This is a genomic window from Mycobacterium europaeum (assembly GCF_034555895.2).
GTDB lineage: Bacteria > Actinomycetota > Actinomycetes > Mycobacteriales > Mycobacteriaceae > Mycobacterium > Mycobacterium europaeum.
Window position 1 is genome coordinate 5,707,451 of the sequence record NZ_CP157315.1, and the last position, 57,671, is coordinate 5,765,121.

The 57,671-nt window shown below is 61.6% G+C and carries 39 protein-coding genes, 18 pseudogenes and 1 other annotated feature (1 of these 58 cut by a window edge); of the genes and pseudogenes, 33 read left to right on the top strand and 24 right to left on the bottom strand.

Annotation, left to right across the window (positions count from 1 at the left end; translation table 11 throughout):
- The 6 genes and pseudogenes from U8D42_RS26535 to U8D42_RS26560 all read left to right on the top strand — a co-directional run.
- Nucleotides 1–551, top strand: the end of a protein-coding gene (locus U8D42_RS26535) for a flavin-containing monooxygenase (protein WP_007172226.1). Its footprint begins 907 nt before the window's first position; 551 of the gene's 1,458 nt are visible here — the last part of the coding sequence; its start codon lies off the left edge, out of view; its stop codon occupies nt 549–551.
- Nucleotides 552–998: 447 nt separating this feature from the next.
- Nucleotides 999–1,610, top strand: a complete 612-nt coding sequence (locus U8D42_RS26540) for a TetR/AcrR family transcriptional regulator (RefSeq protein WP_046184315.1) — start codon at nt 999–1,001, stop codon at nt 1,608–1,610.
- A gap of 56 nt (nt 1,611–1,666) precedes the next feature.
- On the top strand, nt 1,667–2,965 hold the full coding sequence (locus U8D42_RS26545) for a cytochrome P450 (protein ID WP_007172228.1): 1,299 nt from the start codon (nt 1,667–1,669) through the stop codon (nt 2,963–2,965).
- A gap of 53 nt (nt 2,966–3,018) precedes the next feature.
- Complete coding sequence (locus tag U8D42_RS26550) at nt 3,019–3,168, top strand: ferredoxin (RefSeq protein WP_230493324.1); 150 nt, start codon at nt 3,019–3,021, stop codon at nt 3,166–3,168.
- 121 nt (nt 3,169–3,289) lie between these two features.
- Nucleotides 3,290–4,348: an LLM class flavin-dependent oxidoreductase gene (locus tag U8D42_RS26555; RefSeq protein WP_007172230.1), complete on the top strand. Its 1,059-nt coding sequence runs from the start codon at nt 3,290–3,292 to the stop codon at nt 4,346–4,348.
- Nucleotides 4,349–4,685: 337 nt separating this feature from the next.
- A pseudogene (locus U8D42_RS26560) lies at nt 4,686–5,704 on the top strand (flavin-containing monooxygenase); the annotation flags it as partial.
- 37 nt (nt 5,705–5,741) lie between these two features.
- Here U8D42_RS26560 and U8D42_RS26565 read toward each other — a convergent pair.
- The 5 genes and pseudogenes from U8D42_RS26565 to U8D42_RS29420 form a co-directional block, all read right to left on the bottom strand.
- Nucleotides 5,742–6,170: a transposase gene (locus U8D42_RS26565; RefSeq protein ID WP_250644919.1), complete on the bottom strand. Its 429-nt coding sequence runs from the start codon at nt 6,168–6,170 to the stop codon at nt 5,742–5,744.
- Nucleotides 6,145–6,987: pseudogene (locus U8D42_RS26570) on the bottom strand (transposase); the annotation flags it as partial. The gene U8D42_RS26565 and the pseudogene U8D42_RS26570, both read right to left, overlap by 26 nt.
- 251 nt (nt 6,988–7,238) lie before the next feature.
- Nucleotides 7,239–9,026, bottom strand: a complete 1,788-nt coding sequence (gene ltrA, locus U8D42_RS26575) for a group II intron reverse transcriptase/maturase (RefSeq protein WP_046186391.1) — start codon at nt 9,024–9,026, stop codon at nt 7,239–7,241.
- A gap of 712 nt (nt 9,027–9,738) precedes the next feature.
- Nucleotides 9,739–10,977: an IS110 family transposase gene (locus U8D42_RS26580; RefSeq protein ID WP_007172236.1), complete on the bottom strand. Its 1,239-nt coding sequence runs from the start codon at nt 10,975–10,977 to the stop codon at nt 9,739–9,741.
- A gap of 332 nt (nt 10,978–11,309) precedes the next feature.
- A complete protein-coding gene (locus tag U8D42_RS29420) occupies nt 11,310–11,633 on the bottom strand; it encodes a hypothetical protein (protein WP_007172237.1) in 324 nt (107 codons plus the stop codon).
- Nucleotides 11,634–11,770: 137 nt separating this feature from the next.
- Here U8D42_RS29420 and U8D42_RS26590 point away from each other — a divergent pair, with 137 nt between their 5' ends.
- The 5 genes and pseudogenes from U8D42_RS26590 to U8D42_RS26610 form a co-directional block, all read left to right on the top strand.
- Nucleotides 11,771–12,661 carry a metal-dependent hydrolase gene (locus U8D42_RS26590; protein ID WP_172975555.1) on the top strand — a complete coding sequence of 297 codons (891 nt, stop codon included), beginning with the start codon at nt 11,771–11,773 and terminating at the stop codon, nt 12,659–12,661.
- A gap of 46 nt (nt 12,662–12,707) precedes the next feature.
- Complete coding sequence (locus tag U8D42_RS26595) at nt 12,708–14,273, top strand: flavin-containing monooxygenase (protein ID WP_007172240.1); 1,566 nt, start codon at nt 12,708–12,710, stop codon at nt 14,271–14,273.
- Nucleotides 14,274–14,435: 162 nt separating this feature from the next.
- Nucleotides 14,436–14,642: pseudogene (locus U8D42_RS26600) on the top strand (transposase); the annotation flags it as partial.
- Nucleotides 14,643–15,011: 369 nt separating this feature from the next.
- Nucleotides 15,012–15,890, top strand: a pseudogene (locus tag U8D42_RS26605) (IS110 family transposase); the annotation flags it as partial.
- A gap of 54 nt (nt 15,891–15,944) precedes the next feature.
- Nucleotides 15,945–16,235: pseudogene (locus U8D42_RS26610) on the top strand (transposase); the annotation flags it as partial.
- On the opposite strand, the gene U8D42_RS26615 reads toward U8D42_RS26610, so the two are convergent.
- The 3 genes from U8D42_RS26615 to U8D42_RS26625 are packed head-to-tail and all read right to left on the bottom strand — an operon-like array spanning nt 16,228 to nt 20,016.
- The gene (locus U8D42_RS26615) at nt 16,228–16,689 is read right to left on the bottom strand and encodes a DUF6262 family protein (RefSeq protein ID WP_007172469.1); all 462 of its coding nucleotides are present in this window, start codon (nt 16,687–16,689) and stop codon (nt 16,228–16,230) included. The pseudogene U8D42_RS26610 and the gene U8D42_RS26615 overlap by 8 nt on opposite strands.
- Nucleotides 16,679–18,964: a tyrosine-type recombinase/integrase gene (locus tag U8D42_RS26620; protein WP_225325992.1), complete on the bottom strand. Its 2,286-nt coding sequence runs from the start codon at nt 18,962–18,964 to the stop codon at nt 16,679–16,681. The genes U8D42_RS26615 and U8D42_RS26620 overlap by 11 nt, the downstream gene beginning before the upstream one ends.
- Complete coding sequence (locus tag U8D42_RS26625) at nt 18,934–20,016, bottom strand: tyrosine-type recombinase/integrase (RefSeq protein ID WP_033717226.1); 1,083 nt, start codon at nt 20,014–20,016, stop codon at nt 18,934–18,936. The genes U8D42_RS26620 and U8D42_RS26625 overlap by 31 nt, the downstream gene beginning before the upstream one ends.
- Nucleotides 20,017–20,148: 132 nt before the next feature.
- On the opposite strand from U8D42_RS26625, the pseudogene U8D42_RS26630 reads away from it, so the two are divergent.
- Nucleotides 20,149–21,128, top strand: a pseudogene (locus tag U8D42_RS26630) (IS3 family transposase); the annotation flags it as partial.
- Nucleotides 20,169–20,300, top strand: a sequence feature (AL1L pseudoknot). It overlaps the preceding pseudogene by 132 nt.
- A 479-nt stretch (nt 21,129–21,607) precedes the next feature.
- A pseudogene (locus U8D42_RS29425) lies at nt 21,608–22,948 on the top strand (IS256 family transposase).
- Nucleotides 22,949–23,300: 352 nt separating this feature from the next.
- On the opposite strand, the gene U8D42_RS26655 reads toward U8D42_RS29425, so the two are convergent.
- The gene (locus U8D42_RS26655; RefSeq protein ID WP_007172254.1) at nt 23,301–23,750 is read right to left on the bottom strand and encodes an SRPBCC family protein; all 450 of its coding nucleotides are present in this window, start codon (nt 23,748–23,750) and stop codon (nt 23,301–23,303) included.
- A gap of 315 nt (nt 23,751–24,065) precedes the next feature.
- Here U8D42_RS26655 and U8D42_RS26660 point away from each other — a divergent pair, with 315 nt between their 5' ends.
- Nucleotides 24,066–24,767, top strand: a complete 702-nt coding sequence (locus tag U8D42_RS26660; protein ID WP_033721584.1) for a TetR/AcrR family transcriptional regulator — start codon at nt 24,066–24,068, stop codon at nt 24,765–24,767.
- Between the two features lie 146 nt (nt 24,768–24,913).
- On the opposite strand, the gene U8D42_RS29430 is transcribed toward U8D42_RS26660, so the two are convergent.
- Both U8D42_RS29430 and U8D42_RS29435 read right to left on the bottom strand, forming a co-directional pair.
- Nucleotides 24,914–25,237 (bottom strand): transposase, encoded by a 324-nt coding sequence (locus U8D42_RS29430; protein ID WP_268988642.1) that lies wholly within the window; start codon nt 25,235–25,237, stop codon nt 24,914–24,916.
- Nucleotides 25,238–25,313: 76 nt separating this feature from the next.
- Nucleotides 25,314–25,727 (bottom strand): annotated as a pseudogene (locus tag U8D42_RS29435) (transposase); the annotation flags it as partial.
- A gap of 57 nt (nt 25,728–25,784) precedes the next feature.
- Between U8D42_RS29435 and U8D42_RS26670 the strand changes: the two are divergent.
- Nucleotides 25,785–26,057: pseudogene (locus U8D42_RS26670) on the top strand (transposase); the annotation flags it as partial.
- On the opposite strand, the gene U8D42_RS26675 reads toward U8D42_RS26670, so the two are convergent.
- The 3 genes from U8D42_RS26675 to U8D42_RS26685 are packed head-to-tail and all read right to left on the bottom strand — an operon-like array spanning nt 26,050 to nt 29,838.
- Nucleotides 26,050–26,511 (bottom strand): DUF6262 family protein, encoded by a 462-nt coding sequence (locus U8D42_RS26675; RefSeq protein ID WP_007172469.1) that lies wholly within the window; start codon nt 26,509–26,511, stop codon nt 26,050–26,052. The pseudogene U8D42_RS26670 and the gene U8D42_RS26675 overlap by 8 nt on opposite strands.
- Nucleotides 26,501–28,786 (bottom strand): tyrosine-type recombinase/integrase, encoded by a 2,286-nt coding sequence (locus U8D42_RS26680; protein ID WP_225325992.1) that lies wholly within the window; start codon nt 28,784–28,786, stop codon nt 26,501–26,503. The genes U8D42_RS26675 and U8D42_RS26680 overlap by 11 nt, the downstream gene beginning before the upstream one ends.
- Entirely contained in the window at nt 28,756–29,838 is a 1,083-nt protein-coding gene (locus U8D42_RS26685) for a tyrosine-type recombinase/integrase (protein ID WP_033717226.1), read from the bottom strand. Before U8D42_RS26685 ends, U8D42_RS26680 begins: the two co-directional genes overlap by 31 nt.
- Before the next feature lie 132 nt (nt 29,839–29,970).
- On the opposite strand from U8D42_RS26685, the pseudogene U8D42_RS26690 reads away from it, so the two are divergent.
- From U8D42_RS26690 to U8D42_RS26700, 3 pseudogenes are all read left to right on the top strand, one after another.
- A pseudogene (locus tag U8D42_RS26690) lies at nt 29,971–30,590 on the top strand (DDE-type integrase/transposase/recombinase); the annotation flags it as partial.
- A 223-nt stretch (nt 30,591–30,813) separates the two neighbouring features.
- Nucleotides 30,814–31,689 (top strand): annotated as a pseudogene (locus U8D42_RS26695) (IS110 family transposase); the annotation flags it as partial.
- Between the two features lie 210 nt (nt 31,690–31,899).
- A pseudogene (locus tag U8D42_RS26700) lies at nt 31,900–32,113 on the top strand (integrase core domain-containing protein); the annotation flags it as partial.
- 42 nt (nt 32,114–32,155) lie between these two features.
- On the opposite strand, the pseudogene U8D42_RS26705 reads toward U8D42_RS26700, so the two are convergent.
- Nucleotides 32,156–32,469: pseudogene (locus tag U8D42_RS26705) on the bottom strand (IS256 family transposase); the annotation flags it as partial.
- 190 nt (nt 32,470–32,659) lie between these two features.
- On the opposite strand from U8D42_RS26705, the pseudogene U8D42_RS29440 reads away from it, so the two are divergent.
- The 9 genes and pseudogenes from U8D42_RS29440 to U8D42_RS26750 form a co-directional block, all read left to right on the top strand.
- Nucleotides 32,660–33,021: pseudogene (locus U8D42_RS29440) on the top strand (metal-dependent hydrolase); the annotation flags it as partial.
- 506 nt (nt 33,022–33,527) lie between these two features.
- Nucleotides 33,528–34,241, top strand: coding sequence for an MlaE family ABC transporter permease (locus U8D42_RS26715; RefSeq protein ID WP_085981747.1), 714 nt, complete (start codon nt 33,528–33,530; stop codon nt 34,239–34,241).
- A 110-nt stretch (nt 34,242–34,351) separates the two neighbouring features.
- On the top strand, nt 34,352–35,113 hold the full coding sequence (locus U8D42_RS26720; RefSeq protein WP_371869965.1) for an ABC transporter permease: 762 nt from the start codon (nt 34,352–34,354) through the stop codon (nt 35,111–35,113).
- A gap of 6 nt (nt 35,114–35,119) precedes the next feature.
- A complete protein-coding gene (locus U8D42_RS26725; protein ID WP_007172259.1) occupies nt 35,120–36,337 on the top strand; it encodes an MCE family protein in 1,218 nt (405 codons plus the stop codon).
- On the top strand, nt 36,334–37,377 hold the full coding sequence (locus U8D42_RS26730; protein ID WP_007172260.1) for an MCE family protein: 1,044 nt from the start codon (nt 36,334–36,336) through the stop codon (nt 37,375–37,377). The genes U8D42_RS26725 and U8D42_RS26730 overlap by 4 nt, the downstream gene beginning before the upstream one ends.
- Nucleotides 37,374–38,939: a virulence factor Mce family protein gene (locus U8D42_RS26735; protein ID WP_007172261.1), complete on the top strand. Its 1,566-nt coding sequence runs from the start codon at nt 37,374–37,376 to the stop codon at nt 38,937–38,939. The genes U8D42_RS26730 and U8D42_RS26735 overlap by 4 nt, the downstream gene beginning before the upstream one ends.
- A complete protein-coding gene (locus U8D42_RS26740) occupies nt 38,936–40,450 on the top strand; it encodes a virulence factor Mce family protein (protein ID WP_007172262.1) in 1,515 nt (504 codons plus the stop codon). The genes U8D42_RS26735 and U8D42_RS26740 overlap by 4 nt, the downstream gene beginning before the upstream one ends.
- A gap of 2 nt (nt 40,451–40,452) precedes the next feature.
- Nucleotides 40,453–41,580 (top strand): virulence factor Mce family protein, encoded by a 1,128-nt coding sequence (locus tag U8D42_RS26745; RefSeq protein WP_033721559.1) that lies wholly within the window; start codon nt 40,453–40,455, stop codon nt 41,578–41,580.
- A 5-nt stretch (nt 41,581–41,585) separates the two neighbouring features.
- Nucleotides 41,586–43,130: an MCE family protein gene (locus tag U8D42_RS26750; RefSeq protein WP_007172264.1), complete on the top strand. Its 1,545-nt coding sequence runs from the start codon at nt 41,586–41,588 to the stop codon at nt 43,128–43,130.
- On the opposite strand, the pseudogene U8D42_RS26755 reads toward U8D42_RS26750, so the two are convergent.
- The 4 genes and pseudogenes from U8D42_RS26755 to U8D42_RS26770 form a co-directional block, all read right to left on the bottom strand.
- Nucleotides 43,130–43,279 (bottom strand): annotated as a pseudogene (locus U8D42_RS26755) (IS3 family transposase); the annotation flags it as partial. The gene U8D42_RS26750 and the pseudogene U8D42_RS26755 sit on opposite strands and share 1 nt — an antisense overlap.
- Before the next feature lie 65 nt (nt 43,280–43,344).
- Nucleotides 43,345–44,563: pseudogene (locus U8D42_RS26760) on the bottom strand (ISL3 family transposase).
- Between the two features lie 236 nt (nt 44,564–44,799).
- Nucleotides 44,800–45,723, bottom strand: a complete 924-nt coding sequence (locus U8D42_RS26765; RefSeq protein ID WP_007172267.1) for a hypothetical protein — start codon at nt 45,721–45,723, stop codon at nt 44,800–44,802.
- A 113-nt stretch (nt 45,724–45,836) separates the two neighbouring features.
- Nucleotides 45,837–46,051: pseudogene (locus U8D42_RS26770) on the bottom strand (SDR family NAD(P)-dependent oxidoreductase); the annotation flags it as partial.
- Between the two features lie 877 nt (nt 46,052–46,928).
- Between U8D42_RS26770 and U8D42_RS26775 the strand changes: the two are divergent.
- Together U8D42_RS26775 and U8D42_RS26780 are read left to right on the top strand one after the other, a co-directional pair.
- Nucleotides 46,929–47,132, top strand: a pseudogene (locus U8D42_RS26775) (IS3 family transposase); the annotation flags it as partial.
- Nucleotides 47,133–47,478: 346 nt separating this feature from the next.
- On the top strand, nt 47,479–48,495 hold the full coding sequence (locus tag U8D42_RS26780; RefSeq protein WP_033721575.1) for an AurF N-oxygenase family protein: 1,017 nt from the start codon (nt 47,479–47,481) through the stop codon (nt 48,493–48,495).
- A 212-nt stretch (nt 48,496–48,707) separates the two neighbouring features.
- Here U8D42_RS26780 and U8D42_RS26785 read toward each other — a convergent pair whose 3' ends face one another.
- Nucleotides 48,708–49,571, bottom strand: a complete 864-nt coding sequence (locus U8D42_RS26785) for an SDR family NAD(P)-dependent oxidoreductase (protein WP_007172270.1) — start codon at nt 49,569–49,571, stop codon at nt 48,708–48,710.
- Nucleotides 49,572–50,116: 545 nt separating this feature from the next.
- On the opposite strand from U8D42_RS26785, the gene U8D42_RS26790 reads away from it, so the two are divergent.
- The 4 genes from U8D42_RS26790 to U8D42_RS26805 all read left to right on the top strand — a co-directional run bounded on the left by U8D42_RS26790 (nt 50,117) and on the right by U8D42_RS26805 (nt 54,496).
- On the top strand, nt 50,117–51,007 hold the full coding sequence (locus tag U8D42_RS26790) for a metal-dependent hydrolase (RefSeq protein WP_170826031.1): 891 nt from the start codon (nt 50,117–50,119) through the stop codon (nt 51,005–51,007).
- A 69-nt stretch (nt 51,008–51,076) separates the two neighbouring features.
- The gene (locus U8D42_RS26795; protein ID WP_007172273.1) at nt 51,077–51,946 is read left to right on the top strand and encodes a metal-dependent hydrolase; all 870 of its coding nucleotides are present in this window, start codon (nt 51,077–51,079) and stop codon (nt 51,944–51,946) included.
- Nucleotides 51,918–53,546, top strand: a complete 1,629-nt coding sequence (locus tag U8D42_RS26800) for a flavin-containing monooxygenase (protein WP_007172274.1) — start codon at nt 51,918–51,920, stop codon at nt 53,544–53,546. Before U8D42_RS26795 ends, U8D42_RS26800 begins: the two co-directional genes overlap by 29 nt.
- The gene (locus tag U8D42_RS26805) at nt 53,543–54,496 is read left to right on the top strand and encodes an SDR family NAD(P)-dependent oxidoreductase (RefSeq protein WP_007172275.1); all 954 of its coding nucleotides are present in this window, start codon (nt 53,543–53,545) and stop codon (nt 54,494–54,496) included. The genes U8D42_RS26800 and U8D42_RS26805 overlap by 4 nt, the downstream gene beginning before the upstream one ends.
- 327 nt (nt 54,497–54,823) lie before the next feature.
- Here the strand turns inward: U8D42_RS26805 and U8D42_RS26810 are convergent, their stop codons facing one another.
- The 4 genes from U8D42_RS26810 to U8D42_RS26825 form a co-directional block, all read right to left on the bottom strand.
- Nucleotides 54,824–55,231 (bottom strand): SCP2 sterol-binding domain-containing protein, encoded by a 408-nt coding sequence (locus U8D42_RS26810; RefSeq protein WP_007172276.1) that lies wholly within the window; start codon nt 55,229–55,231, stop codon nt 54,824–54,826.
- Between the two features lie 279 nt (nt 55,232–55,510).
- Nucleotides 55,511–55,798, bottom strand: a complete 288-nt coding sequence (locus tag U8D42_RS26815; protein ID WP_007172277.1) for an NADH-quinone oxidoreductase subunit I — start codon at nt 55,796–55,798, stop codon at nt 55,511–55,513.
- 26 nt (nt 55,799–55,824) lie between these two features.
- Nucleotides 55,825–56,277, bottom strand: a complete 453-nt coding sequence (locus tag U8D42_RS26820) for a hypothetical protein (RefSeq protein ID WP_007172278.1) — start codon at nt 56,275–56,277, stop codon at nt 55,825–55,827.
- Nucleotides 56,265–57,449, bottom strand: coding sequence for a ferritin-like domain-containing protein (locus U8D42_RS26825; RefSeq protein WP_007172279.1), 1,185 nt, complete (start codon nt 57,447–57,449; stop codon nt 56,265–56,267). The genes U8D42_RS26820 and U8D42_RS26825 overlap by 13 nt, the downstream gene beginning before the upstream one ends.
- Nucleotides 57,450–57,671 lie beyond the last annotated feature (222 nt).

The window sequence follows — 57,671 nt, forward strand, 5'->3', positions numbered from 1 at the left end:
AACCGGGTGTGGAGGTGATCAACGAGACGATCGACCACATCGAGCCTCGCGGCGTCATCACGGCCGACGGTACCTTGCACGAACTCGACCTGCTGGTCTATGCCACCGGGTTTGACGCCCGGGCCTACGTGCGCCCGCTGACAGTGGTCGGGGAGCGTGGGCTCACCCTCGACGAGGCATGGGCCGATGGCCCCACGGCGTATCGGTCGGTCGCGGTGCCCGGATTCCCAAACTTGTTCATGCTGATGGGTCCGCATTCGCCGATCGGCAACCAGTCACTGATACCGGTCGCCGAGGACCAGGCTGATTATGTGCTGTGGTGGATTAACCGGATCCGTGAGGGCCGCATCGTCGCCGCCGCGCCCACCAAGTTGGCCACCAAGGGCTACAACGACAGCATGAAAGCAGCGATGCCACAAACAATTTGGGTTACCGGTTGCAACAGTTGGTACCTAGGCAAAGATGGGCTTCCCGAATTGTTTCCGTGGACACCCGAGCGGCACCGAGAACTATTGCGTGCACCTGAGATCGCAGATTTCGAACTCCGATGAGACGCGCATCGAAAGCCAATCAAGGTCTTTTCGCGCGGATCCTGTCGCGCTTGGTGCCATGCACGTCATCGGTGAAGATGGTTTGGGGCCCTAACGCGAGCGCAAGCGTCTCGGATCAGGCGGCGGCAGAATTCGGAGCGAGGACGCTACGACGCCCATGGAATGGGGAACGACTTCGCGTGGTCTTTGGTGGTGACGACCAAGCGTGGCCACTGTCCTGGCAACGCTTACGCCCACCGTTATCACGCCGGCGTTTGCCGACTAAGCCATCGAACGCTCCGAGCCGGCGTTAGAACCGCATCAACGAAATCATGCAGGGACCGGCGATTGGTCATCTTCGACAGCAAGCAGGTGTGGTCCTCCACCGCCCGGACGGAACACTTGTGCAAGACGCATATCCTGCTCACCATGTCCACAGAGTCCGTTCGCCTCTCGTTTCGCCAGCACATGCGTGAGCAAGTTCTCAGGGCTGCGCGTGACCTCACTATCGAGAAGGGCTGGCATCGGGTTCGCATGAGTGAAGTCGCCAAGCTTGTCGGCGTGTCCCGCCCGACGCTCTACAAGGAATTCACCGATAAGCAGGGACTGGGTGACGCGCTGGTTGTGTCCGAAGGCGAACGATTCTTGAACGGCATTCACGCAGTTTCGGCACAACACGCCGGAGATGTCCGCGGGGGTATCACCGCCGCGGTGTCGTACACCCTCGAGGAAGCGGAAGCGAGCCCGCTCTTGAAGGCGGTGTTGACGTCAAATCGGCCTACAGACAAAACGGTTTCCGAGACAACCGGTATGTTGCCGCTCCTGCCGACCTCGGCATCGCTGCTGGAGCTATCCTCGGCAGCCCTCGTGACTTGGTTCAACGAGCACTTTCCAGGTCTGGATGCCGATGACGTGCATGAAGTCGCCGATGCGCTGGTGAGGCTCACTGTGAGCCATGTCGTGCTTCCTTCTGCCGATGCAAGTCTGACCGGTGAGCGGATCTCGCGGATCGCCCTTCGCTATTTGGGCGCAGATCCCGCGAGGCCGTTTACACAACGCAGATTTTTGTCTGGATGTTGACTTTATAGAGAAAAGTGTAAACACTGGCGTGGAGACACTAGCTCGGGAGGACCCTCATGACTGTCAGCGCTTCCGCTCCGAAGTCGTCGGTGGAGCGTCGTTCAGCACGTTCGTATGATTCTGCCGACCTGTCCTCGACTGCCTTTTGGGCTGGCACCGCCGCTGACCGTGAGAAGACCTACGCGGAGCTGCGCCGACGCGCCCCCATCAGCTGGCACCCGCGCGTCGAGCACACCATGATCGACGACGAGGACGACCAAGGCTTCTGGGCCGTGGTCACCCACCCGCTACTTGTCGAGGCGACCCGGCGACACGACGATTTCCTGTCTGGTCAAGGCATTGTGATGGAGTCGATCCCGCAGGAACTGCTCGACACCGCGCAAGGCTTCATCGCTATGGACCCGCCGCGGCATACCAAGATTCGACGATTGCTGGCATCCGCATTCACACCGAAGCAAATGCGGCTGACCAGTCACCAGATCGAGGCCAACGCGAAACGGGTCGTCGATGGCCTTGCCCCGCAAGGCGAGGCTGACTTCGTCGACCAGTGCGCCGCGTTGCTGCCGATGCACAACATCTTCGACATGATGGGCGTGCCGGACTCGATGCGCCGCGACATCGCGTGGGAGTCACGGTATGCCGGTGGGTGGAGCGACCCGGAGGTGATGGGCGAAGACCCGGTCATACCTCGCCTGTTCCAAGCGATGGGATTCTTGGGCGATGGCGCCCGCGAAATCATCGCCGCACGTCGCCGGCAGCCCGAAGATGACCTTATGACGAACCTCGTTCAAGCTGAAGTGGACGGCGAACAACTCACCGACGACGAGATCGTCTCGTTTTTCATACTTCTCACGATCGCCGGGAACGACACCACGCGCCAAAGCACCAGTCACGCGATGAAAGCATTGACGGACTTCCCAGACCAAAGAGCTTGGCTCATGGAGGATTTCGACGGACGGATCAAAGGGGCCGTGGAAGAATTCGTCCGGTGGGCCACACCAATCATGACATTTCGCCGGACGGCGGCTCGCGACTGCGAACTGGGCGGGCAGCAGATCACCGAGGGTGACAAGATCATACTTTTCTACAGCTCGGCCAACTGGGACACCACCGTGTTCACTAACCCGGAGAAGTTCGATCTGTCGCGCGACCCTAACCCGCACGTGAGCTTCGGAGGCGGGGGAATCCATCACTGCCTCGGCAACCAGCTGGCCAGGCAGCAACTCGCTGCGCTCTTCAGAGAACTGCTGCACCGCCTGCCTGATATTGAAGTCTGCGGGCCACCCAGCTACACCGTCAGCACGTTCTTCCACGGCGTGAATCACCTTCCCGTCCGCTTCACCCCGAACGCGTAAGGCGGCGTGGTATGAAGATCAGAGTCGACCGCAACCGATGCTCGTCAATCGGAATGTGTGAAGGCCTGGCTCCTGACTTCTTCGAGGTCAGGCACGATGGCCAACTCAATATCGTGAACCCCGAGCCACCGGAATGCCACAGATCACTCATCGAAGAAGCAGTATCGTGCTGCCCCACAGGCGCTCTCGCCGTCGAGGACTGAGACCGCGGTCCTGAGGCAACGCTGACACACCTGCTTGCTGTCGGCGGCGATGGGCTTTCGCCTTCGGGTCAACTAGCCGCTGACACCGTCTGTCACCTACCACACGATGGAGCCGTCACTTATGAGTACTTATGGACTTTCAGTCGTCGCCCCTGAACTTGCCGCGATGAAGGCCACCGCCGCGGCTGCCGACCAGGCCGGGTTCGACGCCGTCTGGGCATCCGAGTTCTACACCCGGTCGGGATCCATCTCGATGGCGGCGATGGCAACCTCGACGAACAGGTGTCGCATCGGGTCGTCAATCCTCTACGGCATCGGACGTAGTCCGCTGGTCTTGGCGACCGAAACACGCGACCTCGACGAACTGTCCGGTGGTCGGGTCGTGCTCGGGATCGGCAACGGCACCAAACGGATGATGAGCGATTGGCACTCTGTCACCGATACCAGCGCCCCCGCCCTGCGCGTCGAGGAACTCGTACCCCTTATCCGGCGCATCTGGAACCTGCACGAAGGACCCGTCCGCCATGAGGGCCGTTTCTACAATATGAATCTCGTCCCCACCGGGCCGGTAGAACCCCCTGCGCGCAATATCCCCATCGTCACCGCCGCCGTGCGGCCGCGAATGTGTGAAGCCGCCGGACGGGTCGCTGACGGCTTGGCCGGGCATCCACTCTTCACCACCGCGTATGTGGAGGAAGTCGTGCGGCCTGCGGTGGCCAAGGGCGCACAACGCACCGGGCGCGACCCTAACGGCGTCGAGATCGTGTCGATGGTGATGTGCTCCATCCACGACGACCCCGAGATCGCTCGTCGCGAGGTAGCGCAGCAGATCGCATTCTACGCCTCGGTCAGGACCTACGAACCGCTGCTCGACTTCTGCGGATTCGCCAAGCAGGGTGCCGTCATCCGAGAAGCCTTCACCCGCAGCGACTTTCAGGCCATGTTCAACGCCGTCACCGATGACATGATCGACGTCATGGGTGTCGCCGGCACCGCTGACGAGGTTCGCAACGGGCTACGCCGCTACGAGGGCGTGCTAGACCACATCATGCTCTACCCACCGTCGGTAGGTACCGCGCCTGAGCGGGTCGGACAGAACGTCGATGATCTCATCAAGCATTGCGCCCCGCCCAATATGCCTCCGGCCTCCCAGCTGCACGCGCGACCCGGACCACGGTAGCGACACGGCGATCTCGCACACAAAGTGCGCTGCCGCATCGATCGATGCCGACCTTCGGGTTCGCATGAAACTACTCATTTCCCTCTGGGACTATCTCGGTGGGGTGCAGTCCCCCAGTGACAGCCGAGCTTGCGTTTGGCAATAACGGTCCTTGGGGAAGGCTAGGACGATGCCGGTCCTCTTTCACTAGGAAGTGAAGTGGTCAGAACACGTTGTGGCACGCAGATGCGTTGCGGCGCGGACCTTCTGCGCCGCATCAAGGCGGTCCGACGGAGTAGATGCGGAGTCGATCGAGCGGTTTGGCGACAAGGTCATCGGGTTGCTAACCTCGATTAACATGTCAGAGTTGTTCGATGTGGTGGTCGTGGGAGCGGGGATTTCCGGTATCAGCGCTGCCTGGCACCCGCAGGATCGCTGCCCCGGTAATAGGTACGTAGTTCTAGAGCGCAGAAGTGATCCGGGTGGCACGTGGGATCTGGTCAAGTATCCGGGCATCAGGTCGGACTCAGATATGTGCACGTTCGGATTCCTTCAAGCCCTGGCACTCGGCCAGGTTCACTGTCGACGCGCCGACAATCAAGAACTATCTGCGTGAGGTCGCGACCGAGAACGGCATCCATGAGCACATTCACTTCGGTACCCAGGTCTTGTCTGCCGCTTGGTCGGACGCCAGCCGGCGCTGGACCATCAAGGCGGTTCGGAACGGCTGAGGAATTAGAGCTCGAGGCGCGGTTCGTCTTCATGTGTAGCGGCTATTACAACTACGACGCGGGTTACCGACCAAACTTTCCCGGCGAGGAGAACTTCGGTGGGCCCATATTGCAACCTCAGCACCGGCCCAGAGACCTTGATTATGCCGGTAAAGAACGTCGTCGTTATCGACAGCGGCGCCGGGCACATAACGATGCTGCAACGTTCGCCAACATCGACCGCTTCACCAGAACGGGTCACGAGTTGGCGGCCGATATCATCTTCTACCGCAACAGGATTGAACTTGTGGCTTTTGGGGGCGCCAAGCTTGGTCGTAACGGCCAGGATGTCGACGTCAGCAAGTCGATGACCTATAAGTCGATGTTGCTGTCCGATGTGCCCACCATGGCGTTCACCATGGGCTATATCAATGCATCGTGGACCTTGAGGGCCGACCTGGTATCGGAATACGTTTGTCGCCTGCTCAATTGCATGGACGCGCGCGGCTACGACACCGTCGTAGCCGCTCATCCAGGGAAGATGTCGAAGAAGAACCCTTCGCCGATTTCGCACCAGGCTACTTCCAGCGCGCGATGGACCAGCTACCGAAGGCGGGATCTCGAGGGCCATGGCAGGTAAAACACCAATTACCTCTTCGACATCCGTGAGTGAGATATCGTCAAGACCTGTGGATCGGTGAGTTTCAGGCGACCTGCGATCCGACGGTTTGAGGCTCAGCTGCCGACGGTTCGGGTGTGATGTCGATAGGCCGTTCGAGCGGCTTGCCCTTGTGGAAGACGGCGCTGGCACGGACGAGGGCGACCAAGTGTGGTGCGTTGACCGCGCGCCAGCGGGCCTGGGCGGCCTCGATTAGCTTGTAGGCCATCGCCAGCCAGGCCGCGCGGGAGCCCGGCCCTTTGGTGACTTTGGTCCTCAAACGTACTGTCGCAAAGGTACTTTCGATCGGATTTGTGGTGCGAAGGTGGATCCAATGCTCGGCGGGATACCGGTAGAACTCCAAAAACACCTCGGCGTCGTCGACGATCTTGGGCGACCGCTTTGGGGTATTTGGCGCCGTAGTCGATCTCGAACGCTTTGATCGCGAGCTGGGCTTTGTCGATATCCTCGGCATTGTAGATCTCCTTCATCGCCGCGACTGCACCCTGGGTGCACCGATTTCGGCAGTGCGGCAAGAATATTGGCCTGCTTATGCCACCAGCAGCGCTACTCTCGAATATCCGGGAACACCTCCCGCACGCCTTGCAGAAGCCCAGGGCGCCGTCGCCGACCGCGAGCACCGCTGCGGTCATGGCGCGGCGGCGGCAATCGCGCAGCAAATCAGCCCAGAACTCAGTCGATCCCCGGAAGCCGTCAGCCAGCCCGACGAGCTCCATGCGGCCATCAGCACGGACCCCGATCATTACCAGCAAACAGAGTTTCTCCACCTCAAGGCGCACCTTGAGGTGGATGCCATCCACCCACAAATACAGGTAATCGGTGCTGGATAAGTCACGCTTGCCGAAGGCTTTGGCCTCGTCCTGCCGCTGCGCGGTCAGCCGAGTAATCTCGGTCGCCGAGAGCGCCGCGCCCGTGCCGAGGAAATGCTCCGGCGCCGGGCCGAAATCCCCGCTGGACAGCCCGTGCAGGCACAGCAGCGGCAACACCTCGGTCATCTGCGGCGACTTGCGCGCCCACGCCGGCAAAATCGGGGAGGAAAACCGGCACCGCTCACCGGTGTCAGCGTCGATGCGCTTGTCGTTGACCCGCGGGGCCTTGACCGGCACCGCCCCAGCGGCCGTCAACACGGTCCGCTCCTCGTGGTAGCCGTTGCGCACCACTAGGCGATGCCCATTCTCGTCAACCTGATCGGTGAACTGCGCGATATAGGCCGACTTCGGCCTCCAGCGCCGCCGCAAGCATTTGCCGGGCGCCATCGCGGACGACCTCATCGAGTAACGAGCGACCCGAACCGGTGTTGTCGTTGGACTCGTCGACGTCGTGAACTACCGTGAGCATGGGCGTACCTTCCCAACCAGCGCGCCAACGCCGGTCCTTGATCAGACAAACCGAATTCAGAGCACCCTCGGGAAGGCGGCGCCCCTTCAGGCTGCCTCACCGAGGCTCATGTCGGGTAGGACCGCCGCATTGCTGCGGCGGTCCCCCCTCAGAACCGTACGTGCCAGTCGTCCCGGCATACGGCTCAAGCAAGCCCCGAGGACGTTGCGGGAACTGCGTAATTCGTTGGGCTCCCGCGCAACTTAGCCCGAAGGCTGCGATGGCAGGAGGCGTGTACCAGGTGGGTCTCGTCCAACCGGGCCAGCCGCCCGTGGTGGGTGAGATGCTCGGCGGCGATGGCTCGCTTGACAACTCCTAACCACCACCGTTCCCATTCGGAGGGCGACTGCGGGGGTTGATCGACGGTCAACAAATGATCGCCACACAGCGGGCACCGTCCGTCCTGCTTGGCGAGCAGGCGCAGGTTGTAGCTGTCCAGCGCGGGTTTGACCTTGCGCCGTCGTTCGGCCCAGTAGCTGGCCAATTCCGGGGCGTCGGGAGACGCCCGGCCCGCGACTAGCGTGTGTCGGACGATGTGAGTCCAGGAGAATTTGACCAGACACGCGATGTTTTCACGGCGGTCATCCAACGGCCGTTCGGGATCGCCGAACACCCACTGATCGTTCCTGAACTTGTTGAACCGACCCCAGTGGCGGCGTGCGATCCACTTTTTCGGCTTCTTCGGATGCGGTCGGCGCGCCCGCCCGGAGGTGAGCCGCCACATATAGTGGTCCAGCGAGCTGAAAACCTTGCTGGACACCGCACCTCGATAGTAGGCGGACCATCCCCGGATAATCGGGTTCATCCGGGCGATCACCGCCCTGGCGTTGGAGCCGCGCAGCCTGCGCATCTCCTCGGCCAACCGTTTGCGGATACGCTCGATCGCCTCCGGGCTCGGCTTGATCAACAACTTGCCCGGCCGTCTACCGTGGCGGTAGCAGCGGATGTTGAATCCGAGGAAGCTGAATCCCTCTTCGAGGTGGACGATGCGCGTCTTATCCTCGTTGAAGACCAGACCCCTCGGAGCCAGCCACCGGGCAAGCTGCGCCTTGACGTGTTCGGCCTGCTCACGTGAATGGCAGCAGGCGACCATATCGTCGGCATATCTCACCAGAACCGGGTTGCCCGCTATCGCCGCGCCGGCGTAAACACCGGTCGAACTGCGGTAACGAACTCCCGCGGCCTCCTCCAGGCCATGCAGTGCCACGTTCATCAGCAACGGGCTGATCACCCCGCCCTGCGGAGAACCCTCCTCGGTCGGCGCGAACCCGCCGTTCTCGATCACCCCGGCTTTCAGCCACTTTCGGATCATTTCCTTGGCCGGGAACGACCCCAGCTTGTCGAGTAGCCGAGGATGGTCGATTCTGTCGAACGCGGCCGACAAATCGGCGTCCAGAATCCATGCCCGTTGGGCTCGTGGCCCTTTGAGCGTGAGGAAAAGGGACTGGATCGCATCGGCACAGCTACGGCCCGGGCGAAACCCGTAGGAACGGGCCTCGAACCGAGCCTCCCACTCGGGCTCCAGCGCGTTGCGTACCCGCGCCTGATGACAGCGGTCCATCACCACGGGGATACCGAGCGGACGCTGATTTCCGTTGGCCTTCGGAATATACACACGCCGAACCGGCAAGGGCTCCCACGACGACCGCGAATCATGCACTCGCACCGCAATATTCGCTCTCGCCTCGGGCGACAGGGCAACCTCCCCATCGATCCCGGCCGTTCGACGCCCAGCATTGCGCTGAGTCACCTGTCGCACACTGACCAACGTGTTCGACCAGGAACCCAGCATCAGTTTCTGCAGCGACCGGACCGAGGCCCAGTCCTGCTCCCGCGTCGCCTTGAAGATCCTGCGCCGCAACCTCGCTACGTTTTCCTCATGGACACGCCAATCCACGACGGTCCAATCGAAAACGCCCTCCGGTCCGTTCACCTCTACGGTGTCCAACTTGCCCTTCCGGTTCGCAAGGCCCTCGGTCTCGGTATTTCAAAGGCTCACCTGCCCACGTCAGCGCCCTTTCGAGCCCAGCCACCACGCTGGTATCCGACCGGTTCCCCATGATCGCCGCCCAGGAGGAGCGGCGGCACCACGACCACAGGTCCCGCTGCCTTTCGGCCATCGGCATTCGCTTCTTGAGCATCCTGTTCCCGCCGAGGGATTCCGCCCCTCTCACGATCGGCCTACCGGCCCGAAGGCCGGACCCGACGGGGTTTCCACGTTCCGCGCATACGAGATACGGCCGGGGAGGGCGCCCTCTATACCCCGAGACCAGCGGTGTTCGCACGACCGGCCTGTGGCCTCCGGTCGCCGCTTGCCGCCACTGCCAGCGGCCGGGTCCTATCACCCGGGTTCTCAACCCGTCTTCCCGGGCTTCAAATAACGAGGCGTCATCAAGGGTTCATTCGCATTCGCCCGTCCGGCCTTCCCTCGCCCGGTCGTTCCCCCAGACGGAACGGGGGCCCTTGGGCTTCTTCCCTGAGCTTCGCACGCCCACGGGCAGGACCCGTCGACGCACGTCAGGGCGGGGATCGGTCACGAACACCAACCGAGAACTACGCGACCGGCATCGCCGACCTCCACTCCACGAGCTCACTCACATGCGCGACATCGCGTCGCACCCACAGACCTCCGATCTTGTTAACAGTCAAGCGGCGGCTCGTGTGGGGTGCGTCGGGGGTGGTCGGTATGCCTTGATTGGGTCGTAGGTTTGGCTGGTTTGCAGGCAGTGGTAGAGCTGGCCGAGCATGCGGTTGTAGAGGTGGCGCAGGGCTGCGGGGTGGCGGTCGCCGTGGTCGCGGCGTGTCAGGTAGTGAGCGCGGGTGGGTCCTTCGCAGCCGGCCGCGATGAACGCCCAGACGAATCCGACGGCGGCAAGTCGGTTGTTCTTCACGTGCCGGTGAGTGATGCGGATGCTGCGCCCAGAGGCTTTGGTGACGGGCGCCGACCCGGCGAACGCCTTCAATGCTCGGGCGTCGGCGAATCGTGTTCGGTCGTCGCCGATTTCGGCGAGCAGGCGGGCACCGGTAAGGTCGCCGACCCCCACAAATGAGGTGATGATCCTGTGGTCGGCGTGCTGGGCAAAGGTGGCGGCGGTGGCCTCGCCCAGCCGGTCGACGTTGGCGCACTCAGCGTCGAGGGTGGCCAGCAATGCGACTGCTTGGATACCGAAGGCGTCTTCGACCGGGGCGGGGTGTCGCAGCTGCGGCAGCCGCAGCTGCTGGTGGATTGTCGCCGCGAGCGTGGTCAGGCCGCGTTGGCGTCCGGCGCGGCGCAGGGCGGCGGTGATCTGCGGCTTTGACAGCCGCGCCGCCTTGGCCGGGGTGGCAGCGATGGCGAGCACCGCACGAGCTTCGGGTGCGGTGATTCCGCCGGGACGGTCGGCGAAGGCGTGCAGGAAACCCGGGAAATATTCCCGCAGCAGCGACCGCAGTTCGTTGCCGGCCCGGTTACGCCGCCAGGTGGCGTCCTGGTGGGCACGGGCCAGCACGGTGATCGATTGCGCCAGTTCGGTGTCGGCGGGTAACCGACGATGCTGGTCGATGTCGGTACGCAGGATGTTGGCCAGCGTGACCGCATCGCCGTGGTCAGACTTCTTGCCCGACATCGACGTCCGTTCCCGATAGCGGGCCACCGACATCGGGTTGATCGGGTAGATCGGTCGACCGCTGGCCCGCAACACGGCGACCAGCAACCCGCGCGGGGTCTCGATCGCGACCGGGATCGGATCCTCAGGGTCGTCGTCGGCATCGGCCAGCATGGCGGTCAGTTCGGCGAATCCGGCGACCGACTCGGGGATGCGCCGTCTGGCGACCAGCCGACCGTCGGCATCCACCAGCGCGACGTCATGATGATCCTGGGCCCAGTCGATCCCACACGTGACCATGGACAAATTTACCTCCTTGGTTGTCGAAATGTGTTGGGTGCGTGACCCTTTGTGAGAACGCGCGGCGCCCTAATAGCAAGGCTCTGATGGCCTGACCTCCGATTGAGCCGTTCGCGACCCCAGCAACCCGCACGACCCCCAGTCTTTGTCAGAGCTCAACGGCTCCCCGTCGATGAGGTGTCGATCGTGCAGGCGGGCTCGAACCACGTTCCCCACCCCAACCCCTTCCGAGGAGCAGCCGGTCACGACACGCCGACCTCGCCGTTCTCCCGGCAGGTCTAGCCGACCCCGGTATCGGTCAGGCGTTCCGTCGACACTCGCTGGCCGACCGCTCACTCGGAAGGTCGCAGAGCAGCCGGCGTTCCCGCCTGTGGAAGGGGGTCTAGCCCCGAGTTCTGATCAGGAATCGTCCAGTGCCCTACAAAGCTATTAGGTTCCTGATCATTGCTCCACCGCAGCGCCGTCGGGCGGGTATCACGCTGTCTGGCCAGGCGGTCAAATTCGAGGACCAGGTCCTCGCCGGTGATGCCGCGCGCCACCCGACCGTCGACGCATTTGCGGGTGTGTTCGTCGATGATCGAGACGATCTTTGATCTGGCGGCGGTCAGTGGTGCCATCGAAATGGAAGTCAACAGCCACACCCGCTTCAGGCGCATCTGCGTACCCCGGGCATGGCGCTTTCTGCGCCCGCGTCTCCCCAAGCGAGCGAGCGGGACATTTGACTTGTAGCACCACGTCTACACCCGATACTATCGGTATCCGAAACTGGATGTTCGAGGAAGGGCAGCCTGTCATGGTCGACGGAGACATAGGACAAGGGGCAGTGACCACTGCAAGTGCGGCAAGTGTGGGGTCTCGGTATCCGAGAACCCGGCGGATACGTTTCCCCTTTGGCGAGGGCAGCAAGTATTTCTTCGATGACGACATCATCTTCAGCCACCTGTGGGCGAACTTGTCGGGGTCGTTCCCGCCGGGGGAGGAGTTGTTCATTCGGTCGGTGCGCCGGTTTGCCGATGAGATCGCCGATCCTGGGTTGAAGAAGCGGGTGGCCGGGTTTATCGGTCAGGAATCGGTGCATGGCCAGCAGCATCGGGCGCTCAATGACAAGCTCGTTGACATGGGGTATCCGATTGGGTGGTGGGATTCCGAAAAGTTTGTTGATTGGGTGAAACGCATCGAGGAGGTGCTGCCGGCCCGGATTCCGCTGGCGGTGACAGCAGCCGCAGAACACTTCACCGCGATACTTGCTGAGCGGCTGCTCGGCGATGAGGACTTCCGGGCGATCCCGGGTGATGCGGAGGTGTGGAATCTCCTGAAGTGGCATGCGCTGGAGGAACTTGAGCACAAGTCGGTTGCCTTTGACGTATTCCGCTCGGTGGGGGGTACCGAGCGGGTGCGTCGACGTGTGATGGCGGTAATGATCCCCCTTCTGCTCCTCCTCATGAGTGGCACGCTGGCGTATTCGGTGGCGCGGGATCCCGAAGCGTGCCGTCAGCCAGTGCGACTGGTGCGTGAGACCTATCGGGTCTACCGCGGTCCGATATTTCGGGGTTTGATCCCAGAGCTCAGGCAATACTTGCGACCGGGATTTCATCCCGACGACATCGACACCAACGCGTTGCTCGAGCAATGGCAGGAGGAACTCTTCGGCACCAAGGGGGCCCTGGTCGGCTACCTGAAGTGAACCGAATTTCACCGAGACCGTCGCCAAGAAGGGAGCAAGCAGTTTTATGTCCGAATCCTTTGACGTTGTGATTGTGGGTGCGGGTATTTCCGGTATCAGCGCTGCCTGGCATCTGCAGGAGCGCTGTCCCAACAAGAGTTATGTAGTTCTAGAGCGCAGAGCTGATCTGGGTGGTACATGGGACCTGTTCAAGTATCCGGGCATCCGATCGGACTCCGACATGTGCACCTTCGGGTTCCGTTTCAAGCCGTGGCACTCGCCGCGCTTTACCGTTGATGGCGCCACGATCAAGGATTATCTCTGGGAAGCTGCCGCCGAGAGCGGCATCGACAACCACATCCGGTTTGGTAGCCAGGTATTGTCTGCGGACTGGTCGGACGCCGACAGGCGCTGGACGATCAAGGTGGCTGGGGACCGCCAAAAGACGACCGAGATCACGGCCGCGTTCCTGTTTGCGTGCAGCGGCTACTACGACTACGACCAGGGGTATCGTCCAGAATTCCGGGGCGAGAAGGATTTCGAAGGAATTATTGTTCACCCGCAGAACTGGCCCGAAGACCTCGATTATGCGGGTAAGAACGTCATCGTCATCGGCAGCGGTGCTACCGCAGTGACCCTTATTCCGTCCCTCGTGGATTCAGGCGCTGGCCAGGTAACGATGCTGCAGCGTTCACCGACTTACATCGGATCGCTGCCAAACATCGACCCCATTGCCGTGCAGCTCATCAAGTGGTTACCGACAAGGAGCGCGGACTTCGTCAACCGCTGGAAGAACATCCTGTTAGCTGTGGCGCAGTACAGACTGGCGCGTCGCTTTCCCCGTTCCATGCGAAAAGCGCTGATCGCTTGGGCTAAGCACCAGCTGCCCGCAGGCTATGACGTGGATAAGCATTTCGGGCCGAAGTACAACCCGTGGGATGAACGGATATGCCTGGCCCCTAACGGCGACCTTTTTAAGGCCATTCGGGACGGCAAGGCCGATGTAGTCACCGATACTATCGACCACATCACCAGGACCGGGATCAAGCTTTCCTCGGGTCAGGAGTTGACGGCCGACATCATTGTCGCCGCGACCGGTTTGAACATGCGGCTGTTCGGCGGCGCCAAGATTACCCGTAACGGCCAGGTCGTCGACGTCGCGAAGTCGATGACCTATAAGGCCATGATGCTATCCGACGTCCCGAGCATGGCGTTCACTATCGGTTACATCAACGCGTCCTGGACACTGAAAGCAGACCTGGTGTCTGAATACGTCTGTCGCTTACTCAACTACATGGATGCGCACGGCTACGACACCGTCGTAGCTCCCCACCCTGGCGAGGATGTCGAGGAACTGCCGTTCACGGATTTTGCGCCCGGCTACTTCCAACGCGCGATGGATCAACTCCCTAAGTCTGGATCCCGCGGTCCATGGAAAGCAAAGCAGAATTACCTCTTCGATGTCCGTCAAATACGCCGCGGCAAGATCGATGACGGTCTGCGCTTCACGACCAAAGCATCCCGGCCGGCAACTCTGCCGGCCTCGACATCACACCAAAGCACTTCCGAAATGGCTTCTGGCTCAAACCGAGGAAACGGTGAGCACCGCACAAATCCGCTCATCGCCGGATAATCCAACGGGGACTGTCTCGGTGAGTCCGGAGACTTTCTGATGTGAGAGCTCAGCTGGCGGCTGCTCTCTCGCGTTGAGCGTAATAGGCGGCCTCGAGTTCGGCTGGCGGAACATCGCCGCAGTATTCATACAGGCGGCGGTGGTTGAACCAGTCGATCCGCCGTGCGGTGGCCAGCTCGTTCGACCACCACGCCTCCACCTGAGGGGCTGTTGGCGCAGATGACCAAGGCGGTGCTCCAACGCGCTTTGGATGTCGAGATCGCTGATCACCTGGGCTATGAGTACGGCGATCCGGCTGGTTATGGCTCGGGCAACTCCCGCAACGGGCGCGGCCGCAAAACCGTGCTCACCACGGCCGGAGCGGTCGACCCGACTTTATCAAACTAGCTTCTCGGGCGCGCTTCGCTCTCACCGTGGTGATCGAAAATTCCGCGAGCCAGTTGCGGTTCCGAACGGGGCCTGCGCTGGGTTCAGCGTCCAGGCGGCCGACGGTTCATGCTGGAAGGTGTTTCGGTTGACCCCGGTTGCACTATGTTGCCTGTGAGCCCGCAAATTAGCCTGAGGGTGGAGAGCCCCCCATCCACGGGGACCGTGGAATGTTGCCGTCGAGCACGAGTGTCAGAATTCTGTTTCATCCCGCTCTCCTGTCAACGGCGACACGGGGTCAGTTTTCAGACGACGCCGACATCTCCCCGGAACACGCCCCTTTGTCAATCCTGTTGGGAGGCGGTGAGTTCGATGGATGTGGTGCACCCGCGGTGCGCGGGAATCGATTGCTCGAAGAAAGACGCGAAGGTCTGTGTGCGGATTCAGGGCCATGGACGCAGAGGAGCGTCGTCGACAGTGACGACATGGGGTGCCATGACATCACAGATCCTGGCGTTGCGTGAGCATCTTATCGCGCAGAAGGTCACGTGTGTGGTGATCGAGTCCACCAGCGACTACTGGAAACCGTTCTACTACCTGCTCGACGATGAGCTGAACATGATGCTGATCAATGCGTCGCGGGTGCGCAATGTGCCCGGCCGCAAGACCGATGTGTCTGATGCTGCGTGGCTGGCCGATCTCGGGGCTCACGGGCTGGTGACGGCGTCGTTGGTGCCGCCGCCGCCGATTCGTGTCGGCGGCAAGTGAATACTGACCAGTGCTTGCCGACTCCTGATCAGTTTTCGATTGCCGTTGACAATTCGCGCGCTGCGGGATCTGACCCACGCACGCACGCACATCACCCGGGAATGCTCGCGCGAGGTAATGCGGTTGGAGAAGCTGCTCGAAGACGCCGGGATCAAACTCACCTCGGTGGCCACCGACATCACCGGAGTGTCCGGACGAGCGATGCTCGAGGCGCTGATCGCCGGCCAGAACGATCCAGCCATGATTGCCGATCTGGCCAAGCGGACGCTGCGCCGCAAGATCCCGGCGTTGACCGAGGCGTTGATCGGCCGGTTCAGTGAGCATCACGCGTTTATGTCCCGGTTGTTCCTTGACCGCATCGATGCTCACACCGCCGATATCGGTCGCCTCGATGAGCGCATCGAGGAAGCGATGGCGCCCTTTCGCCTCACCCGGGAACTGCTGATGAGCATTCCGGGATTCTCCGGCAAGACTGCCGAGGTGTGAATCGCCCTGGAAATCCCGGAGGCTCCTGACCTTGGAAACGAGGATGCAGGTATGCCGAAGGAACAGTCGTCTGGGAAGCCCACGGCGCGTCGTTACAGCCCGGAGGAGAAGGCCGCTGCAGTGCGGATGGTGCGGGCACTGCGTGCCGAGTTGGGCACCGAGCAGGGAACGGTGTCACGGGTAGCCCGCCAGCTCGGCTACGGGGTCGAGTCGGTGCGCTCCTGGGTGCGTCAGGCCGATATCGACGACGGGTATGCACCTGGGGTGTCCACTGCGGAGTCACAGCGGGTCAAAGAGCTCGAGCAAGAGATACGAGAACTGAAGCGGGCGATCGTTATCTTGGGCGGGCTCGACTGTTTGGGGGCGTGATCTGGGTGTTTGTGTCGTGGACGGTGTCCGTGATGTGGGTGTCGGCGATGCGGTTGGCGCGGAGCTGTCCGTGCAGGAGTGCGATCTGGTTTCGTAGTTGACGGTTTTCGTTGTCGAGTTCGCGGATGCGTTCGTGTGCGAGGGTGAGGCGTTGGCGCAGGGAGGCGTCGGAGCCGCGCTCGACTGGGGCAGGTGGTGCCGGCTCGGGCGTCTCCGATATGGCGGTCAGTCGGCGGAGTTGGTCGCGCAGTGCGGGCTGGGCATACAGCCATGAGCGGGAGACGCCGGCGAGGGCGGCGATCTGTGTGATAGTGCGCCGCTGGCCGGTTTCGCCGAGTTCCTGCAGGGCTTGCCGGGCGCGTTGGAGGGTGTCGGCGCGGCGGCGTTGGGCAGCGGCGAGGAGGTAGTGGCTGTTGTCATGGCGCATCGGATGGTTCCTTTCCGCAGCATGTTTCGCTGCCCGCTGCAGCGCACCGGCAGTCGCGTTGGTCGGTTTCGAGGGTGGCGATGATGGTAAGCAGGTTGGTTTCGACGGTGTGGTTCATCTCGGCCAGGCGGGTGTGGCCGTCGGTTTGAGCACGCGAGATCAACGTGCGGGTGTCATCGAGCTGCTTGCGGTGTTGGGGTAGGAATTCGGCGGTCGTGATGAACAGCGGACAAGTCAAACATGCGTTGGCGTGCGGGCACGATTTCTGTAGTGGCAGACCACAATAGCCGTTGGGCAGCGCTATTTTCGCGCGTGCAAGGTTCTGCTTCATCCACTCGCCATCGGCGAGGGGCCCGTCGACGGTGATGTCGACCGGCTCACCGTGGATGTTGATCTTCTGGGCGCGTTCCCACTGCTCTCGTATGGTGGTGTCGGCCAATCGGGCATACACGGCGGTCATGGTGTGGCTGGTGTGGTCGAGCAGGCGTCGGACCACTTCCTGCGGCACCTCATGGTTGATCCATCGTGTGGCCGCCGTGTGCCGGAACTGATGAGCGGTGATATGCGCTGGCTGACCGAGTTCATCTGTGACACCACATGTTTCGAGCCACTGCCCGAGCTGGAGGTGGAACGTCACGGTGGGAATGGGCAGCCGTCCGTCGGGGTTGGCGCTGCTGCGCGGCAGCAACACGGCGGTGGTTGGAAACCGCTGCCGGGTGCGCTCCTGCTGCGTCTGGATCATGGCGGTGAGTTCGTCGTCGATGGGCACCACCGCGTCGCGGCGCATCTTATGGTTGCGGTAGCGCAAATAGACCGCGCCCTGCGGGTCGCGAACCAGACAGTCCAGCGCCAGCCGGGTGGCGTCGCCAATGCGCAGGCCGGTGCGGATGAGGACCTCCACCAGCAGCCGGATCCGCGGGTCGCTGATCCGGTCGAGGTTGGCCGGGCTTTCCAACTGGCCCATGACGAACTCGGGAATCGCCCGCGGTGCCGGTGTCTCGTCACGGCGGGGCTGGTCGCTGGGATACAGCTGCGCCTCGGCCGGCAGCGATGCCCACCGGTGCTGGCGAACGGCATTCAGAAACCCGGTCACACAGCCGATCTCGGCGCTGCGGGTCTTCGGTTGTGGGATCTCAACGGCCAGTCGAGCCAGGTAGGCCTCCAGCGCTGCCCGCTCGAGCGCACCCGGGCCCGACGAGCTCGCTAGTCCGGGCATGAACTGCGACAAACGAACGAGCGCGAGGCGATCACTGCGTAGCTGCCCCAGCCCGACTCCGCACGACATGCGCCACCGGCACCATCGTTTGGCCAGCTCTCGAAGCCAGACTGGGTGCACCGCAGTGAAATCCAGTTTGGCCCCGTCATGGCCGGAAACACCGAGCCGCCGTAGCCGCCACACGTCACGCTGGTATTCGCTGTCCCAGCCGGTCCCGTCGCGCAAATCGAGCACGCACTCGATCGCGTAACCGAGGAACGCGCGCGGGGTGTTGACCGACGCCGCGGCCGGCAGCCCGGCCAGCCAGTCGGCCAGCGGACGATCCAGCAGCGACTCGGCCCCGGTTGCCGACAAGTGGTCCAGCAGCGGCTTGATCGATCGCGGTGTGGTGCGGGTTCGGTTCAGGTCGACGCGGCATTGCAGCGCGTAGCCGATCTCCAGCCGCAACTGCGGCCGCAGCGGCCGCAAGTCGAAGCGATCCTCGCCGTAGCTGGCGCAGTAGGCGATGAACTCCGCCGCCGACGGGCGACCACGCAGCCGCCACCGCCGGTGGTGGGAATGACACCACCCGGCGTCCAGTTCGGCCCACAACATGCACCCCGGGATGGCGCACACCGCTGCCGGCGTGCCGGCCACGTCCGGCTTCCACCGATCCACCACTGGGCGTCCGGCCTTGTCCCAGGCGTGGGAATGCGTGTAGCACAACCGATACCGATGCTGCCCGAAGCCGCAACCGGGCACCAGGCACGATTGCAGCGGCCGGTACCCCATCACCTCTGGATCAGCGGTCGCCGCCCACGCCCGTCGGTCATCCGGGCGACCCGCCTTTCTCCACCGGCCCAGATGGGCCGGGCAGAGCCCGGCGTAGCGACTCGAACGCACACACCCGGGCACCGCGCATGCCGGCGACCCGAGAATCGGATCCGCGACGGCGGGCACCAGCACCTCGACCCGGAACTCCGCACGCACCGCTGCGCCCAAACGCGCAACCCAGCCGGGCTCAATCGGCGGCGCCAGCACCTCGACGCTCACCACGACCCATCCCGGTCCGCCAGCCACCCCGCGGCCACCAACGCGCGGCGGGTGTCCTCGACCTTCAGATGCGCGTACGCGTCACTGGTCGTCGCGATCGACGCGTGCCCCAACAGATGGGCCACCACCTCGACCGGCACCTGGCGGCGCAACAACTCTGTCGCATACGAGTGGCGAAAAGTATGCGGCCCGAACATGATTCCGGTCCGCTCCCGCAATCGGCAGACCAAATCGTAGACGCTGGCATACGTCAACGGATACCCAATAGGACCGGACCACAAGTTGACGAATACGTAATCGCTGTCCAGCTCGCCGTACTCGCCATGCAGATAATCCGCATACAGCCGGATCACCGCGCCCGGCACCGGCACCTGGCGACCCCCGCCCTTGGCTCGGGCACGATTCGTATTCACCCTCGGCACCACCGTCACCAGCCGAGCAGCCGCATCGATGTCGCTGTGCCGCAACCCCAACGCCTCACCAACCCGCAGCCCGGATGCAGCCAGCAGAGAAAACAGGAACCGATCCCGCAGCCGATCACAGGCCGCCACGATCGCCGCGACCAGTTCCGTGTCCAGCGTGTCCGGGATGCGCCGCTGGGCCCGTAACCGGATCCGCCTGCTGCGCTCCGGTCGAGATCCCAGGTGCGCCAGCAGTGGTCGCCACGATCCACCATGTCCCTTATGCCGCTGCCAGGTCGTCAACAGATCACCCAGGTCCACTCCGTGGCGCTGATGGAATTCATAAAACGCCGAGATTGCCGATAGCTTGCGGTTCACCGTGGCCTCCGAGCACATGCTCTCCGCCGTCGGCAGCGCTGACACATTGCCCACTCGCCCCGCCGCGGGTAGTCGCAGCCACGCCACGAACCGGCCCACCTCCTCCAGTCGCACCCGCGACCACACCAGGCCGCCCCGATCGAGGAACTCGAACCAATCCCGCAGATCATGGGCATAGGCCTTGACCGTGTTCGGTGAGCGCTCGATCGCGTGCAGATGCGACAAGAACGCCTCGACCGGCTCCACCACCACCGCATCCTGATCCACCAGCGTCCACGATTCGCGGTCGCCGAACGGCATCACCACCGACTGCACCCGCAGCCCAGGACTCGTCACAGACACCGAAGATAACTGGTCCACAACGCATTTCCCGGCATCTCCGAACGCGTGTCGTCTACATGGTGAACAGCTTCCTCACGGCCTCAGATAACCAACGAGATTCTGAAACGAGCGGCCAGTTTCTTCGGCGCGGAGCTCGACCGCCAACACAAGAAGTAGTCGACTTCATCGACACCCACCGTGGGGAATTCGGGGTCGAGCCCATCTGCACCGTCCTGCGCACCGCAGGGGTGTCGGTGGCCCCGAGTACTTACTACGACACCAAGGCACGGCCGCTGTCGGCACGGGCCCGTCGAGACGCCGAGCTGGCGCCCGCCCTGGTGGCGCTGTGGGACAACTACCGGGTCTACGGCGCCCGCAAGCTGTGGAAAGCCGCCCGCCGTGCCGGCCACGACGTCGGGCGAGACCAGGTCGCCCGACTGATGCGCGCAGCCGGCATCCAAGGAGCGCGGCGCGGCAAACGGGTCCGCACCACCAAACCCGACCTGACAGCGCCTCGCCACCCCGATCTGGTCAAGCGGAAGTTCACGGCGACTACGCCGAACCAACTGTGGGTCACGGATCTAACATTCGTGCCGACCTGGGCTGGGGTGGCGTATGTGTGCTTCATCGTCGATGCCTACTCCCGGATGATCGTGGGCTGGCGGGTGGCCTCCCACATGCGCACAACCATGGTGCTCGACGCGATCGAGATGGCCCGCTGGTCACGTGGAAACACATTGCCGGGCTTGACATGTCACTCCGATGCCGGGTCCCAGTTCACTTCCATCCGCTACGGTGAACGTCTCGCCGAGGTCGGTGCGGTGCCCTCGATCGGCACCATCGGGGACAGCTACGACAACGCTCTGGCCGAGACCGTCAACGGTTACTACAAGGCCGAGCTGATCTACGGGCCGGCTCACACCGGGCCCTGGAAGACCGTCGAGGACGTCGAGCTGGCGACCCTGGCCTGGGTGTACTGGCACAACACCAGCCGCCTACACAGCTACCTCGCCGACGTTCCTCCGACCGAGTTCGAAGCCACCTTCTACGATGCACAACGGACCGACCAACCCCTGATCGGAATCCAATAACCCGAGCCTCCGACAGAACCAGGGCGATTCATCACGCAGCTCCGGCGGATACCTCCTCAATGAACCACCTGACATGACTCCAACCTTCCCAAGAAGTGGAGTCTCCGGACATGCCGGGGCGATTCAGTGTGGAGCTCTTAAAGGCCATGGCCTGCATTCCAGACGGTCGCGACGAACGCTATAGTTATTGGCCATGAGATTAGATTCGATTCGCCGTTCGGGCGTTGTAGTGCTTGTCTTGGCCACGGCCTCGGTAGCAATGGTCGTGGAGGCGCTGGGGTGGCGCCGTTACCTTGTGCTGGGCACGGCCACACTAGCACTTGTCGTCAAGGCGGCGGGAGGGCGGCGTCGCCTCGGCGTCCGGCGCAGTCTGGGAAGAAAAGGCAAACGAACGGTCGCGTCCTAAAGCCGGTGTAAATGGGCCGGGCATAGGTTCTGCTTCGAGACCTACCAAGTCATCGAAGAAAGGACCTATGCCCGTGCCTGCACGAGTATCGCCGACTGATCGTGTTCGCGCCAAGATCGACGAGCTGTTCGCATCCGATCGTGAGCTGCCCGAGATTCTGGAGGAGGTGGCCCGGCTCGGCGCACAGTTGCTGATGCAGGCCGCGCTGGAGGCCGAGGTGACCGAGTTCCTCGGCCGTGACCGCTACCAACGCGCCGCGGCCGCGCCGGATGCGCAGCCCCGGGGCGCGCAATGGTTATCGGCCAGCGACGGTCAAGACCACCGTCGGCCCAGTCACCCTGGAGCGGCCCAAGCTGCGCGGCACGACCGCCGCGTTCGTCTCACGCCTGTTCGGCAAGCACGTCACCAAAACCAATGCGCTGGAATCGCTGGTGATCGCCTCGTTCGTGCGCGGACTGTCGGTGCGTGATGTCGAGGCCACCCTTGCCGATGCGCTCGGTGATCAGGCCGCGATCTCGAAATCGACTGTCTCGCAGGTATGCCAAGCGATAAAAACCGAGTACAACACCTGGGCGCGGCGCCCCTGGGCGATGTCGTGCTCGATTAGCTGTTCCTGGATGCCTCCTTCTTCCGGATGCATCCCGGCTCGCCGGCCGAGCCGATCCTGGCCGCGTGGGGCGTCACCACCGCCGGCAAGCCCGTCTTTGTTGGCCTGGCCCCCGGCGTGGTGGAGTCGACCGAGGCCTGGGCCGATTTCCTGACCGATCTCACCGACCGTGGGCTAGCGTGCCCGCTGCTGGTCATCTCCGACGGTGCCCGCGGCCTGATCGCCGCGATCGAGCAGGTCTTCCCGACCGCGCTGCGGCAACGCTGCCTGATCCAGCGGTTACGCAACGTGCTGGCCAAGATCCCGGCCGGGATGCAGGCCGAGATCCGCGACGGCTACTGGGCCTGCTTCGACACTGAGGACCTCAAAACCGAGCCCGGTCCGCGGCTGGTCGAACTGGTCGACGCCCGGCTGACCGCGTTCGCTACCCGCTACACGACCACCTACCCGGCAGCGATGAAGATCATGCTGACCGAGCGCGAGGGCCTGACCGCCTATCTGCGGTTCCCGCCCGAACATCATCACCGCATCCGCCACTCGAACTTCATCGAACGCACCTTCGGAGAAACCCGCCGCCGCGCAAAGGTTATCGGCCGCTTCCCTGGCGAGACCAGTTGTAACAGCATCGCCTGGGCCGTGCTCGACCGCGCATCCCGCGGCTGGCGCGGACTCACCATGACCCCCGCCGGGCTGCGCCAGCTCCAAGACCTGCGCCGCAGCCTGCTGCAACCACCCCGGCAACTGTGGCCCCAGCACACCCCGGACTTCGCTAGCAGCACCACCGAAACCGTCAGCGCCACCGCGTAGCATCACTCACCGAAGCCAGAACCTCCGCAGGCCGATTTACACCGGATTCCGGACGCCACCCAAACGAACTAGTGCCCTGAGTCATTAATTTTGGTGCAGTAGTTGCCGACGATGCTGATCAAGATTTGGTCGACGGTCTTGGTCCAGACGTATGGGGGCCCTCGTTCCGGGTTTCGACTACTGCGGTGATCGCCGCCCACTGCGAGGGGTACTGCGGATGCACCTCAGCGACCATGCGCACTGCACGCTCACGAAGCTCGTCGGGATACTTGCTCGGGCGTGCCATAACTCGAATCCTCCCAAGATCGGGAGTCTCCGGAAACGCCGGGACGGCTCAGTGTGTGGGAGCTGTTCAGCAGGTGCGTAGACATTGCCGACGCAGTGCTCGTTCAGTGTGTCGGATACCTGAACCAAGCAACGGCTCGATAGCGCGCTGGAGGACTTTGCCCGCGAGCCCACCGGGGAACTTGTAGTCGGCAGTTATGTCAACGCGGGTCACTGCTGATCCCATCGGCGTCGTGGCAACGGCTGCCAAGGCAACTATGCCGTTGTTGGTCACCAAGGCCTCTGTGATGCGCCGGCACGGCTCCCACTCGGTGATGCGACTCGTTCCGGTCATCGCGATTGGGCCGATCTTGCCGGTTCCTCGAAATTCGGCGCCGACCCCGTCTGATAGTTCGCCGATTGGCGTAATGGTGCGCAACCCAAAGACCCACTCCGGCATCCGGCGGTAGTCGACAGCGTAGTCGAAAACCGCCTCAGCCGGCAATTCTAGAGTGCCAGACGCGAACACCATCGTCATGCGCCACCAGCCCAGGCCAAAGACTCCGCCGTGGCATCGCCTACAGAATGATCCCTGCAGTCAGTGCGCATGGGTTGATGGTGGCATCACCGTCACAACCCGTCAATAGAATTGGATTTCGAATCTCCCTCGTGGTGGGTCGGCCGGCCGCTACGATGAATCGCGTTCATGATGGTGAAGACGGATCGTCACGCGCGGCGCGACGTTCAGGCGCTTCCAGGCGGGCACCGAGAGGCTCAACGCGTGAGGAGTTGCCTGACGCACCGTTGGCTTGTGCAGTAGCTTTAGCTTTTAGATTAGAATTTCGGGGTGTCGATGAACCTGGGTGCCGTGGGGCGGCTGCTACCGGAGTTGACCGGAGATGCCCGAGCCGATCGTTGGCGCGAGCATCGAGCTGCTGTGCGGGCGGAGCTGATAGAAGCGACGCTTCGCGCGATCGACGAGTATGGGCCTGACCTGTCCATCGACGATGTCGTAAAGACCGCGGGGATCCCCAGGCCCAAGCTGTATCGATTCTTCGCGGATAAGGACGCCTTATTCGCCGCGGTCGGCCAGCGGGTGCAGGAGATGATCATCGAGCAAGTCGTGCCGCAGTTTGATGCCGCCACCACGGCGCTGGAGCTGGTCAGCTCCGCGGTGGCCGCTTACGTCGGGCTCGTGGATAAGCGGCCTAATCTTTTTCGTTTCCTGGTGAATTCCCACTTCAGGGACGGGCGTTCGCCCGCGGATTTGATCGAGGGCGGCAGGCCGCTCTCGGACGCCACGGTGGATGTTTGGTCAGCCGCTATCGAGGCGCGTGGTGGCGAGGGCGCCAACTTTGAATATGTTGTGGATGCTGCTCTGGGAGCGGTGGGACTTGGTGTGCTGCGCTGGCTGAATTCCCCGACCGTCAGCAAGGATGCCCTTGTCGAAGAGTTGACCGCTTTTTTGTGGGGCGCCTTTTCGGCAATTGCGGAAGTGCGTGGGGTGCACCTCACTCCTGACACGAAGCTAGAGTCATCGGCCGAGGCAAATTAAGCGGTCGCTTTCCCAGTTCGGGCGGCTGGCGGCGCCGACATGCTGAACCTGCCCTGAACCGTAGAGGCATACACTACGAGGAGTGGATGTGCCGGAGACACGGATCGGGAGTGGAGATATCGTCAAGACCTGTGGATCGGTGAGTTTCAGGCGACCTGCGATCCGACGGTTTGAGGCTCAGCTGCCGACGGTTCGGGTGTGATGTCGATAGGCCGTTCGAGCGGCTTGCCCTTGTGGAAGACGGCGCTGGCACGGACGAGGGCGACCAAGTGTGGTGCGTTGACCGCGCGCCAGCGGGCCTGGGCGGCCTCGATTAGCTTGTAGGCCATCGCCAGCCAGGCCGCGCGGGAGCCCGGCCCTTTGGTGACTTTGGTCCTCAAACGTACTGTCGCAAAGGTACTTTCGATCGGATTTGTGGTGCGAAGGTGGATCCAATGCTCGGCGGGATACCGGTAGAACTCCAAAAACACCTCGGCGTCGTCGACGATCTTGGGCGACCGCTTTGGGGTATTTGGCGCCGTAGTCGATCTCGAACGCTTTGATCGCGAGCTGGGCTTTGTCGATATCCTCGGCGTTGTAGATCTCCTTCATCGCCGCGACTGCACCCTGGGTGCACCGATTTCGGCAGTGCGGCAAGAATATTGGCCTGCTTATGCCACCAGCAGCGCTACTCTCGAATATCCGGGAACACCTCCCGCACGCCTTGCAGAAGCCCAGGGCGCCGTCGCCGACCGCGAGCACCGCTGCGGTCATGGCGCGGCGGCGGCAATCGCGCAGCAAATCAGCCCAGAACTCAGTCGATCCCCGGAAGCCGTCAGCCAGCCCGACGAGCTCCATGCGGCCATCAGCACGGACCCTCGGCACGGGCGCGGGGCTCTCGGTTCCCAACCAGCGCGCCAACGCGATGACCGATGCCCACGTTTCCATGACAACTGTTTTGGACCGTGAAAGAGTTGGCATGCGCGTTCAACCGCCCCGGCATGTCTGGAGACTCCATTTCTTGGAAAGGATGGAGTCATGTCAGGTGGTTTGTCGAGGAGGTACCAGCCAGAGCTGCGGGAGCGGGCGGTGCGGATGGACGCGGAGATCAGCGATCAGCACGATTCGGAGTGGGCAGCGACCAGTGAGATCGCCGGGCTACTTGGTGTTGGCACGGCCGAGGCGGTGCGCAAGTGGGTGCGCCAGGCTCAGATCGATGCGGCGCACGCGGGGATCACGACCGAAGAGTCCTCCGAGCTAAAACGACTGCGGCGAGAGAACGCCGAATTCGGAAGGACCAACGTTATCTTGGGCGGGCTCGACTGTTTGGGGGCGTGATCTGGGTGTTTGTGTCGTGGACGGTGTCCGTGATGTGGGTGTCGGCGATGCGGTTGGCGCGGAGCTGTCCGTGCAGGAGTGCGATCTGGTTTCGTAGTTGACGGTTTTCGTTGTCGAGTTCGCGGATGCGTTCGTGTGCGAGGGTGAGGCGTTGGCGCAGGGAGGCGTCGGAGCCGCGCTCGACTGGGGCAGGTGGTGCCGGCTCGGGCGTCTCCGATATGGCGGTCAGTCGGCGGAGTTGGTCGCGCAGTGCGGGCTGGGCATACAGCCATGAGCGGGAGACGCCGGCGAGGGCGGCGATCTGTGTGATAGTGCGCCGCTGGCCGGTTTCGCCGAGTTCCTGCAGGGCTTGCCGGGCGCGTTGGAGGGTGTCGGCGCGGCGGCGTTGGGCAGCGGCGAGGAGGTAGTGGCTGTTGTCATGGCGCATCGGATGGTTCCTTTCCGCAGCATGTTTCGCTGCCCGCTGCAGCGCACCGGCAGTCGCGTTGGTCGGTTTCGAGGGTGGCGATGATGGTAAGCAGGTTGGTTTCGACGGTGTGGTTCATCTCGGCCAGGCGGGTGTGGCCGTCGGTTTGAGCACGCGAGATCAACGTGCGGGTGTCATCGAGCTGCTTGCGGTGTTGGGGTAGGAATTCGGCGGTCGTGATGAACAGCGGACAAGTCAAACATGCGTTGGCGTGCGGGCACGATTTCTGTAGTGGCAGACCACAATAGCCGTTGGGCAGCGCTATTTTCGCGCGTGCAAGGTTCTGCTTCATCCACTCGCCATCGGCGAGGGGCCCGTCGACGGTGATGTCGACCGGCTCACCGTGGATGTTGATCTTCTGGGCGCGTTCCCACTGCTCTCGTATGGTGGTGTCGGCCAATCGGGCATACACGGCGGTCATGGTGTGGCTGGTGTGGTCGAGCAGGCGTCGGACCACTTCCTGCGGCACCTCATGGTTGATCCATCGTGTGGCCGCCGTGTGCCGGAACTGATGAGCGGTGATATGCGCTGGCTGACCGAGTTCATCTGTGACACCACATGTTTCGAGCCACTGCCCGAGCTGGAGGTGGAACGTCACGGTGGGAATGGGCAGCCGTCCGTCGGGGTTGGCGCTGCTGCGCGGCAGCAACACGGCGGTGGTTGGAAACCGCTGCCGGGTGCGCTCCTGCTGCGTCTGGATCATGGCGGTGAGTTCGTCGTCGATGGGCACCACCGCGTCGCGGCGCATCTTATGGTTGCGGTAGCGCAAATAGACCGCGCCCTGCGGGTCGCGAACCAGACAGTCCAGCGCCAGCCGGGTGGCGTCGCCAATGCGCAGGCCGGTGCGGATGAGGACCTCCACCAGCAGCCGGATCCGCGGGTCGCTGATCCGGTCGAGGTTGGCCGGGCTTTCCAACTGGCCCATGACGAACTCGGGAATCGCCCGCGGTGCCGGTGTCTCGTCACGGCGGGGCTGGTCGCTGGGATACAGCTGCGCCTCGGCCGGCAGCGATGCCCACCGGTGCTGGCGAACGGCATTCAGAAACCCGGTCACACAGCCGATCTCGGCGCTGCGGGTCTTCGGTTGTGGGATCTCAACGGCCAGTCGAGCCAGGTAGGCCTCCAGCGCTGCCCGCTCGAGCGCACCCGGGCCCGACGAGCTCGCTAGTCCGGGCATGAACTGCGACAAACGAACGAGCGCGAGGCGATCACTGCGTAGCTGCCCCAGCCCGACTCCGCACGACATGCGCCACCGGCACCATCGTTTGGCCAGCTCTCGAAGCCAGACTGGGTGCACCGCAGTGAAATCCAGTTTGGCCCCGTCATGGCCGGAAACACCGAGCCGCCGTAGCCGCCACACGTCACGCTGGTATTCGCTGTCCCAGCCGGTCCCGTCGCGCAAATCGAGCACGCACTCGATCGCGTAACCGAGGAACGCGCGCGGGGTGTTGACCGACGCCGCGGCCGGCAGCCCGGCCAGCCAGTCGGCCAGCGGACGATCCAGCAGCGACTCGGCCCCGGTTGCCGACAAGTGGTCCAGCAGCGGCTTGATCGATCGCGGTGTGGTGCGGGTTCGGTTCAGGTCGACGCGGCATTGCAGCGCGTAGCCGATCTCCAGCCGCAACTGCGGCCGCAGCGGCCGCAAGTCGAAGCGATCCTCGCCGTAGCTGGCGCAGTAGGCGATGAACTCCGCCGCCGACGGGCGACCACGCAGCCGCCACCGCCGGTGGTGGGAATGACACCACCCGGCGTCCAGTTCGGCCCACAACATGCACCCCGGGATGGCGCACACCGCTGCCGGCGTGCCGGCCACGTCCGGCTTCCACCGATCCACCACTGGGCGTCCGGCCTTGTCCCAGGCGTGGGAATGCGTGTAGCACAACCGATACCGATGCTGCCCGAAGCCGCAACCGGGCACCAGGCACGATTGCAGCGGCCGGTACCCCATCACCTCTGGATCAGCGGTCGCCGCCCACGCCCGTCGGTCATCCGGGCGACCCGCCTTTCTCCACCGGCCCAGATGGGCCGGGCAGAGCCCGGCGTAGCGACTCGAACGCACACACCCGGGCACCGCGCATGCCGGCGACCCGAGAATCGGATCCGCGACGGCGGGCACCAGCACCTCGACCCGGAACTCCGCACGCACCGCTGCGCCCAAACGCGCAACCCAGCCGGGCTCAATCGGCGGCGCCAGCACCTCGACGCTCACCACGACCCATCCCGGTCCGCCAGCCACCCCGCGGCCACCAACGCGCGGCGGGTGTCCTCGACCTTCAGATGCGCGTACGCGTCACTGGTCGTCGCGATCGACGCGTGCCCCAACAGATGGGCCACCACCTCGACCGGCACCTGGCGGCGCAACAACTCTGTCGCATACGAGTGGCGAAAAGTATGCGGCCCGAACATGATTCCGGTCCGCTCCCGCAATCGGCAGACCAAATCGTAGACGCTGGCATACGTCAACGGATACCCAATAGGACCGGACCACAAGTTGACGAATACGTAATCGCTGTCCAGCTCGCCGTACTCGCCATGCAGATAATCCGCATACAGCCGGATCACCGCGCCCGGCACCGGCACCTGGCGACCCCCGCCCTTGGCTCGGGCACGATTCGTATTCACCCTCGGCACCACCGTCACCAGCCGAGCAGCCGCATCGATGTCGCTGTGCCGCAACCCCAACGCCTCACCAACCCGCAGCCCGGATGCAGCCAGCAGAGAAAACAGGAACCGATCCCGCAGCCGATCACAGGCCGCCACGATCGCCGCGACCAGTTCCGTGTCCAGCGTGTCCGGGATGCGCCGCTGGGCCCGTAACCGGATCCGCCTGCTGCGCTCCGGTCGAGATCCCAGGTGCGCCAGCAGTGGTCGCCACGATCCACCATGTCCCTTATGCCGCTGCCAGGTCGTCAACAGATCACCCAGGTCCACTCCGTGGCGCTGATGGAATTCATAAAACGCCGAGATTGCCGATAGCTTGCGGTTCACCGTGGCCTCCGAGCACATGCTCTCCGCCGTCGGCAGCGCTGACACATTGCCCACTCGCCCCGCCGCGGGTAGTCGCAGCCACGCCACGAACCGGCCCACCTCCTCCAGTCGCACCCGCGACCACACCAGGCCGCCCCGATCGAGGAACTCGAACCAATCCCGCAGATCATGGGCATAGGCCTTGACCGTGTTCGGTGAGCGCTCGATCGCGTGCAGATGCGACAAGAACGCCTCGACCGGCTCCACCACCACCGCATCCTGATCCACCAGCGTCCACGATTCGCGGTCGCCGAACGGCATCACCACCGACTGCACCCGCAGCCCAGGACTCGTCACAGACACCGAAGATAACTGGTCCACAACGCATTTCCCGGCATCTCCGAACGCGTGTCGTCTACATGGTGAACAGCTTCCTCACGGCCTCAGATAACCAATGCGATTTTCAAGACGGCGTCGGCTTTCTCCGCGGCCGAGCTCGACCTGCCAACACACTAATCACCCAGTTCATCGCCGATCATCACGGTCACCGCGATGGCCCTGATGGTTTGCGGTGGGGTGTCGAGTCGATCTGCACACAGCTGACCGAGCTGGGTATGCCGATCGCCCCATCGACCTATTACGACCACATCAACCGCGAGCCCAGCCGCCGCGAACGCCGTGACGACGAACTCAAAGAACAGATCAGCCGGCTCTACGCCGCCAACTACGGCGTGTACGGTGCCCACAAGGTGTGGCTGGCGCTCAACCGCGAGGGCACTCCAGTGGCCAGATGCACCGTCGAGCAGGGTTTGCCTACGTCGCTTTCGCCACCGACGCCTACGCGCGGCGGGATGCTGGGCTGGCGGGTCGCTTCCACGATGGCCACCTCGATGGTCCTCGATGCGATCGAGCAAGCCATCTAGAACCGTCAACAAGAAGGTGTACTGATCTCAAAGACGTTGTCCACCAGACGGATCGGGGATCGCAGTCAATACACCTCGATCAGGTTCAGCGAACGGCACGCAGAAGCGGGCATCCAGTCCTCGGTCCGAGCGGTCGGCAGCTCCTATGACTGTGAGAATGTTGGCGGCTGTCTGGTCGCCTGACTCGTGTTATGACTGACCCAGCGGTATGGGTGTCCTGGCTGTTGATCTGTCGTCCAACGGGCGGTCGTTCCACCTCGTGCTGACCGAGCGGGCAGTGACCTCATAGAAGCCTGACCACACCAGGTCCCATCGCAGTCCCGTCACCCGACCGGCCAGCCTCAACAACCCGCTGAAGGTCGCAATGACAAGCATGGCAACCACACCTCGCCGCGGTCGAGTCGTGATCGGTGTTGATACCCACAAGTTCGTTCATGTCGCCGCCGCGTTCGACGACTTCGGCGCGGTGCTTGACACCGGAACGTTCCAAGCCGACCGCGCCGGCTATGCCGAGCTGATCGAATGGGCTAGCCACCCGGGCCACATCCTGACCTTCGCCATCGAAGGCACCGGCTCCTACGGAGCCGGCCTGACCGCAGCCGTGCGTCGCAGCGACATCGGTGTCGTGGAGGTAATGCGCACCGACCGGCGCGACCGGCGGCTGCGCGGCAAGTCCGACTTCCTGGACGCCGAAAACGCCGCCCGTGCCGTGCTTGGTAGCCATGCCACCGCCACCCCGAAGACCGCCGATGACACCGTGGATATGATCCGACAGATCAAAATCGCCAAAAATATTGCGGTCAAAGCCCGTTCGGCAGCGATGATCTCGCTGAAGACGGTCATCGTTAACGCCCCAGACGAGCTGCGTGAACAACTGCAGCCCTTGTCCAAGATGGCCCTAATCCGCCGCTACGCCGGCCTGAGGCCAGCTGGCATCAGCACGGTCGAAGCCGCAACCAAGCACACCCTGCGCTCGATCGCCCGCCGCTGGCAGCATCTCAACGAGGAGATCACTGAACACGAGAAACTACTCGCCCAATTGGTCACCGAGATCGCGCCAGAGTTGACCGCAGCATTCGGCATCGGCGCCGACACCGCCGCCGAGATGCTCATCGTCGCCGGCGACAACCCCGACCGGATCCGTATTGAAGCCGCGTGGACCAAGCTGTGCGGCGTGTGCCCGATCCCAGCCTCCACCGGCAAAACCGTTCGCCACCTGCTCAACTGGGATGGCCACCGCCAGGCTAATGCGGCGATCTACCGCACCGTCATCGTGGGCATGCAACACCATCAACCCACCCAGGCGTACCTCGCAAGACGCACCGCCGAAGGCAAGTCCAAGGCCGAAATCATCCGGTGCTTAAAACGCTTCCTTGCCCGTGAGATATGGGCCTCGTGCATCCACTGCGCACCACTCCACAAGCCGAAAAACCAGCCGCTTGACGGATATAGGAGCATCAATGCACTAGCCGAGACGGTCAACGGCCTGTACAAGACCGAGCTGATCAAGCCCGGCAAGCCCTGGCGCTCCATCAAGGACGTCGAGCTGGCCACCGCACGGCGGATCGACTGGTTCAACCACCGTCGCCTCTACGAATACTGCGGCGATATCCCCACCAGTTGAACTCGAAGCCGCCTATTGCACTCCACGCCAGAGACCAGCCGCTGGCTGAAATCTCACATCAGAAAGTCTCCGGACTCACCGGGGCGATTCAGGTGGCGGACAGATCCCTGCCGCCGAACGCGGCGACTTCGTCTTGCCACTGGGCGGTCAGCCGGGTAATCGTGGCTGCCGACAACCCGGCCCCCGACCCAGGAACTGCTCCAGGGCTCCGGCCTGAAATCCCCGCTGGACGCCCATGCAGGTACAGCAACGGCAACACCTCGGCCATCTGCGGCGACTTACGCGCTTACGCCGGCACGATCGTCGACGAGAACCGCTGCCGCTCAACGGTATCGGGATCAATACGTTTGTCATTGACCCGCGGGGCCTGCACCTTGACCGCCCCCCCGCGGTCAGCACGTCGCGGGGCTAGCGTTGCGCACCCTGTCGCTTCGCAGTACTGTAACGCCCGACACCCTGTACTGTCAGTATCCGAAACTAGAAGTTCGGGGAAAAGGTAACCTTCGTGGTCGACGGGGGCACAGGCTAGATATATAGGGGGTCGTGACCACTATGAGTGCACCGAGTGGGGTCTCGGTATCCGAGGACTCGGCGGATATGTTTCTCGGTGGGGGGAGGGCAGCAACTATTATCGTGGATGACGACATCATCTTCAGCCACTTTCTGGCGAACTTGTCGGGGTCGTTCCCGCCGGGGGAGGAGTTGTTCATTCGGTCGGTGCGCCGGTTTGCCGATGAGGTCACCGATCCTGGGTTGAAGAAGCGGGTGGCCGGGTTTATCGGTCAGGAATCGGTGCATGGCCAGCAGCATCGGGCGCTCAATGACAAGCTCGTTGACATGGGGTATCCGATTGCGTGGTGGGATTCCGAAAAGTTTGTTGATTGGGTGAAACGCATCGAGGAGGTGCTGCCGGCCCGGATTCCGCTGGCGGTGACAGCAGCCGCAGAACACTTCACCGTGGGTTCGCGACCTATGGATGACCCGGTGATCACGGCCAGAGTCATTCTCGTCGAAGACGTCCGGGATCAGACCTTTTCCAGCGTTGGGAGCTGGCGGCGTGTTTTCGCAGATGCCATTTCAATTCGGCAAAAGGCCGTGCTGAGAGGCCGTTCCAATGGTTTGAGTTCATCGTCCAAGTTGCGGTTTTTGATGCAGATGTCGACCCTGCCAACCATCGCAGCTTCTTCGTCCCTGGCGGCGCTAAGCATCTTCACGCTCAACGTGTTGTTGTGCAACGTCGGCACAACGGACATCTCTGGCGCGAGCGATGGGTTGAGCGCTACCACCCAGTATGGTCTGCTGGTCACGGTTTCGGCGGTCGCGCTGTACGTTGATCGGCTGCTGCAGCGCGACGCACGTGGTGCTGTTGTCGAGGGGCATCGGTGACGGCATCCAACGGTTTGTCGGTATACCTTCGTGAACAACTGCGGAAACCGCTAGGGCAGGTGGCCAGCTTCACTCAGATGTGTGTGCTAACCGGCAAGGCGCTTGCACGTCCGTTCCAATGGCGCGAATTCATCCTACAGGGTTGGTTTCTACTCGGTGTGTCGTTCCTGCCAACCGTTATGGTCGCAATTCCGCTCACCGTGCTAATCATCTTTACGCTGAATATCTTATTGGCCGAATTTGGGGCCGCCGACGTCTCCGGCGCTGGGGCTGCGCTCGGCGCCGTCACTCAACTGGGCCCCCTTGTGACGGTGCTCGTGGTCGCTGGCGCAGGTTCTACTGCGATTTGTGCGGATTTGGGCGCTAGGACTATTCGCGAGGAGATCGATGCGATGGAGGTGTTGGGCATCGACCCGATTCATCGACTGGTAGTTCCCAGGGTGGTTGCATCGACCATTGTAGCCCTGCTGCTCAATGGCGCGGTGATCAGTATCGGGCTGGTCGGCGGGTTCTTGTTCGGTGTGTATATCCAGAATGTTTCGGCCGGCGCATACGTTTCGACCCTAACCTTGATTACTGGATTGCCCGAGGTGCTGATCTCGATTGTGAAGGCCACCTTATTCGGGCTTATTGCCGGGCTGGTGGGTTGCTACCGCGGGTTGACAGCCGGCGGGGGAGCCAAAGGGGTGGGCACAGCAGTCAACGAAACGTTGGTTCTTGCGGTGGTCGCATTATTTGCGGTCAACGTGGTGCTGACTACCATTGGTGTGCGGTTCGGAACGGGGCGTTGAGATTGGCTTCCCCGACGGTCGTGCAATCACGTTTCCCACGCGCTTGGAAGCTAGGCGCCGGATGGGTCGGCGCTCCTGGCCGTGCGCTCGACGCCTCTGGTGATGTCGCGCTGTTCGTCGGCGAAGTGCTCCGTTATCTCGGGTTTACCCTAAAGAATTACCGAAAGGAAGTCTTGCGCCTGATCGCCGAGATCGGCATGGGCACTGGCGCAATGGCCGCCGTCGGCGGCACGGTGGCGATCATCGGCTTTGTGACGCTATCGGCCGGTTCGCTGATTGCGATTCAAGGGTTCGCCTCGCTAGGCAATATCGGCGTTGAGGCGTTCACCGGTTTCTTCGCCGCGCTAGCGAATGTGCGTGTGGTGGCGCCAATCGTAACTGGCACTGCTTTAGCCGCGACCGTCGGGGCCGGTGCTACAGCGCAATTGGGCGCCATGCGGATCAGCGAGGAGATTGATGCGCTTGAGGTGATGGGAATCAAATCAGTTTCGTATTTGGTATCTACCCGAGTTATTGGCGCCTTCATCGTCACTATCCCACTATATTCGGTCGCGGTCCTCCTCTCGTTCTTTTCCGCCCAGCTGGTGACAACTTTGTTCTATGCGCAATCAATCGGAACGTATGACCATTACTTCAACACTTTCCTGAGGGTTAACGACTTCTGGTACTCTCTTGCGGAGACGGTCGCCATTTCGGCAGTCGTGATGTTGAACCACTGCTACTACGGATACAACGCCAGCGGCGGTCCGGTTGGAGTCGGCGTGGCAGTCGGGAGATCGATGCGCGCATCGCTAATCGCCATCGTAATGGTCGTGCTAATGGCTTCGTTAGCGATTTACGGCGTCAACCCCAACTTCAATCTCACGGTGTAAATTATTATGGCAACCACAAGCAAGCGGCTACGGCGACTTATTTCGGTCCGAAAGTTAGCGGGGCTGGCTTTGTGGCTCATCACCGCGGTCGTGCTGATCGTCGTCTGGGTCCAGTTCCGGGGTGGCTTCACACCCAAGATAACCTTAACAGCATTGGCTAGCCGGTCGGGTTTGGTCTTGGATCGGGGGGCGAAAGTCACTTACAACGGGGTGGAGATCGGCCGGGTGGGCAGCATCAGCGAGGTGGAGCGTGACGGAAAGCCGGCGGCCAAGCTGCTGCTGGAAATTGCGCCAAAATACGCCGGGCTGATCGCGCTAAACGTAAATGCCGAAATTACAGCCACCACGGTGTTTGGCAACAAGTACGTGTCGTTGAGTTCGCCCAAACAACCTGTGGCCCGGAAGGTTACACCGGCTGACATAATTGTGGTGAGGTCGGAAACAACGGAGTTTAACACGTTGTTCGAGACGGTCATGCAGATTTCAGAGAAGGTGGATCCGGTCAAGGTGAACTTAACGCTTTCGGCGGTGGCTGCAGCGTTAAATGGGCAAGGCGATAAATTCGGGGCTTCGATCATCAATGGAAACACCATACTCGATGACATCAACCCGCAGATGCCTCAAATCCGCCATGATATTCAACGGTTGGCGGATTTAGCCGATATCTACGGGGATGCCTCGCCGGATCTTTGGAGCGCCCTCGATAACGCAGTCACCACGGCGCGTACCTTCAACCAGCAAAAGAAGGATCTGGACGCCGCACTCTTGGCCGCGGTGGGGGTTGGAAACACCGGTGCCGACATCATTGACCAGAGCAGATCGGACCTGCAGCATGCGGTCAGCGACCTGGTGCCGGTGACTCAACTGCTTGACACCTACAGTCCGGAGCTTTACTGCCTTTTTCACCATGGCGCTAATGTGCTACCGAAAGTGACGGATGGGGAGAGCGGCAACGGTTACTCGGTAAGGTTAACAGGCACGATCTTGGGAGGAACAAATGCGTACGTCTATCCTGACAACTTGCCGCGAGTGAATGCTCACGGCGGACCGGGCGGGAAACCGGGATGCTGGAAGACCATTACCCGCGATCTGTGGCCTGCTCCGTACTTGGTAACGGATAGCGGTTCCAGCATCGCGCCATACACCCACTTTGGAATCCCGCAACCGCAGGCCAATGAATACGTGTGGGGCCGCCAGTGGGGGGAGAACACGATCAACCCATGAAAAAAATCACCGCTACGGCAGTGAAGTTTAGTACTGCCGTATTAACTTTAATTGCCGTGACGGTCATCATTGTCGTGGTGTTCGCCCAGTTGCGCTTTAACAAGACCTCCAGCTACACGGCCGAATTCAGTACTGCGAGCGGCTTGCGCGCCGGCCAGTTTGTCCGTGCCTCCGGGGTGGAGATCGGCAAAGTAAGCAGCGTACGGATCACGGAGGGCGGTCATCGGGTGCGTGTGGACTTCGAAGTAGACCGTTCGGTGCCGCTTTATCAGTCGACGACCGCGTCCATTCGCTATGCCGACCTACTTGGGCAGCGCTACGTAGAACTTAAGCGCGGCGACGGTGAAGGGATGGATCGGGTGTTGCCGCCGGGTGGGTTTATCCCGCTGTCACGTACGGAGCCAGCCCTGGATTTAGATGCACTGATCGGTGGTTTCAAGCCGGTGTTTCGCGCGCTCGATCCCGACAAAGTCAATACGATTGCGACCGCGATCGTCACTGTGTTTCAGGGCCAAGGTGGCACGATCAACGATATCTTGGACCAGACGGCGCAACTAACCGCGCAGATCGCTGGACGTGACCAGGCAATCGGTGAAGTCATCTCAAACCTTAACGTCGTGCTAGAGACCACGGTCAAGCATCGCAAGGAATTCGACCAAACGATCGACAACGTCGATAAGTTGATCACCGGGTTGAGCAATCAAGCCGATCCGCTCGCGGCCAATGTCGCGCACATCGGTAATGTGGCCGGCACGCTGGCGGATCTGTTGTCAGACAATCGGCCACTGCTGCAGAAGGCCGTTGGCTATGTGCAGAATACCCTCCAACCGCTAATTGACCGGCTCGACTACGTCGACGGGGTGTTACGGGACGCCCCACAATCTGCGAAGCGTGTCGCGGGTATCGGGGGGCTTTATGGCGACTTCTTCAATTTCTACGCGTGCGACGTCACGCTGAAGGTTGATGGCCTGCAGCCTGGCGGGCCCGTCCGTACCGTGAAGCTTTGGAGTCAGCCGACGGGGAGGTGCACTCCGAAGTGAGAACCCTTCAAGCAATCAATCCGTATCGGATGGGGGCGATGGGAATCATCGTTGCAGCGGTGGTGACCGGAGTAGGGCAAAGCTTCACCAGCATTCCGATGTTGTTTGCCCAGGCAACCTATTACGGAGAGTTCAAAGACACAGGCGGGCTGAACAAGGGCGATAAAGTTCGCATCGCTGGGGTAAATGTCGGCGAAGTGCAGGGATTTACGATCAATGGCAACCATGTAGTCATGAAGTTTTCCATCGGCTCCAATACAATCGGATCTAAAAGCCGTCTTGCGATCCGTACCGATACCATCCTGGGGAAGAAAGTGCTCGAGATCGATCCCCAAGGCTCCCGCGTGCTCCAACCAAATGCGACACTCCCGCTTGGGCAAACCACCAGCCCGTACCAGATCTACGACGCGTTCTTCGACGTCACGAAGGCGGCTACCGGCTGGGACATCAATACAGTCAAACGCTCCCTGAATGTGCTGTCGCAGACAGTTGAGCAGACTTACCCGCATCTGAGTGCAGCACTGGATGGTGTGGCCAAGTTCTCTGACACGCTAGGGAAACGCGACGAGCAAATCCAACGGCTGCTTGCTGACGCTAGGAAGGTGGCAAGCATACTCGGTGATCGCAGCAAGCAAATCGATCGGATTTTGGTTAACACGCAGATCGTTCTGGCGGCGTTCAACGAGCGCAAGAGTGCCATCGACGGCTTGCTGGGCAATATCGCCGCCGTTTCCGCCCAGTTGAAGGGTTTGATCGATGACAACCCGAATCTGCATAACGTTGTCGAGCAATTGAGGACGATTAGCGATCTGCTACTCAAACACAAAAAAGATCTCGTCGAGTGGGCGCCTAACGTAAGCTATTATGCGTCGGCTTTGGCGGAGTCGGTAGCGTCGGGTCCCTACTTTAAGGTGGCTCTGCTGAATCTTGCACCTTTTTGGATGACTCAGCCTTGGGTCGACGCGGCGTTCAAGAAACGTGGGATCGACCCTGAACAATTCTGGCGCAGCGCTGGTTTGCCCGCCTACCAGTTCCCCGATCCTAACGGCACCCGGTTTCCCAATGGCGCGCCACCGCCAGCTCCGCCGGTAAGGGAGGGCACCCCGGACCATCCAGGACCGGCGGTTCCGCCAGGCGCGTCGTGCGCTTACACCCCCGCAGAGGACGGTTTGCCGCGGCCATGGAACCCGCTTCCCTGCATGGGTTTGGGCGCCGGCCCTTTCGGTGGCCCGTCGACGATCGCGCCGTTTGACGTCCAAACGTCACCTCCCGACCCTAATGGGCTGCCACCAACACCCGGTATCCCGATTGCCGGACGACCTGACGAGCCCCCGCCGAATGTGCCAGGCACTCCGGTGCGGCTTCCCGTAAAAGCTCCACCAGGCGCGCGTACCGAGAACCTGGCGCCGGCCGGCCCGACATCACCGCCGTCGACCTTCGCGCCAGGACTCCCCCCGGGACCACCATTCCCGCCGGGCCCGGGCCCGCAGCTGCCGGGCCCATTCATCACCCCGGGCGGAACAGGAGGCAGCGGCGCTGCGACGGGAGGCAGCCAGAATTGAGTACTGTTTTCGATATACGCAAAATTCAACTCCCGAAGTTTTCGCGAACTGCAATCATCGTTGGGTCCTTGGTGATACTGCTGGCGTCTATTACGACGCTGGCTGCTCGGGATTTCTACGAAAAAATGACCAATAACACGGTGGTTGCGTATTTCCCGGAGGCAAACGCGCTTTATGTCGGGGACAAGGTCCAGATAATGGGTGTGCGAGTGGGCGCGATCGACAAGGTCGAGCCGTCGGGTGACAAGATGAAGGTGACTTTCCACTACGAGAAAAAATACAAAGTGCCCGCTGACGCCTCTGCGGTGATCCTCAATCCCGCGCTGGTCGCCTCGCGCGTCATTCAGCTGGAACCGCCCTATGAAGGCGGCCCATCGCTAGGAAATCATGCGGTGATCCCCATCGAACGAACACAGGTGCCGGTGGAATGGGATCAGTTGCGCAATGGTATCACGGACATTATCTCGAAGCTGGGACCTACGCCCGAGCAGCCCAAGGGGCCTTTCGGCGAAGTCATCGAATCTTTCGCGGACGGCTTGGCCGGCAAAGGCAAAGAGATCAACAGTACTTTGACCGGGCTTTCGCAAGCGTTGACCGCGCTAAATGACGGGCGTGCCGATTTCTTTGCCGTGCTGCGCAGCATGGCCTTATTCGTCAACGCGCTATATAAAGATGATCGGAATTTCGTCGCTTTGAATAAGGACCTCGCCGTATTTACCAGTTCACTTACCAGCTCAGATCCCGGGCTTGCGAAGGCACTGCAACAGGTAGACGATATGCTTCCCGCATTGCGAAAGCTTCTAGCGGACAATCGTGATGGGCTAACCCACGACATCAACACCCTCGCCGATGTGACCACCGCGCTGGTTCAACCCGAGCCGCTGAATGCGCTTGAAACGGCGCTGCATGTCTTCCCCCATTTTGCCGCCAACGCCCTCGCAATCTATGAGCCGGCGCACGGCGCGCTGACAGGTGCAATAGCCCTGCCAAACTTTGCCAACCCATTGCAGTTCATCTGCAGCGCGATGCAGGCCGGCAGCCGTATGGGATACCAAGAGTCTGCCGAACTGTGCGCACAATACTTGACGCCGGTTTTGGATGCGATCAAGTTCAATGGACCCCCGGCTGGCATCAACCTGTACCAAACTCCTGCTGTACTGCCCAAACATATCGCATATTCCGAGCCTCGGTTACAGCCTCCGCCGGGGTTCAAGGACACCACGGTCCCCGGGATTTGGGCGCCGGACTCGCCGTTGTCACATGGTAACCACGAGCCCGGCTGGGTCGTAGCGCCCGGTGAGCAAGGCCTCACAGTGGGACCGGCTACCGAAAGCTTGCTGACACCGGACTCGCTCGCTGAGCTGATGGGAGGCCCGGACACGACACCGCCGCCATCAAGGTTTCAGACGCCGCCGGGGCCGCCCAACGCCTATTCCAATATGGGTCCACCGCCGCCGGGCCCGCCACCCGCCGCTGACGCAGCATCAGTCGCGACAGGATCCGGCCAGTGAGCATGCGGGCGGGAATGTCACGGTTCGTGGCGCTATTTGCGGCCGCTACAGTACTTACCTCGTGTGCTAGCTGGCGAGGTATCGCTAATGTGCCACTGCCTGGTGGCCCGGGAAGCGAATCCGGCTCTTATACGATTTATGTGCAGATGCCGGAAACGCTGGCTTTGAATGCCAATAGTCGGGTACGCGTCGCCGACGTTTTTGTCGGCAGGGTACGCGCAATCGGCCTGAAAAACTGGATCGCGACGTTGACCTTGGATCTAGAAAAGGGCGTCAAGCTACCGAAGAACGCCACCGCGAAGATCGGGCAGACCAGCCTGCTCGGCTCACAGCATGTGGAGCTGGCGTCGCCAGCCAACCCATCACCGCAACTATTGAAGAACGGCGACATCATCCCGCTGCAGAATGCGTCCGCCTATCCCACCACCGAGCGGGTCCTGGCCAGTTTTGCCGCGGTGCTGCGCGGTGGCGGCATCCCTAACGTCGAAGTGATCGCAAGTGAAGTCCGTAACATGCTGACTGGGCGGGCCGATCAGATACATGATTTCCTCAAGAAGCTCGACACCTTCACCGCCCGACTAAACGAGCAACGTGATGACATCACTCGCGCTATCGACTCCACAGACCGGCTGTTGACTTATGTAGCCAAGCAATCAGACACCCTGGACCACGTTCTCACCGAGTTTCCCCCATTGGCAAAGCATTTCGCTGAACAACGACAGCCGTTCCTCGATGCGACCAATGCGTTGGGCCGGTTTAGCGACGTCCTCAATCAGACCTTGACGGCGGCGCGTCCCGACTTGGATAAAGACGTGCGCCAACTGCAGCGTCCCCTGAAACAACTCAGCCGGGCTTCGATGGATCTGGTCGAGACGCTAAAGATTGCCTTGACCCTCCCGTTCAGCGCCGACGCCATCCCGAAGGTGGTACACGGCGACTCAATGAATGTTTCGATAACCTTGGACCTCACCTTGAGTGCAATCGATAATGCGCTCCTCACCGGAACCGGGTTCTCCGGCGCACTGCGAGCGCTTGAGCAATCGTGGGGCCGCGATCCGAACACCATGCTTCCCGATGTCAGGTTCGCACCCAACCCCGCCGACGAACCCCCCGAGCGTGACGAGGAGTAGGCAGCATGTTGACTCGACGCCTTCGCCTTCAGCTAACCGTGTTCACTATCGTCACGATGCTCGCCATGAGCGTTCTTGGGTGGCATTATCTGAGGTTGCCGAGCGTCGTTGGGATGGGCCAGTACAGTTTGGAGGTGGATTTACCCACGTCGGGAGGGCTTTATCCCACTGCAAACGTCACCTACCGCGGAATCACCGTGGGAAAGGTAACTCGGGTAGAGCCGACCGAACAAGGAGTTCGGGCCACATTGCGTATCAGCGACCAGTACAAAATCCCAATTGACTCCTCGGCGAACGTGCATTCGGTGTCGGCGGTCGGCGAACAATACATAGACCTAGTATCCGCGCAGAATCCGGCCAAGTATTTCTCGCCCGGCCAGACCATCACTAACAGCACGGTGCCTAAACGAATTGGCCCGACCCTGGATACCGTTAACCATACATTGGACGTCCTGCCCAAAGACAAGATCGCCGGACTACTCGATGAGACAGCTCAAGCGGTCGGCGGCCTGGGCCCAGCCCTGCAGCGGCTAGTCGACTCGACCCAATCGATCGTTGGGGATTTCAAAACAAACCTTAGCGACGTCAACGATATCGTCCAAAACGCAGCACCGATCATCGACAGCCAGGCCAACTCGCGTGATCCCATCGAGCGGTGGGCGCACAACTTAAATACTCTCGACGCGCAGGCCGCGGAAAAGGACAAACAGCTCAAGAGCATCCTGGGCCAGGTTGCGCCGACCGCCGATCAGATTAAAGCCGTGCTCGGCGACGTTCGCGAAACTTTGCCGCAGACCCTAGCAAATGTTGCGATTGTGGCCGATCTGCTCAAGCGGTACAACAAGAATGTAGAGCAATTGCTGGTCATACTTCCGCAAATTCCCGCATTCGGTGAGACAGTGACCGCTGCTTACCCACATACGTTTTCTCTTTCGTTCCAAACGCCAATAAATATGACCCCTGCTTGCCTGACGGGGTTCTTGCCGGCATCGCAATGGCGATCCTTTGTGGACGAGACTCCCGGGCTTTTGACCACGCGATACTGCAAGATTCCGATGGAGGCACAAAACGCGGTCCGCGGCGCGCGTAATTATCCCTGTGTCGATGTTCCCGGCAAGCGCGCGGCCACGCCGCGCGAATGCCGCAGCAAAGAGCCGTATGTCCCGCTGGGGACCAATCCTTGGTACGGGGATCCGAACCAGATTCTAAGCTGCCCCGCACCTGCGGCGCGCTGTGATCAGCCGGTGAAACCCGGCTTGGTCATACCGGCTCCGTCGGTCGATACCGGCATCAATCCGCTTCCTTCCGACCGGGTGACGGGGACGCCTCCTCCACGAAGCGATCCACTGCAACGGCCAGGTTCTGGGAGCGTCCAGTGCAACGGTCAGCAGCCGAACCCGTGCATTTACATTCCTAGCGGTGCTGCAGCTATCTATAGTCCGCAAAGCGGCGAGTTCCTAGGGCCCGATGGCGTCAAATACACCATCGAAGATTCGGCCAAAATAGGAGACGACGGTTGGAAGGAGATGTTAGGACCTCAACCTCGGTGAAGCGGCCGCCCATCGGTGGTGACATCGAACTGGAAGTCGACCGCCCACACCCGGTTGGCCGCATCGGCGACCGTGGTCGGCGCGGTGGAACTGCCGCGGCGGTTGCGTCGTCACCGCTGCGGTACGCGCAGTCCTTCTTCACGCCAAAGCGGCTCTTCGTAATTCAGAGTGCGTTGACGAGTGAGTGCAGGGCTCCGCTGTGCAGCAGTGAGCGTCATCGGTAGTGGGTTAGGTTTCTGAATCCCAGCGCGTTGCGGCGCAGTGCTTCCAGTCGGCCGTTGATCGCTTCGGTGGGGCCGTTGAGGCGTGGTGGTCGAAGAAGGCCAGGATGTCGTTGCGGCGGCGCCATAGAGTGCGGCCGAGTTGGGCCAGTTCCTCGAGCTCGTCGGGGACGCCATGGCGCAGGGTGTTGATGATCGTGGTCATCATGGTTTTGCCGCGGCGGCGGTCGGGGTGGGCGTAGGCGGCGATCAGGCGTTGGTAGAAGCTCCAGCACAGTTGGACCGCGAGGTGGGCCTCATCGGTGAAAACGGCTTCCAGTCGGGCTTTTTGGTGCGCATTGAGCAGCGGATAGCGGGTGCGCAACGTGCCCCGCACAAGGTAAGCGGGTCACCCGTGCGGCCGCGGTGCCCGCATGTCTGTTGTTGGATGCGCTGGCGGCACAGGTCGAGCTTGGCGCCGGCCAGCGCGACGACATGGAAGGGGTCCATGACCGCGGTGGCCTCAGGCAGCTGATCTGTCGCCGCGGTCTTGTAGCCGCCGAACCCGTCCATCGCCACGACCTGCACCTGTTCGCGAAACGCTTAGCTCTGCTCAGACAGCCAGCTGCTCAAGGCGGCTGCCGAACGTCCGGGGACCAGGTCGAGCAGCCGCGCACGGCCGGTGCCATCGAGCACGGGAGTCAGGTCGATGATGACGGTGACGTAGCCCTCTGAGTCGGGTCGACGCACATGTGACCAGCGATGCTCATCAACCCCGATGACCCGCACGCCGTCGAGTCGGCCGGTGTCGTTGGCCACGATCAGCTGGGTGGCGTCCATGGCGATGGTGTTGACAGTGTCCCAGGACAGGCCGAGCTCGCGGGCGACCGCGGCGACGGTGGCGTGGTCGATCATCAGCCGGTGACAGATGTAGCGGGCGCATCTGCGGGTGGTCGACCATCCTGGCCGCGCTAGCGCAGAGGTGTTGTGGGCGAACACTTCCCGCTCACAGGCGGTGTCGACACAGCGGTAGCGCGGCACCCGCAGGCGAAGTGGATGCCCGACCACCGGCACATCAGTCACGTTGCGGATCACAGTGTCACGGTTGACGTCTCGACGGCAGCCCGGACAATGCCGCTGGCCATCATCGAGCAAGTTGCAAAACACCACCGTGGCCTCGCCGTCGACAGCAGCATCGGTGATCGTCACCCCAAGTTCGACCGTGCGCACGATCGTGTCGGCAACAACAGCAGCAGAACAAGACGTAGGCTCGGACACAGGACTCCCCAGAAGGCAGACGACAAAGGTGTAGGAACCTGCATCCTCTGCCCGCCGCCCGTATTAGCTCACCGACACGACCCAATCAACAAGTCGCCGCAGCGTTTACCTGCACTCCATTTCCGGAAGAGCCGGCAAACGGTTCGCTGACCCCCAGCCGGCACCGACGATCAGAACGGTCGATTGATCGGTCACTTGGAAACCGGTTCGTATGTCATGTCCCCAGCCCAGGAGGGCAGTTTGCCGAACACCTGGACGGGGAAATGGTCGACAAGGGTACCTAGCCCCTGGGAAAAGAAATGGAAAGGTTGAGCGCGGTTGATAGTCGCAGACATGTGCGTCCGAAGGATGTGATAAGCGGGAATTCGGCGGGTGAACTCGCTTCGATCGCCGATATTCGAGTAGCGTGTGACCGCGTTGTATAGCTTCTCCTCCGAGAGGCCCCACGCAGTGAGGTTAGCCATCATCCTGGTGAGCAGCGGTATATACATTAGGGAGCCGAGGAGAATTCTCGGATCAATAATGGACCCCACCGTCTCGATCACGTGCACCCGCACCGGGCTGGCGCCGAGGTCATTGAGAACTTGGAAACCCACTGCAAGATGGCGAGATTCGTCACTATTGACCTTACTGAAGACCTCGCCGCACAACGGGTCTGCCACCTCGTCTAGAAGGAACTTCAGCAACGCGCCGTCGAGGGCGCATTCCAACGCCGGGATCGCAGAGCTCATCACCGTCAACGGGAGCGCATCGCTATAGTGGTCGATCCACTCGATCCCCAGCCGAATATTCTTATTCGGCACAGGTGTCTCTCCTGGCTCGAGCATTCCCCAGCGATGCATGAGGGCAAGTTCGGCATTAGCGTGCCGCTGCTCCTCGGCGTGGAAGTAGTGGTAGATCTCTCTTAACGCCTCGAACGGCGCCTTAGGCGCCATCGCCTCGAAAGCACGCGCTCCGACATGCTCGATCCACACCACATCTGACATGAATTGTTTGAGGTGGGGCCGTTGCTCGTCGGTAATCAACTCCGCGCCTGGGGCTTCCCAATCGATGTCGGCAAGCGCCCACTGTCGGTCTTTAATCGTTTGCAGCATATCGCTGTATTCGAACGCCATTTCCCTACTCCGATCTGGTTCTTCAAATCGCCCGGTGGCTATTTACCGCGCGACCCACTCGATGACACCAAGCCCACCGGTATAGCTCCTGGGCGCCATTCTCTCGGCCTGCCATCACAGGTAATGTCCGAACCTTGACCACCAGCTTGGACGACAAGTCCAACGGTCTCCTTAGCCCGTCCCGGATCGATATCGGCGCAGACACCCGCGCACCCCGACGAGCAAGCTCAACGCCAAAGCCGCGGCCAATGCCGCTGCCAGCTCTCGTGACTACAGCGACAGCACCATGAGTGAGCACATCTGAGCCGCCGAATGGCACCAGCCTCATCGGCGACCGCACGCGCGGGAGCCAGCAGGATCCGCAACCACAAACTGGTGGCACTGGCCCTAAGTGTGGGCGCATGACACCAGTTTTGTGCCGCTCCGGGCGCCTTGTCAAGACGCCGCCTGGACTCAGCAAATGCGTGGGTAGACCCGCTCGTCGCGTCAGCTAAGAATGCGCGCGTGCGGCGCACCTGATCAGCCAAGGATAACGCGCTGGATAGGCCCAGCTGGTGGTACTGAAGGTGAGTCAACGCAAGGTGGTGCTGAGGCGATCGTAACCGCTACGTGGGGACGGACAGGGCCGGCAATGGCCGGAATCTCGACCAGTTGTGCGCCATCACCGGCTGGCGTCGCAATCACGTGCGTAACGCACTCAAGGACACGCTGCGCCCGAAGGTCGTCACGAAAAGACGGCCGCAGCCGCCAAAGAATGGGCCGAAGTCCTTGCGGTGCTGACCTTTGCTGGGAATTGTAGGGCATGCTGGCGGCAGACGACTGCCGCCTTATGCTGGGCGGGTTAGACGGGTATGGGGGGCTGGGGCCTCCGCTCACATGTGAACGTGGGTTGCCGTCAGAAAGTTGGTCCTGGTCGGTAGAGCCACAGTTGTGGGAGGCCCAAGTGGTAGTTCAGCGGACGAGCCATTCTGACCTGGCGCTCGCCCTCAGGAGATGAAAATTATGCAGTGGTCGCCTGTCGACGCCGTCTAACAACTGTGGTCCTACGAGGCCGTGCATCGAGCCGGGCGTCGGATGCCGCTGTTGGGCCCTTCACTGTTGCCGCTAGTTGAGCACGAGGATCAGAATCGTTGTCCCCATGCGTTATCCGCGGGCGGCCGCACCTTGAGATGAACAGGTGTGAGTGTGCAGTGAGGAGATGATGGCGCGCGGATTCCCCGTTTCGCCGCGGCCCGCTGAACACCCTGTCCGACGTCGAACACGTCACCGCCGACTATGTCGCCTGGTACAACCAGCAGCGGCTCATGCACCGCCTCGGACGAGTCCCACGCGCCGAAGCCGAAGCCCAGTACTATTCCCAACACGTGACCGACCAACCGGCCGGCTCACAGAACCCCGAGGGTGCATAGGATGGTTCACTTCGGCCGCACTGCTTGAACACAGCGGCTGGAGCGTGCCTCGAGGACGCGACGAGCGGGATAGTGTACAAATTACTGATCGCTGATGCCCCCAACCTCGGCTCCGGCGACATCGGTGCCCGCGCCCCTGCCAAGCGAGCTAGGAGCGGGCGATATCGTAATGAAAATGACTTTCAATAGGCTCGTGGTGGCGTGGCTGCGCGACGGCCCGAACCTGTTGCGGCGGGTACAAGCCCTTAAATGGACAGGCTTTTGAAAAGTTGGCGATACCAGCGGTACCGTATCAGTAGCTTTTCTGATGTGAACTTTCGGTAGGAGGCTGGCGATGGCCCAGAAGATCGCTCGGACGAGGTTGGTGCGGCGTTGGCGCCGCAACATGGACGTGCTGGACGACGCCGAGTATGCCGACGTGCTGCGCGTCCTGTCTGAGGGCTCAGTGCGACGCAATTTCAACCCATACATCGACATCGACTGGACCGCACCTGAGTACGCGGTAGTCGACAACGACCCCCGCTGGAAGTTGCCGGCGACTGACCCGCTGGGCCGGCACCCGTGGTATCAGGCGCAGTCGGAGGAACGCCAAATCAGGATCGGCATGTGGCGTCAGGCCAATGTGGCCAAGGTGGGGCTGCACTTCGAGTCGGTCCTCATCCGCGGCCTGATGGGGTACGCGTTCTGGGTGCCGAACGGGTCCCCGGAGTACCGGTACTGCCTGCACGAGGCGGTCGAAGAGTGCAACCACACCATGATGTTTCAGGAGATGGTGAACCACATCGGCGCCGACGTGCCTGGGATGCGGCGGCAGCTGAAGTGGCTTTCGCCGCTGATCCCGCTGGTCGCTAGCCCTCTGCCGATCCCGTTCTGGTTCGGCATCCTCGCCGGTGAGGAACCCATCGACCACACTCAGAAGAACGTGTTACGTGAGGGCAAGGAACTGCACCCGATCATGGAGCGGGTGATGTCCATCCACGTGGCCGAAGAGGCTCGGCACATCTCGTTTGCTCACGAGTATCTGCGTAAGCGTGTGCCGCACTTACCGCGGCGTAAGCGGTTTTGGCTGTCGTTATACGTGCCGGTGATTATGCGGGTGGCATGCTCGGCGATCGTGGTCCCGCCGAAGGCCTTCTGGCAGGAATTCGACATCCCGCGCGAGGTCCGCAAGCAGGTGTTCTTCGGGTCCCTGGAGTCGCGCAAGGCGCTGCGTGACATGTTCGGTGACGTGCGGATGCTGTGCTACGACACCGGGCTGATGAACCCGATCGCGCGAATGGTGTGGCGGATCTGCAAGATCAACGGCAAGCCGTCGCGTTATCGCTGCGAGCCGCAGCGCCAGCACCTGGTCGCGGTCGCCTAGCGTTGTGAGTCACTAATTTGGAGCAGTAGTTAGCTGATGCTGCCAGGATTTGGTCGGCGGTTCTGATCCAGACGTAGGGTCGAGGATTGTCGTTCCAGATGAATCGTCCTGCAAATCCCGGAGGCTCCTGACCTTGGTAACGAGGATGCAGGTATGCCAACGTTGTGGCTCCACCAGCAAATCATTTCGCCAGTCGTCAGGGTTGGCTCTTACTACCTGGGCAGGCCGAGGCGTTCGGCGAGTCGACGCCCCGCACCGTAGCGCCCGGTGCGATAGAACGACGCCATGATGTCCTCGTAGCGAGGGCCGAGGATTCGGGGAATGGCATCGAAAACTCTTGCGTCAGGACCGATCAGCACCCGCGGCTTATTCTTCTTGACCCCACGCAGTATCGCCCTCGAGGCTGATTCGGGGCTGGTGAACGCGATCCTATGGAAAAGGCGGCTAAGCGTTTCGGGGTCCGAGCCGTCGGGCAGCCCTCGGGCGTGACCGGCGATGTTGGTCTTCACCCCGCCCGGGTGAACGCAGGTCACACCTACCGGATGCCTGGCGGCCCGGAGTTCTTGGCGTAGGGCCTCGGTGAAGCCGCGGACGGCGAATTTGGCGGCATTGTAGGCGCTTTGTGACGGAATCCCGACGAACCCGAAAACCGATGACACATTGACGATGTGGCCATCGCCGGACGCGATCAGGTGCGGCATGAATGCCTTGGTGCCATGGGCCACCCCCCAAAAGTTGATGCCCATCAGCCACTCGAAGTCGTCCCAATCCATGTCGGCCACGTCGGCCGAGAGTGCCACACCCGCGTTGTTGAAAACAAGGTTCACTCTGCCGAATTCACTGACGACATTCTTTGCGTGTTCGTAAACTGCCGGCCGTTGGGCTACATCGAGCTCGAACGGCACCGCCTTAGCTCCGACCTTCTCGCATCGACCAGCGGTATCGGCCAGCGCGCTCGTATCGATGTCCGACAGCGCCAGCTGCGCCCCCTGTTCAGCCAAGCTCAACGCCAGGTTACGGCCGATACCTGAGCCAGCGCCGGTGATTACTGCCACTTTATTGGTGAAGTCCTTCATAAACTGATCGCCTCCGAATGTATTTGGACTGGCCGACGGCCGGTTCCGCAGATCGTTGACACCGCCCCCATCCTCTTCTGTAACAACCAGAGTCCACTGCACTACACGGCATGGCGCTGGGTGCCAATCCCGTCCGGGATGTTCACCGTCGCCACAGGCGCCCGTAGAGCAGCTAGAACCGCTAGGTATCCCGGAACATGAAACGCGAGCCTCCCTGTTACGCGCCGTACGAGTGGTTGCTGAGAGCCTCGATGCCGGTATCCAGCTTGAACGCTCCCTGCTTCCGAGTAAGCAATTTTCCGAACAAACAGTATACGTAACGACTAGTACTATGTACTGCGGTTTGGGCCGATTGTCAAAACAGTTTAAAGGCAGGAGTCGTGGAGGTGACAGCGTACGCGGCGGTGTGATGCGGCTCTCAAACGCAGCGCTTCTACACGTCATTGCGGAGTCTTGCGCGCCCTGTCGATCCGCAGTAACGTCTCACTAAACACCTAGTACTGTCGGTATCGGAAACCGGGTGTTCGAGGAAGGGGTATCTTGTTATGACGAGCGACCACATAGTGCAAGAGGCAGCGACCACTGCAAATGCGGTGAGTGAGGGGTCTCGGTATCCGACGACCCGGCGGATACGTTTCCCGTTTGCCCAGGGCAGCAAGTATTTCGTTAACGACGACATCATCTTCAGCCACTTTCTGGCGAACTTGTCGGGGTCGTTCCCGCCGGGGGAGGAGTTGTTCATTCGGTCGGTGCGCCGGTTTGCCGATGAGATCGCCGACCCTGGGTTGAAGAAGCGGGTGGCCGGGTTTATCGGTCAGGAATCGGTGCATGGCCAGCAGCATCGGGCGCTCAATGACAAGCTCGTTGACATGGGGTATCCGATTGGGTGGTGGGATTCCGAAAAGTTTGTTGATTGGGTGAAACGCATCGAGGAGGTGCTGCCGGCCCGGATTCCGCTGGCGGTGACAGCAGCCGCAGAACACTTCACCGCCGTACTTGCTGAGCGGCTGCTCGGCGATGAGGAGATCCAGGCGATCCCGGGTGATGCGGAGGTGTGGAACCTGCTGAACTGGCATGCGCTGGAGGAACTTGAGCACAAGTCGGTTGCCTTTGATGTATTCCGCTCGGTGCGGGGTACCGAGCGGGTGCGTCGACGTGTGATGGCGGTAATGATCCCCCTTCTGCTCCTCCTCATAACCGCCGTACTGGCTTGTTCGGTGGCGCGGGATCCCGAAGCGCGCCGTCAGCCAGTGCGACTGGTGCGTGAGACCTATCGGCTCTACCGCGGCCCCATTCTTCGTGGCGTGATCCCAGAGCTCAGGCAATACCTGCGACCGGGATTTCATCCCGACGACATCGACACCAACGCGTTGCTGGAGCAATGGCAGGAGGAACTCTTCGGCACCGAGGGGGCCCTGGTCGGCTACCTGAAGTGACCGACCACCACACTCAAAACAAAGGAGAGTGTCATGGTAGCTAGTCACGCAGCAGTTGCGAACACAGGAATGGCACCGGAAAGACCAGCAAAAAAGGCGTATCCGAAAACTCGCCGGATTCGGTTCTCATTCGGTGATCCGCAGCCGATGCAGCGTCACTTCGTTGAGGGCGACATCGTGCTTAGCCACCTTGTGGCGTTGCTGTCGGGCATATTTCCGCCCGGCGAGGAATTATTTATCAGGTCGGTCCGGCGCTTCGCCGATCGGGTGACCGATCCGGAGTTAAAGAAGCGGGTGGCCGGATTCATTGGTCAGGAGTCGGTGCATGGGCAGGAACACCGCCGGCTCAACGAGCAATTGGTGGACAGGGGCTATCCCCTGGTCAGTTTTTTCATGTTCGATGCCAATAGTCGGCGGCAGCGGCTGTTGGTGCGGATCGAAAACCTGCTGCCCGCGCGGGTACCCCTGGCGGTCACTGCAGCGGCTGAACACTTCACTGCCACGCTGGCTGAGCGAATGCTAGGCGAGGAGTTACAGAAGATCCCTGGTGATCCCGAGGTGCGAAACCTGCTCAACTGGCACGCGGTGGAAGAGCTGGAGCACAAATCGGTTGCCTTCGACGTTTACCGGTCGGTCCGCGGGCCGGAGTGGCTTCGCATCGGTGTGATGGGGGTTTTATACGTTCTGGCCATCCCGGTGATAACGATCGGCGTGTTGCTGTCCATCGCGACGGACCCTAAAGGGTGGCATCCGATCAAAGTGACGCGTCAAGCGCGTGCTGTGTTTCGAGGCCCGCTGCTCAAGGGTTTGATGGCCGACCTGCGCATCTACATGAAACCCGGCTTTCATCCCGACGATGTCGACACCCGTGCGCTGCTGAACAAGTGGCAGCAGGAACTGTTCGGGACCCATGGCACCCTTGTGGGTTACCAAAAGTAGCAGCAAGTCCGGCGAGCCCGAATTGAGTACAAAAGTCGAGATTGAACAGTTACCTGCTGCCGAGCGTGTCACTCCTGACCATGACGTCGTCATTGTGGGCGCTGGGTTCGGCGGTATCGGCGCCGGTATCGCCTTGCAACGGAGAGGTATTCACGACTTTGTCATCGTCGACAAGTGGGATCGGGTGGGCGGCACCTGGCATGCGAACACATATCCGGGTGTGGCGGTGGATATTCCGTCGTTTGTCTACAGCTTTTCCTACGAGCAGCGCGGTGATTGGTCGCGGATCTTCGCTCCGGGTGACGAGCTTCGGGATTACGCCGATGACGTCGTGGACCAATACGGCCTGCGTGAGAAGCTTCGGTTGAACACCACCGTCGCCTCGGCGGTGTTTGATGAGCACAACAGTCTATGGCGATTGACCGCCGCCGGCAACCAGGAGATCACGAGCCGATATGTCGTAATGGCGGTCGGCGGCCTGGAACGCCCGAAGATGCCCGATATCCCAGGTTTGGACGAGTACGGGGGTGCGCTCGTGCACACCGCGCTATGGGATCACGACGTGGTGCTGGCCGGTAAGCGCGTCGCGGTGATCGGCACGGGCGCCACGGCGCTCCAGCTTGTCCCGGCCATCGTTGACGAGGTCGAACATCTGACCGTCTTCCAGCGAACGCCGATCTGGGTGTTCCCCAAACCGGATATGGAGATCAAGTCCGTCGGCCGATGGGTCCTGGGCCGTAAACGAATCCGCTCGGCTATCCGCACGGTGGGCACTGTCGCAACTGAGATCGGGATGGCGGGGATGTGGGTCGGTCCAGGGTGGCTAGTGAACGGGACTCGCCAGCTGCTCGAGCTAGCTACACGCCGCTGGATGCGTCGGCAAATCGAGGATCCAGTAATTCGGGAGAAGCTGATCCCACACTATGGCTTGGGCTGCAAGCGCCCATCGATGTCAAACGACTACCTCCGCACATTCAACCGCGAAGATGTCAGCCTGGTCACCGATGCGATCGAGTGCATAACCAGGAAGGGGGTGCGGACAGTGGATGGTGTAGAGCACGAGGTCGACGTGTTGATATGCGCGACCGGGTTCAAGCTGTGGGATACGGGTGCAGTGCCACCCTTTCCCGTCATCGGGCGCGACGGCATCGATCTCGGGCGGTTCTGGTATGAGCAGAGATACCAGTCGTATCAAGGCGTGTCTGTTCCCAAATTTCCGAACATGTTCTCCATCACTGGGCCTTATGGCTTCGTGCTGGGATCATATCTGTGGATGATCGAAGCGACGTCGGCTCATCTGAGCCGCGCTATAGCCGAGGCGAAGCGCTGCGGCGCGACGGTCTGCGAGATACGTCAGGAAGTCCACGACGAGTATTTCCGGAAGTGTTTGAAGCGCCAGGAAAAGAACTTTCTGTTCACTCCGACCTGCGCGGATTCGAATACCTACTATATCAACAGCCAGGGCGATTCACCGTTTCGGCCGTCGACGCATGGCGAAATGTATTGGCAGAACCGACATTACAACCTTGATGTCTACCGCTACAGTACGGGCGTTAAGCTTCCGGGTGCGATCGGGGCCATGAGGAAGGAGAACGCGTGAAGGTCAATCGGTTGCGTCCACGCGTGGTGGTGGTCACCGGGGCTGCAAGCGGTATTGGCCGGGCGACAGCGATCAGGTTTGCCAAGCTCGGCGCCCATGTCGTGGTGTCCGACATCGATCTGGATGCGGCACAAGCGACCACGGCGATGATCCGTGGTCATGCCCGCAGCGCGTCGGCGGCGCAATTGGATGTTATCGACCCCGATGCCTGGGAGGCGCTCGCTCGCAGCGTGTTAGCCGATTACGGATACGCCGATGTGCTGGTCAATAACGCAGGAATCTTGGTGGGCGGCCCGTTCTTAGAGCTGCGTCCGTCGGATTGGGAACGCCAACTCGGTGTGAACCTAATGGGCGTCGTTCATGGGTGCCGTTTCTTCGGCGCCCAGATGGTTGAACACGGCGGTGGCCATATCGTCAATATCGCCTCGGCGGCGGCATTCACGCCCACCCCGGTTATGTCGCCGTACTCGGTTTCCAAAGCGGGCGTGAAGATGCTGACCGAATGCCTGCGGCTCGAGCTCGGACCGAAAGGCATCGGCGTCAGCGCGATATGCCCGGGTGTGATCAATACCAATATAGGTGATCGCGCGGTGGTTGTCGGCGTCAACCACGAACTGATCGAACAAGGAAAACAGTTCACCAAGAAGCTCCAGGAATTTGGCGAGAAGTTTCCGATCTCACCGATGAGTCCCGACCTCGTCGCTCGCGCCGCCGTGCGTGCTGTACGGTTTGATCTCGCGGTCGTACCGGTGCGCACCGAGGCCTGGCTGGGCTATTTCATGCTCCGCATTGCCCCCGCTGTCAACCGCCGTATGACACAACCATTCTCAGTGGAGGCGTTGCAGCGGCTGGGCACTCGCCTGTTGAGCACCCAGCGCGCCACGAACCAGGACAAACTTGTCCCCCGTCGAGCCGATTCGGCGGCGTCGGTCGTCAGCACGGGAAAGTAGTCTGCTGACGATCAATGGCCATTCCGAAGTCGAGTGTTTCCGACATCATCAGTCCTTCCCGCCAAGCTCACGCCCGGCGTGTCAGACCAAGATCAGATCCACCGTTGTTCAGACAGTCCCAGGTATGGAAAATGACCCCGACGAAATCCTGCCCCACACCCGTAAACGGGTTTCAGACGCAGGACCCTAGTAGCGCAGGGCTTCAAGTGCGGCGCGGACCAAGACGCCGGTCGCAGCGACCAGGCCGACGCTTATCCGGCCCGTTCGAACATCTACGCTCGAGGAGCTTGATGTACGCCATACAGCTTGACGACTTGTCGACGCGCGTCAAACAACCAGCAGGTCAGTACGGCCCTCAGCCCGCAGCAGCTCCTCGTACCGCGGGAAAAGCTTCTTGGCGACGGGAATAAGCTTCAGGATCTTTGGAACCGGCCCCTTGGCGCGGACCTGGCCTTTGGCCAGCGCGACAGCGAGATTGAGGTTGCCCTGCCAAAACCGGTTGGCCATGTCAGAGGTCATGAACATCGCTACGGTAGGCTTGATGTCACAGTTCCCGGTGAACACCTTCTTATTAGGCATGTCGACCGTAACCTGGATATCCGGGTCAGAGCAGTTGAGCTGCAGCACAACACCGGATGCCGCTAGTTGATCGGCGATCGACTCATCGTCCACCGCCTCCTCGAAGATCCCGGCAATGTACTTCGTTGCCTCGACGCCGTCTTTGAAAACGCCCATGACACAACTCCTAGTCATTTGATGGGGTGGTGATGGTCGGGACGCCGCGAGGTCTGACCGAAAAACCACGATGATGATGTCGTGATAGATCGGCAAAGCTGACGGCGACGCGGCGGGAGCTCATGCGGCAGCTGACATTGTGGGTCGAAGCCACAGCTATCGCCTGTCCGAATTTTGGCAGAGAGGTCAGAATCAACCTCCGCGCCAAGCGGCCGCGCGACACGTGGCCCCGGCCACCAATCTGATGCCAATCCCTCAGCTCCTGGATCTTTTGATGTATCAGCTATCTTTGCGCGCTGCCCAGTCGTATAGCTTTCCGATCTTCGTGTAGCCATTGTCCGGGACAAATGCCGCCTCGACCCGCCCGTCGTGAATACAATCGACGGGGCACAGCGGGACGCACTTCCCGCAGTCGATGCATTCATCGAGGTCGATGACGAATCGGCCCAGGAAATCGTCGGCCTTCTTGGATATGGCATCGACCCGTCCCGGGCACGAGTGCTCACACGCTCCGCACCCGATGCACGTGTCATCGATGTAGAAATGGCCTCGCCGAGTGCCGCTCATGCTCTTTCCTTTTCTTCAGCGGCGACTCACAGCCGAGCGCTCTTGTTGATGAAATGCTGCAAACTCTGGTTGTAGCGGAAAAACATGTCCTTGCCCAGAGGATCAGATGACCAGACCCGTATCGGCGTCGACGCCATGCTCAAGGCGTTGAGGGTGTGATCGAGGTCCGGTCGGCCGTCTCCGGCGCGGATGTTGTCCACCATGTCCAGCCACGAATCACGGTCGGTTTCGATGACGAAATCCATCGACTCCAACCCTGTGTCGCTGATCTCTTTGATCTCGCTCACCTCGAAGCCGTCGAACGTGAGCTGGACAATCAACGCAGACCCATCTGGGCCGCCATCGAAGATGTTGACGGCAAACCGGCAGTCGACCTCGCCGAGTTTACGGAACTCGGCGAGGTCAGCCTTACTGACCTCCGCCAGCCTGGTGAACCACTCAACGGTAGGAAGATCTGCGCTCGTACTTACGCCGTCCACGGCATCTCCAAGGGGATCGTCACCTTCTCGCGACGGTCAAACCCGGCCCGCTCACAGCGCTGCAGGTACTCCTCAATAATCGTCCCCCACAGGAACGACACACCCTCCATACCTTCGTCGATCTTGTCCACTCCACCGCCCATAAGAACGGCCAGCGGTTCCAACAGCCCGGGACTGCTCAGTGCGGTGAGGATGATCTGCTCGCCAAGATCGGCGAAGCGATGCATATCCGAAAGCGCCTTTTCCCGATCAGTCGAGCTGTCGAGGAAGTTCTTCAATTCCAGGGTCCCGTACGACACGTGACGGGCCTCGTCCTGCATGCAGCGCCGGAAGATCTCCTTGTCGACATGCGTCTTGGACAGGTACTCCCCGGCCCGGAAAATCGTAAGGACAAGCCCTTCGCCCAGCACGTTCAGCAGGAACGTGCCCTGGGTGTGGCTCGGCGACTCGAGGATCGCCTTCAGTGCCCACTCCAGGGCCGGGCTGGCGTGCAACAAGCCTCCCCCGCCGGCGAGGGCACGCTTTCGGAACACCTCCATGTGGCGGGCCTCGTCCATCATCTGCGTCACGAGGAAGTTCTTAACCTCGTAGAAATCCGGTGAGGTGCGATACACCCACCGCGACGGAAAGTCACCGGCGACGAACTCAACCTCCGTCAAAGAGGTAGCCAGCTGGCACGCCGCCTTCTCCAGATCCTCACTGGCGGGCTCCAGCTCGTTCCACGGAATATCGCTGGTGGAGTTCCACTGCCGTGCCTTGGCCTCCTCATACAGCGTCATGACGTTGTCCGCCCAGGCCTCCTTCTTGTCGAGGATGTCATAAGCGTCGATGGTCGGCATCTGGTCAACATAGGGCTCACGCACAGAGCCGCGCGGGGCGAAGTTGCGCCACGTCGTGTGCTCGGGCAGCGTGCCGTAGGCTGGCGGGCGGTTGATGTCGGTATAGGTCAACCCCCGCGAACTCGGGCGCGCGCGAACACCCCAATTGGCCTTGTCGGTGTTCATCCAGTGCAGCGAAAACGAGCCGCGCCCGAGCCGGTCGAGGTTCTCCTGCAACAACTCAGCCCAAATCGTGTTGTCCTCCCGAAACTTCTTCTCGTAAGCCGCCAACGCCTCGTCTTCGAGCGGAGTTTCACTGGGAAGCGCCTGCATCTGGGTCAGCATCTCGGTCATGTGGTGATCCTTCACATTAGTGACCTAATCCATTCGTAGCGCCAGCGTATGGCGCCGCTCACATCGCGTGTAAGGTCCGGCAGGTGTCCGTGGCCATGAAAAAGTACCCACTGGTGGCCAAGTGGAGGTATCCGCTGGTGGCCGGATAAAAGTACCCACCCCGTGTTCGTCGTGTCGATCAGGAACTGCGGGCCCCGGTGGTGACGGTGAAGGTGCCAACCA

Bases quoted from the DNA above. Each gene is read 5' to 3' on its own strand.
- U8D42_RS26540 (WP_046184315.1), top strand. From the start codon at position 999: ATGCGTGAGCAAGTTCTCAGGGCTGCGCGTGACCTCACTATCGAGAAG.
- U8D42_RS26545 (WP_007172228.1), top strand. From the start codon at position 1,667: ATGACTGTCAGCGCTTCCGCTCCGAAGTCGTCGGTGGAGCGTCGTTCA.
- U8D42_RS26550 (WP_230493324.1), top strand. From the start codon at position 3,019: ATGTGTGAAGGCCTGGCTCCTGACTTCTTCGAGGTCAGGCACGATGGC.
- U8D42_RS26555 (WP_007172230.1), top strand. From the start codon at position 3,290: ATGAGTACTTATGGACTTTCAGTCGTCGCCCCTGAACTTGCCGCGATG.
- U8D42_RS26565 (WP_250644919.1), bottom strand. From the start codon at position 6,170: ATGCCGAGGATATCGACAAAGCCCAGCTCGCGATCAAAGCGTTCGAGA.
- U8D42_RS26580 (WP_007172236.1), bottom strand. From the start codon at position 10,977: ATGGTCACGTGTGGGATCGACTGGGCCCAGGATCATCATGACGTCGCG.
- U8D42_RS29420 (WP_007172237.1), bottom strand. From the start codon at position 11,633: ATGCGCCTGAAGCGGGTGTGGCTGTTGACTTCCATTTCGATGGCACCA.
- U8D42_RS26590 (WP_172975555.1), top strand. From the start codon at position 11,771: ATGGTCGACGGAGACATAGGACAAGGGGCAGTGACCACTGCAAGTGCG.
- U8D42_RS26595 (WP_007172240.1), top strand. From the start codon at position 12,708: ATGTCCGAATCCTTTGACGTTGTGATTGTGGGTGCGGGTATTTCCGGT.
- U8D42_RS26615 (WP_007172469.1), bottom strand. From the start codon at position 16,689: ATGCGCCATGACAACAGCCACTACCTCCTCGCCGCTGCCCAACGCCGC.
- U8D42_RS26625 (WP_033717226.1), bottom strand. From the start codon at position 20,016: ATGCCGTTCGGCGACCGCGAATCGTGGACGCTGGTGGATCAGGATGCG.
- U8D42_RS26655 (WP_007172254.1), bottom strand. From the start codon at position 23,750: ATGACGATGGTGTTCGCGTCTGGCACTCTAGAATTGCCGGCTGAGGCG.
- U8D42_RS26660 (WP_033721584.1), top strand. From the start codon at position 24,066: ATGAACCTGGGTGCCGTGGGGCGGCTGCTACCGGAGTTGACCGGAGAT.
- U8D42_RS26675 (WP_007172469.1), bottom strand. From the start codon at position 26,511: ATGCGCCATGACAACAGCCACTACCTCCTCGCCGCTGCCCAACGCCGC.
- U8D42_RS26685 (WP_033717226.1), bottom strand. From the start codon at position 29,838: ATGCCGTTCGGCGACCGCGAATCGTGGACGCTGGTGGATCAGGATGCG.
- U8D42_RS26715 (WP_085981747.1), top strand. From the start codon at position 33,528: ATGTGTGTGCTAACCGGCAAGGCGCTTGCACGTCCGTTCCAATGGCGC.
- U8D42_RS26725 (WP_007172259.1), top strand. From the start codon at position 35,120: ATGGCAACCACAAGCAAGCGGCTACGGCGACTTATTTCGGTCCGAAAG.
- U8D42_RS26730 (WP_007172260.1), top strand. From the start codon at position 36,334: ATGAAAAAAATCACCGCTACGGCAGTGAAGTTTAGTACTGCCGTATTA.
- U8D42_RS26745 (WP_033721559.1), top strand. From the start codon at position 40,453: ATGCGGGCGGGAATGTCACGGTTCGTGGCGCTATTTGCGGCCGCTACA.
- U8D42_RS26750 (WP_007172264.1), top strand. From the start codon at position 41,586: ATGTTGACTCGACGCCTTCGCCTTCAGCTAACCGTGTTCACTATCGTC.
- U8D42_RS26765 (WP_007172267.1), bottom strand. From the start codon at position 45,723: ATGGCGTTCGAATACAGCGATATGCTGCAAACGATTAAAGACCGACAG.
- U8D42_RS26785 (WP_007172270.1), bottom strand. From the start codon at position 49,571: ATGAAGGACTTCACCAATAAAGTGGCAGTAATCACCGGCGCTGGCTCA.
- U8D42_RS26790 (WP_170826031.1), top strand. From the start codon at position 50,117: ATGACGAGCGACCACATAGTGCAAGAGGCAGCGACCACTGCAAATGCG.
- U8D42_RS26795 (WP_007172273.1), top strand. From the start codon at position 51,077: ATGGCACCGGAAAGACCAGCAAAAAAGGCGTATCCGAAAACTCGCCGG.
- U8D42_RS26800 (WP_007172274.1), top strand. From the start codon at position 51,918: ATGGCACCCTTGTGGGTTACCAAAAGTAGCAGCAAGTCCGGCGAGCCC.
- U8D42_RS26810 (WP_007172276.1), bottom strand. From the start codon at position 55,231: ATGGGCGTTTTCAAAGACGGCGTCGAGGCAACGAAGTACATTGCCGGG.
- U8D42_RS26815 (WP_007172277.1), bottom strand. From the start codon at position 55,798: ATGAGCGGCACTCGGCGAGGCCATTTCTACATCGATGACACGTGCATC.
- U8D42_RS26825 (WP_007172279.1), bottom strand. From the start codon at position 57,449: ATGACCGAGATGCTGACCCAGATGCAGGCGCTTCCCAGTGAAACTCCG.